Below are 57,262 nucleotides of genomic sequence, written 5' to 3' on the forward strand. Positions count from 1 at the left end.
GGCTGTGGATCAGTCGATGTACTCGAACAGCTTGACGATCTTCTGTACCCCGGACACACCCTGAACCAGACTGGTTGCGCGTGCGGCCTCTTGCTGGGTCATGAGGCCGAGGAGGTAGACGATACCGTTCTCGGTGATCACCTTGATGCGCGAACCGGGTATGTTGGCATCGGCCAGCATCTGGGTTTTGATCTTGGTGGTCAGCCAGGTGTCATTGTTGCGGGCGAGCAGCGAAGAGGGCTGGATGACCTGCAGTTCGTTATGCACCTTCTTGACGCGTTGAACCTGGCTTGCGGCCTGTTCGGCGAGGCTCTTGAGGTCGGCGCGGGGGGTCTGGCCCGCCAGCAGCACGATACCGTTGTAGCTGCTTACGACAATGTGCGAATTCTTGTCCAGGTCGGGACTGGCCTTGGCGACGTTCACCGCCACCTTGGTTTCGATCAGTGAGTCGTCAATCTTGCTGCCGAGTGTGCGCGTGCCGCGATCATCCTCGATCGGGGCTTCGCGGCTTGCGCTAATTACCGAGCTGCAACCGGCATTCAGGCCGAGGCACAAGGTCAGGGCCATCAGGCCCAGGCGTTTTGCGGTCATTCTTCACTCCCAAACAATTGGCTGTCGATCAGATCGCAGAGACAGTGGATCGCCAGCAGGTGGACTTCCTGGATGCGTGCGGTGACGTCTGCCGGGACACGAATCTCGACGTCCTCTGGCAGCAACAACGAAGCCATACCGCCCCCGTCGCGCCCAGTCAGAGCTACGACAATCATTTCGCGATCATGTGCGGCCTGGATCGCTTGAATAATGTTTGCCGAGTTGCCGCTGGTCGAAATTGCCAGCAGCACATCGCCGGGTTGGCCAAGGGCACGGATCTGCTTGGAGAACACCTCGTTGTAGCTGTAATCGTTTGCGATCGAGGTGATGGTCGAGCTGTCGGTCGTCAGGGCGATCGCTGGCAGGCTTGGGCGTTCACGTTCGAAGCGGTTCAGCAGTTCCGAGGAAAAGTGCTGGGCGTCGCCGGCCGACCCACCGTTGCCGCATGCGAGCATCTTGCCCTCATTGAGCAGGGCATTGACCATCACCTGGCTGGCTTGCTCGATGTGAGGTGCAAGGACGTCCATCGCCTGTTGCTTGGTGTTGATGCTGGCCTGGAAAAGCTGGCGAATTCGGGATTGCATGTCCATCAGTGTGACCTTAAGTGGGGCGGCTGGCCGGGCGCGTCGGGAAGCCGGATACCCCGGCACATGACTGTGCAGCCCGTGAAGCAAAGAGCAAATTGAGTTCGGTGGGTAAACGATGCATTGCCAGGCGCTGGCTTAGCATTCGAAGGCATTTTTCAGCCATTCGAGTGCTTGCCCTGCATGGCCGCGACCTTGCAGGGCAATGACATCGAATCGGCAAGGGTGCCTGGCCCATCGTGCTTCCTGTTGCAGAAAATGTTCGGCGGCCAGCGCCAGTTTTTCCTGCTTGCGGGCATCGATACTGCCGAGTGCGCCGCCGAAGCTTGCGTGCAGCCGGTAACGAACTTCGACGAATACTACTGTATCGCTGTCGAGCATGACCAGATCAAGCTCGCCGCGTTTGCATCGCCAGTTCTGCGCCAGCAGGTGCAGACCTTGTCCCTGAAGGTACTGCAAGGCCTGCTGTTCGGCGGCTTGGCCGGCCTTCTGGCGCGAACTGTCGGGCATTAGCGTGGTGTATCGGGCAAGCGTTTGACCTGGCCGGCGGAGAACTCCGCCCAGGGCAGTTGGCGTTCGATGCGCTGGCTCTGGCCCATGCTCAGGCTGCCGGAGAAGCCTTCGATACGGGTGTCTGGCAGTGCCTTGAGCTGGCTCAGGCGCGGCGCGAGGCTGTACGCATCAATACCCATGGCATAAAGGCGACCCAGGCTGCCGCCGGCTTGTGGCCATTGGCGAACGACCTGTTGACGCAGCGAATTGCCGGTATCGAGCAGCCATGGGGTTTCGCAGAAGCGAATGCCGTTCATGTCGTTGTACTGGTTGACGTCGCCTGAGGCGCTGTACAGGTGCGAGGTTGCGTACACGGGTACGTCGCCGGCGTACTGGAAGTTCAGGGTCGGCTTGATTTGCTGGGCCTGCTGCGGGGTGGCAGCGAGGAAGATGAAGTCGATGTCCTGGCGGCGTGACGGCTGTGCCGAAACGTTACCGCCTACCGTGCTCTGCAGGCTCTTCGCGCGGCCTTCGCTTTGGCGCAGTTGGAACAGTTCGGCGATTTGCTGGGCGAGTGCCACAGGCTGGTCGATATGCTCGGCTGCGATCAGGGTGCCGCCTTTGGCTTCCCAGTCCTGACGGAAGGCCTTGAGCACGCGGTCGCCCCATTCGCCGCGTGGCACCAGGGCTGCAGCGCGGCGCATGCCATCGGCATGAGCGCGGCGGGACACTTCACGTGCCTCGTCTTCGGCGGCCAGGCCGAACTGGAACAGTTGTGGTGGGTTGCCTTGGCCGACGTCGCTGTAGTTCAGGGCGAGGGTGGTGATAGGCAGTTGGCTGCGGGTGCTCAGTTGTTTGACCAGTGGTTTTTCCAGCGGGCCGATCACCAGTTGTACGCCGGCAGCCTGTGCCTGACGATAGAAGTCATCCAGGGATGTCAGGCGCGAGCTGTCGAACACCTGGATTGCAGGTGGTTGCTGGCCGGCTTGCTGGGCTTGCAGGTGTGCAGCCATGAAACCGTCACGTAGGGCGCGGGCTACCGATGCCAACTGACCTTCCTGCGGCAGCAGCAGGGCAATTTTGGTCAATGGCTGACTGGCCAGTTGCTTGAGTTTTACCAATGGCAGCGGCAGTTGCAGGGCAGCAGGGTGTTCGCTGTGTTGGCCGCGCCAGGTTTCGATGGCGACCTGTTGCTGTTCCAGCGTGCCTGCGTTTTTCACGGCCAGCGCCAGGCTGGCCCAACCGGCCAAGGGGTCGCTACCCATGCTGACGCTCTGCAGTTGCTCGCTCGGCAGGGCGGAAACCAGGCTCCAGATGGCTTCGTGGTTGGCGTTGGCTGCGTTGCCCGCGAGCAATGGTGCCAACTGAACACGCTCCTGGGCAGCCGCCAGGGTTTGGCCGTCGGCCTCAAGGGCGGCGGCGCGCACGCTGTAGGTACGAGCCTGTTGCTCCTTCGGCAGTTCGCTCAGGCGGGCCAGGCTGGGGTGGCTCAGGGCGCTGAGTGCAGCTTTGGGCTGATTACGGCCCATCGCCAGTTCGGCGCTCAAGGTGCTGGCAAAGACCTGTTGTGCAGGCTTGAGTGATTCCAGCGGCACCTGCTCAAGAATCTGCGAGGCACGTGCGTTGTCTTTTTGCGTGTGAGCCAAGTCTGCCGCGCTCAGGCGCAACAGTGCGGCTTTTTCCGGTGTCTTGCTGGTGGCGGCCTGGTCGAGCAGTTGCTCGATGCTGGCATCTGGAGTGCGTGGCAACTCGCCCAGGCTTGATGAGGGCGAACTGGCGCAGGCTGCCAGCAGGGCAGCGAGACAGAGGGCTGAGAGCAGCCGCAGGCTAGCGATCATGTAAATGTCCTGTTACTCGATCAAATTAACCTGCAATTGTACCCAAGCGCTTGCTTGGGTGCGATCTCGCTGGCGCTAAACCTTCACTATAGGTCGCTCGGCTTCGTGCCAGGCAGGTCTTGGTTACGCATTGTTGCTGGCGATCGGGCTACAATGGCGCCTTTGATCTCGATGATGGGTGTGTGCTGTGACCGATGTTTCAGGTGCTTCCAATTCCACTGCCGGTACGTTGTACGTAGTGGCCACGCCGATTGGCAATCTGGATGACATCAGTGCGCGCGCCCTGAAGATTCTGAGTAGTGTGGCGCTGATCGCGGCCGAGGACACCCGGCACTCGGTGCGGCTGCTGCAGCACTTCGGGATCAACACACCCTTGGCGGCGTGTCATGAGCACAATGAGCGTGACGAGGGTAATCGCTTCATTACCCGTTTGCAGGCCGGCGACAGTGTTGCGCTGATTTCCGATGCGGGTACGCCGTTGATTTCCGACCCGGGCTATCACCTGGTCCGGCAGGCGCGCGCAGCGGGTATTGCGGTGGTGCCTGTCCCTGGCGCGTGTGCCTTGATTGCGGCGCTGTCCGCCGCGGGCTTGCCGTCCGATCGTTTCATTTTCGAAGGGTTTCTGCCGGCCAAGGCTGTCGGGCGCAAGGCGCGCCTGAGCCAGCTCAAGGAGGAGCCGCGTACATTGATCTTCTACGAAGCGCCGCATCGAATCCTCGAGTGCCTGCAGGATATGGAGTCGGTGTTTGGCGCTGAGCGCCCGGCACTTCTGGCGCGTGAGTTGACCAAAACGTTCGAGACGCTCAAGGGGTTGCCGCTGGCCGAGTTGCGTGCCTTTGTTGAGTCCGACAGTAATCAGCAGCGCGGAGAGTGCGTGGTGCTGGTTGCCGGTTGGGTGGCACCGGAGGATGAGCAGGTCGTCAGTGCCGAGGCGATGCGTGTGCTCGATCTGCTGCTTGCAGAAATGCCGCTCAAGCGTGCAGCTGCATTGGCTGCGGAAATTACCGGTGTACGCAAGAATGTTTTGTATCAAGTTGCCTTGGAAAAACAGAAAGGCGAGTGATATCACCTGGCCATTCTTTCTATTTAAGCTTGTTCTTGAGCCTTTCAACCGTTAACCTTCGCGGCGGAGAGTCGATTGGACAGTCGCTGCCTTCTTTTGTTCTGCAAAAGAGGGGGGAGGAAAGTCCGGGCTCCATAGGGCAGAGTGCCAGGTAATGCCTGGGGGGCGCGAGCCTACGGAAAGTGCCACAGAAAATAACCGCCTAAGTACTTCGGTACCGGTAAGGGTGAAAAGGTGCGGTAAGAGCGCACCGCACGTCTGGTAACAGTTCGTGGCTAGGTAAACCCCACTCGGAGCAAGACCAAATAGGGTTCCATATGGCGCGGCCCGCGTTGGAACCGGGTAGGTTGCTAAAGGCGTCCAGTGATGGCCGTCGTAGAGGAATGACTGTCCTCGACAGAACCCGGCTTACAGATCGACTCTCCACCTTTTTCCCTCCCCTGCTTGAATCGATAGCAGACTCGCTTTGGTAATACCGAAAAAATCTTACTCTTGAGAAACTACTTTAAGTTCGCACTCCATCCGTTTGAGTGAGCTCGCAATTTATCGTCAAAAATCCCTCCGATAAGTCTCTTCATTATCCAATGTTGCGCTAAATCTCCGATCTGTAAGGGTTTTCCCTATAAGGGTGCCTTGACGGTGTGGTGGGCGGATTCCTATAGTGTGCGCAAGTGGCAGAAAGTGGCATGAAGTGGGTTTTCAGGCACAAAAAACAAACAATTAGGGAAGCGCAGCCGTGTTCCGCGGAGCAAACGCTATCAACCTCGACGCCAAGGGCCGTCTCGCAATGCCGAGCCGGTACCGTGACGAGCTTGATTCGCGCAGTTCCGGGCAATTGATCGTGACAATTGATGCCGTTGACCCCTGTTTGTGTGTCTACCCGCTTGATGAATGGGAAATTATTGAAGCCAAGTTGCGTGCCTTGCCGTCATTGCGTGAAGAGAACCGCCGTCTGCAGCGTTTGCTGATCGGCAATGCGGTGGATCTGGAGCTTGATGGCAGTGGGCGCTTCCTGGTGCCTCCGCGTTTGCGTGAGTACGCCAAGCTCGACAAGCGCGCGATGCTTGTGGGGCAACTGAACAAATTCCAATTGTGGGACGAGGATGCCTGGAATGCTGTTGCTGCAGCAGACCTGGCGGCCATTCAACAACCGGGCGCCATGCCTGATGAACTACGTGATTTGATCCTGTGACTATAGATAGCGGCTTTAACCACATCACCGTGCTGCTTGACGAAGCCGTCGAGGCTCTCGCCATACGCGCCGATGGCTGCTACCTGGACGGCACGTTCGGTCGTGGCGGTCACAGCCGTTTGATCCTTCGGCATTTGGGGCCGCAAGGGCGACTGCTCGGCTTCGATAAAGATCCTCAAGCGATTGCAACCGGGCAAGCGCTGGCGGCCGAAGACGGCCGCTTTGTTATTGTGCAGCGCAGTTTTGCCGAACTGGGTGCAGAGGTTTCCGCGCGCGGCCTGGCCGGCAAGGTCAGTGGCGTGCTGCTTGATCTGGGCGTTTCCTCGCCTCAGCTGGATGACCCCGAGCGCGGTTTCAGCTTTTTGAACGATGGCCCTCTGGATATGCGCATGGACCCTTCGCGGGGTATCAGTGCGGCAGAATTCATTGCTACGGCGCCCGAAGAGGAAATTGCCCGGGTATTCAAGGAGTACGGCGAGGAGCGTTTCGCCAAGCGGATGGCCCGTGCCGTGGTCGAGCGTCGTCAGGTGCAGCCGTTTACCCGTACCGCAGACCTCGCCGAAGTGCTCAAGGTAGCCAATCCGGCATGGGAGAAGGGCAAGAACCCGGCAACCCGTGCATTCCAGGGGCTGCGCATTCACGTCAATAACGAGCTGGGCGATCTTGAGGCTGGCCTGGAGGCTGCGCTCGAGATGCTGGAGATCGGCGGTCGTCTGGTGGTGATCAGCTTCCACTCCCTGGAAGACCGGATCGTCAAACTGTTCATGCGCAAACTGGTCAAGGGTGAGGCCGATAACCTGCCACGCAACCTGCCTGTACAGCACAAGCCTTTCGAGCCGAAGATCAAGGTGCACGGCAAGGCGCAGTTCGCCTCCGACGCTGAGCTCAAGGCTAACCCGCGTTCGCGTAGCGCGGTCATGCGGGTTGCGGAGAAGCTGCGGTGAGCAAGCTTTTTGCCAAGCCTCTACCAGGCGGAAGCTTCCTGATGCTGCTGCTGTTCATTGGCGTGCTCGTTTCGGCGATCGCCGTGTCCTACAGCGCGCACTGGAATCGTCAACTGCTTAACACCCTCTATGGCGAATTGAACGAGCGCGACAAGGCGCAGGCCGAGTGGGGTCGTTTGATTCTTGAACAAAGTACCTGGACCGCCCACAGCCGGATCGAGAGTTTGGCTAGCGAACAGTTGAAAATGCGTATTCCTGGCGCCGATGAAGTAAGGATGGTGGTGCCATGATGAAGCTTGAGGGTGCGCTTTATCCGTGGCGGTTTCGCGTGGTGCTTGCGCTGCTGGCCTTGATGGTCGGCGCCATTGCCTGGCGAATCGTCGATTTGCAGGTGGTCGACCGTGACTTTCTCAAGGGGCAAGGCGATGCGCGCAGCCTGCGCCATATTCCCATTCCTGCACACCGTGGGTTGATTACCGACCGCAACGGCGAGCCGCTGGCGGTCAGTACGCCGGTTACCACGCTGTGGGCCAACCCGAAGGAGATGCAGGCGGGCAAGGACCGTTGGCCGGTGTTGGCGGCTGCCCTCAAGCAGGACCCCAATCAGTTGAGCCAGCGTCTTGAGGCGCAGGCCAACAAAGAGTTCATTTATCTGGTGCGCGGCCTGACCCCAGAGCAAGGACAGGTTGTGCTCGACCTGAAAATACCGGGCGTCTACGGCATCGAGGAGTTCAGGCGCTTCTATCCGGCCGGTGACGTAACCGCGCACATGGTTGGTTTCACCGACCTTGATGATCACGGCCGGGAAGGTGTGGAACTGGCCTACGATGACTGGCTGGCCGGGGTCCCGGGAAAACGTCAGGTGATCAAGGATCGGCGTGGCCGACTTATCAAGGATATCCAGGTAACCAAGAACGCCAAGGCAGGGAAGACCTTGGCGTTGTCAATTGACCTGCGTCTGCAGTACCTGGCTACCCGCGAGCTGCGCAATGCGATTGCCGAGCAGGAGGCCAAGGCCGGTAGCCTGGTGATCATGGACGTGAAGACTGGCGAAGTTCTGGCAATGGTCAACCAGCCAACCTACAACCCGAACAACCGTCGCAGCATGTTCCCCGCTGCGATGCGTAACCGGGCCATCATCGATGTGTTCGAGCCAGGCTCCACCGTCAAGCCATTGTCGATGAGTGCGGCGCTGCAAAGCGGACGCTGGAAGCCGACCGACAAGGTCGAGGTGTATCCCGGTACCTTGCAGCTGGGCCGTTACACCATTCGTGACGTTTCCAGGACCGAAGGCCCGATCCTCGATCTGACGGGCATCCTGATCAACTCCAGTAACGTCGGCATGAGCAAGATCGCCTTCGATATTGGGGGTGAGGCGATCTATCGCGTCATGGCTCAATTGGGCCTGGGCCAGTACACCGGCCTGGGGTTCCCGGGCGAGCGCGTCGGTAACTTGCCGAACCACCGTGAATGGCGCAAGGCCGAGACCGCCACGCTGTCCTATGGCTATGGTTTGTCGGTTACCGCGCTGCAGTTGGTGCACGCGTATGCGGCATTGGCCAACGACGGCAAGATGGTGCCGTTGAGCATTCTCAAGACCGACAAGGCACCTGAAGAAACCCAGGTAGTGCCGAAGGAAACCGCAGAAACCATTCAAGGCATGCTGCAGCAAGTGATCGAAGCGCCGCGTGGGGTGTTCCGTGCGCAGGTGCCGTTCTATCACGTCGGCGGCAAGAGCGGTACGGCCCGTAAGGCCACCATTGGTTCCAAAGGTTATACCGAGAACGCCTACCGATCCCTGTTCGCCGGCTTCGGGCCCATGAGTGATCCGCGTTACGCCATCGTGGTGGTCATCGACGAGCCGAGCAAAGGTGGCTACTTCGGTGGCCTGGTTTCTGCGCCGGTGTTCAGCAAGGTCATGTCGGGCACCCTGCGTTTGATGAACGTTCCGCCGGACAACCTGCCGGCACCTATTCCACCGCAGCAGGTCAATGCTGCGCCCGCCAAAGGAGGGCGCGGATAATGACAATGCCATTGAGTAAGCTGTTCGCCCAAGCCTCGCGCGATCCATTGATTCGCGAGCTGACGCTCGACAGTCGTAACGTGCGTCCTGGCGATCTGTTCCTGGCGGTGCCGGGTACGCGTGTGGACGGGCGCGAGCACATTGCCGATGCGCTGGCGCGCGGTGCCGCGGCTGTTGCCTATGAGGCTGACGGCGCCAGCGTATTGCCGCTTACGGATGTGCCGTTGATTCCGGTCAAGGGCCTGGCTGCCCAGTTGTCGGACATCGCGGGGCGTTTCTATGGCGAGCCCAGCCGTCTGCTGGACCTGGTGGGTGTCACTGGAACCAACGGCAAGACCAGTGTGACTCAGTTGGTGGCTCAGGCGTTGGACCGTCTTGGCCAGCACTGCGGTCTGATCGGTACCTTGGGCACCGGGTTTTATGGTGCTTTGCAAAGTGGCCGCCTGACGACGCCTGACCCTATTGCGGTACAGGCCACGCTCAACGATCTGAAAAACCAGGGCGCTCGTGCGGTGGCCATGGAAGTGTCCTCTCACGCGTTGGATCAAGGCCGGGTCGCAGCCCTTGCGTTCGATATTGCTGTGATGACCAATTTGTCGCGTGATCATCTGGATTACCACGGCAGCATGCAGGACTACGAGGCTGCCAAGGCACGCCTGTTTGCCTGGCCGAACCTGCGGTGCCGGGTGGTCAACCTGGACGACGACTTTGGTCGCCGCCTCGCTGCCGAATCCAGTGATGCGCGTCTTATCAGCTACAGCTTGATCGATGCCGAGGCCTCGCTTTATTGCCGCGAAGCTCACTTCGATGATGATGGCGTGCGCGCCGTGATCGTGACGGCTCAGGGCGAACGTACCCTGCGTAGCCGACTGCTTGGGCGCTTCAATCTGAGCAATATGCTGGCTGCGGTCGGCACATTGCTGGCGCTGGATTACCCGCTGGATGAAATTCTCAAGGTCACCCCCGAACTGGATGGGCCGGTTGGGCGCATGCAGCGCCTGGGTGGCGGCAAGCGGCCTTTGGTGGTGGTCGATTACGCACATACCCCGGACGCCTTGGAAAAGGTACTTGAAGCTCTGCGCCCGCACGCCAAGGGGCAGTTGTTGTGCCTGTTCGGGTGCGGTGGTGACCGTGATCGCGGCAAACGACCGCTGATGGCGCAGGTTGCCGAGCGTCTGGCTGATCGTGTGCTGGTCACTGACGACAACCCGCGCAGTGAAGATCCGCAACAGATTTTTGCGGACATTCGTGCAGGCTTCGATGACGTGACAGCCGTCGAATTCGTTGCCGGGCGCGGTGAAGCCATCGCCCAACTGATCGCCAGTGTGGCGGCCGATGATGTCGTCGTCCTGGCCGGCAAAGGGCACGAAGATTATCAAGAGATCAATGGCCAGCGGCATGCGTTCTCCGATCTGGTTGAAGCCGAGCGCGCGTTGAGCGCCTGGGAGGTTACTCATGCTTAAGCCACTGTCGCTCAGCGAGTTGACCGTAGCATTGCAGGCATGTGTGCATGGCAGTGATGCCACGTTCAATGGCGTCAGTATCGACAGCCGTGCAATTACCCCGGGGCAGCTGTTCGTGGCGCTGACCGGGCCGCGTTTCGATGGGCACGACTACCTGAACGATGTTGCAGCCAAGGGGGCTGTGGCGGCGTTGGTCGAGCGTGAAGTGCCAGGTACTGATTTGCCACAGCTGATCGTGGCCGACAGTCGTCTGGCACTGGGCCAACTGGGTGCGCTGAACCGTGCCCGGTTCGACAAGCCTGTCGCGGCGATTACCGGCTCTAGCGGTAAAACCACGGTTAAAGAGATGCTCGCCAGTATCCTGCGCACCCGTGGGCCGGTGTTGGCCACCCGTGGCAATCTGAACAACGACCTTGGCGCGCCATTGACGCTGCTGGAGTTGGCATCGGAGCACACTGCGGCGGTTATTGAGCTGGGTGCTTCGCGCATCGGCGAAATCGCCTACACCGTTGGCCTGACCCGGCCGCATGTCGCCTTGATCAACAATGCCGGTACGGCTCATGTCGGTGAATTTGGCGGTCCGGAAAAGATTGTTGAAGCCAAAGGTGAAATCCTTGAGGGCCTGGATCAGGATGGCGTGGCTATCCTCAACCTTGATGACAAGGCGTTCGCTACCTGGAAGCAACGTGCAGGCGATCGCCGTGTGATCAGTTTTGCGCTGAACAATGCTGCCGCTGATTTCCATGCCACTGCGCTTGATCGCGATGTGCGCGGTTGCCCCGCATTCGACTTGCGTAGCCCTCTGGGTTCGGCGCGGGTGCAGTTGAACCTGCTCGGCACGCACAACGTCAGCAATGCCTTGGCTGCCGCCGCTGCCGCCTATGCCTTTGGTCTGACACTTGAAGGTATTGTTGCCGGCCTGAATGCCGTGCAGCCCGTCAAGGGCCGCACCGTGGTACAGATGGCTGCAAATGGCGTTCGGGTGATCGATGACACTTACAACGCAAACCCCACCTCCATGTGTGCTGCCGTTGATATACTCGCCGGCTTTTCCGGGCGCACTGTTCTGGTGCTCGGGGATATTGGCGAACTGGGCCAGTGGGCCGAGGAAGGGCACCGGCAGGTGGGCGACTACGCCAAAGACAAGGTTTCGGCACTCTATGCCGTAGGGCCAATGATGGCTCACGCTGTTAAGGCGTTTGGCATCAATGCCCGCCACTTCGCTACTCAAGCCGACCTGATCGAAGCCGTTCGTGGCGAGCAGGCTGGCAATACCACCATTTTGATCAAGGGTTCGCGCAGCGCTGCGATGGAAAACGTCGTGGCGGCCTTGTGCGGTTCCAGCGGGGAGAAACATTAATGCTGCTGCTGTTGGCCGAGTATCTGCAACAGTTCTACAAAGGCTTCGCGGTCTTTCAGTACCTGACCCTGCGCGGGATTCTGGGTGTGCTGACGGCGTTGTCGCTGGCCCTGTGCCTGGGGCCCTGGATGATCCGCACGCTGCAGATTCGCCAGATCGGTCAGGCGGTGCGTAATGACGGCCCGCAATCGCACTTGTCCAAGTCCGGTACCCCGACCATGGGTGGTGCCTTGATCCTGTCGGCCATTGCCATCAGTACGCTGCTTTGGGCTGACCTGAGCAACCGTTATGTGTGGGTCGTGCTGATCGTCACGCTGCTGTTTGGCGCCATTGGTTGGGTTGACGACTACCGCAAGGTGATTGAAAAGAATTCGCGTGGCCTGCCGAGCCGCTGGAAGTATTTCTGGCAATCGGTGTTCGGCCTGGGCGCTGCGATCTTCCTGTACATGACGGCACCGACCAGCGTCGAGACCACGCTGATCGTACCGATGCTCAAGGATGTCACCATTCCGTTGGGCATTGGCTTCGTGGTGCTGACCTATTTCGTGATCGTCGGTTCGAGTAACGCGGTCAACCTGACCGATGGACTCGATGGCCTGGCCATTCTGCCCACGGTGATGGTTGGCGGCGCCTTGGGTATCTTCTGCTACCTGTCGGGTAACGTGAAGTTTGCTGAATACCTGCTGATTCCTTATGTACCGGGCTCTGGCGAGCTGATCGTGTTCTGTGGCGCCTTGATCGGTGCGGGCCTGGGTTTCCTCTGGTTCAACACCTATCCGGCTCAGGTCTTCATGGGTGATGTCGGCGCGCTGGCACTGGGTGCTGCACTGGGCACCATTGCCGTGATCGTCCGCCAGGAGATCGTGTTGTTCATCATGGGCGGCATTTTCGTCATGGAGACCCTGTCGGTGGTCATCCAGGTGGCGTCCTTTAAATTGACCGGTCGTCGTGTGTTCCGCATGGCGCCTATCCACCACCACTTTGAACTCAAAGGCTGGCCCGAGCCGCGTGTGATCGTCCGTTTCTGGATTATCACCGTGATTCTGGTGCTGATTGGCCTTGCCACCCTGAAACTGAGGTAGACACGCGTGTCCCTGATCGCTTCTGACCACTTCCGCATTGTTGTCGGCCTCGGCAAGAGCGGCATGTCCCTGGTTCGCTTCCTGGCGAGCCGGGGCGTTGCGTTTGCGGTCGCCGATACGCGCGAGAACCCGCCGGAGCTGGCAACGCTGCGGCGCGACTACCCACAGGTGGAAGTACGTTGCGGCGAACTGGATGTGGACTTTCTGTGCCGCGCTGACGAACTGTATGTCAGCCCGGGCCTGGCGCTGGCGACACCTGCATTGCAACAGGCGGCTGCCCGTGGCGTGAAACTGTCGGGTGATATCGAACTGTTTGCCCGCAATGCCAAGGCACCTATTGTCGCGATCAGCGGCTCCAATGCCAAAAGCACGGTGACCACCCTGGTCGGGGAGATGGCTGCGGCAGCCGGCAAGCGTGTTGCGGTGGGTGGCAACCTGGGGACCCCCGCCCTGGACCTGTTGAGCGATGACGTTGAACTGTATGTCCTGGAGCTTTCCAGCTTTCAACTGGAAACCACGGATCAGCTCAACGCCGAAGTGGCGACCGTGCTGAACATCAGTGAAGACCACATGGACCGTTACAGCGGCCTGCCGGCGTATCACCTGGCCAAGCACCGGATCTTCCGCGGCGCGCGTCAGGTTGTGGTCAACCGCCAGGATGCCCTGAGCCGTCCCCTGCTGACCGATGGCCAGACCTGCTGGACCTTCGGTTTGAATGCCCCGGATTTCAAGGCGTTCGGTTTGCGTGAGGAGAATGGCGAGAAGTACCTGGCCTTCGAATTCCAGAACCTGATGCCGGTGCGTGAGCTGAAGGTTCGCGGCGCTCACAATCAGTCCAATGCCCTTGCCGCGCTGGCGCTGGGCCATGCTGTTGGCCTGCCGTTCGATGCCATGCTGAGCAGCCTGCGCAGTTTTACCGGCCTTGCACACCGTTGCCAGTGGCTGCGTGAGCGTGACGGGGTGAACTGGTACGACGACTCCAAGGCGACCAACGTCGGTGCAGCCCTGGCCGCTATCGAAGGCCTGGGCGCCGATATCGACGGCAAGCTGGTGCTGGTGGCTGGCGGTGATGGCAAGGGTGCAGATTTCAGCGCCCTGCGTGCTCCGGTGGCAGCCCATTGTCGCGCTGTGGTGCTGCTGGGTCGCGATGCCGAATTGCTGGCCCAGGCCTTGGGCGACAGTGTGCCGCTGATCCGTGTGAAGACCCTGGACGAAGCCGTCCAGCAATGCGCAACGCTGGCCCGTCCGGGTGATGCCGTGTTGCTGTCACCCGCCTGCGCCAGCCTCGACATGTTCAAGAACTTTGAAGAGCGTGGGCGTCTGTTCGCCCACGCGGTGGAGGGGCTTTCATGATCTTTGGCATCATCAAGCCCTACCCATCACCGTTGATCACCGGGCGAGGTATCGACCTCGACTTCCCGTTGCTTGCCGGTTGCCTGGCCTTGTTGGGCCTGGGTCTGGTGATGATCACCTCGGCTTCCTCGGAAGTGGCGGCGGCGCAATCGGGCACACCGCTGTACCACATGTTCCGTCACCTGGTTTACGTGCTGCTGGGCTTGGGCGCTGGCGTAGTGACCATAATGGTGCCGATTGCCACCTGGCAACGCATGGGCTTCCTGATGCTGGTGGGTGCCTTTGGCCTGTTGGTGTTGGTGCTGGTGCCAGGCATTGGCCGGGAAGTGAACGGTTCGATGCGCTGGATCGGCTTCAGCTTCTTCAACGTGCAGCCGTCGGAAATTGCCAAGGTTTTCGTGGTGATCTACCTCGCCGGCTATCTGGTACGACGTCAGACAGAGGTACGCGAAAGCTGGATGGGCTTTTTCAAGCCATTCATCGTTTTGCTGCCGATGGCCGGCCTGTTGCTGATGGAGCCTGACTTCGGTGCCACCGTCGTGATGATGGGGGCGGCTGCAGCGATGCTGTTCCTCGGCGGTGTTGGGTTGTTCCGCTTCAGTCTGATGGTGGTGCTGGCGGTCGGAGCCGTGTTTGTTCTGGTACAGGCCCAGCCCTACCGGATGGCGCGTTTGATTACTTTTACCGACCCGTGGTCCGATCAGTTCGGTTCGGGATACCAGCTGACGCAGGCACTGATTGCGTTCGGTCGTGGCGAGTGGTTTGGTGTCGGCTTGGGCAACAGCGTACAGAAGCAGTTCTACCTGCCTGAAGCGCACACCGACTTCGTGTTTTCGGTGCTGGCTGAAGAACTGGGCGTCGTTGGCTCGCTGGCGACCGTTGCCTTGTTCCTGTTTGTTACGGTGCGGTCGCTGTACATCGGTCTGTGGGCCGAGAAGGCCAAGCAGTTCTTTGCCGCGTACATGGCGTTCGGCCTGGCCTTCCTGTGGATCGGTCAATTCTTGATCAATATCGGGGTGAACGTCGGCCTGCTGCCGACCAAGGGCCTGACGTTGCCGTTCCTCAGTTACGGTGGCAGTTCCCTGGTGATCTGCTGTGCCTGTGTGGGGTTGCTGCTGCGAATCGAGTGGGAGAGTCGAACCCACCTGGGCAGTGAAGAGCACGAATTCGATGAAAGCGATTTTGCCGAGGAGCCGAATCATGGCCGCTAATGGCAAGAACGTCTTGATCATGGCAGGCGGCACTGGGGGCCACGTGTTCCCTGCGCTGGCCTGTGCCCGGGAGTTCCAGGCACGCGGTTACACCGTGCATTGGCTGGGAACGCCGCGAGGCATTGAAAACGAACTGGTTCCTCAGGCGGGGCTGCAGCTGCACCTGATCAATGTCAGTGGCCTGCGTGGCAAGAGCAAGCTGTCGCTGCTCAAGGCGCCGCTCACGGTGCTCAAGGCTGTGTTGCAGGCGCGCCAGGTGATTCGTCGGCTCAAGCCCGTATGCGTATTGGGTTTCGGCGGCTATGTCACCGGCCCGGGCGGCGTTGCGGCGAAGCTCTGTGGCGTGCCACTGGTGATTCACGAACAGAACGCCCGTGCGGGGACGGCCAATCGTTTGCTGGTACCGCTGTCTGCGCGTGTCTGCGAAGCGTTCCCGGACACCTTCGCCGCTTCGGAAAAACGTCGTACCACCGGCAATCCGGTACGCAGCGAGTTGTTCCTGGAACCTGTGCGCGAACCGCTGGCCGGTCGCCGTCCGCACCTCTTGATCCTCGGCGGCAGCCTGGGTGCCGAGCCGTTGAACAAATTGTTGCCCCAGGCATTGGCGCTGGTTGCGGAACCAATCCGCCCGAAAGTGTTCCATCAGGCCGGGAAACAGCATGATCAGATCACTGCCGAGCGCTATCGCGAAGCGGGGGTCGAGGCTCAGGTAGAGCCCTTTATCAAGGACATGGCCCAGGCCTATGGCTGGGCTGATCTGGTGGTGTGCCGTGCAGGTGCGTTGACGGTCAGTGAGCTGGCGGCAGCAGGACTGCCGTCGTTGCTGGTGCCATTGCCCCACGCAATCGACGACCACCAGACCCATAACGCCCATTATCTGGCTCGTGAAGGCGCCGCCTTCCTGATGCCACAAGCGACAACTGGCGCAGCGCAGCTCGCTGAACGCCTGAACGAGGTGCTGATGCAACCGGAAAAACTCAACACGATGGCCTGCACCGCACGGCGCTTGGCCAAGCCCGCTGCCACCCGCACCGTGGTCGATATCTGCCTGGAGGTGGCCCATGGTTGAGAATCGCAAAGCCATGCCTCAACCTGAAATGCGCCGTATCCGTCGTATCCATTTCGTCGGCATTGGCGGTGTGGGGATGTGCGGCATTGCCGAAGTGCTGTTGAACCTGGGTTATCAGGTCTCGGGTTCTGATCTCAAGGCTTCGCCGGTCACCGAGCGTCTGCTGTCGTTCGGCGCCGAGATCTTCATCGGCCACCGCGCCGAGAACGCTGCCAGCGCCGATGTGCTGGTGGTCTCCAGCGCGGTCAATACAGCCAACCCTGAAGTCGCTACGGCCCTGGAACGTCGTATTCCCGTGGTGCCGCGTGCCGAGATGCTCGCCGAGTTGATGCGCTACCGTCACGGTATTGCCGTTGCCGGTACCCACGGCAAGACCACCACGACCAGCCTGTTGGCCTCGGTGTTCGCCGCAGGTGGCCTGGACCCGACGTTTGTCATCGGTGGTCGTCTGAATGCAGCCGGTACCAATGCCCAGTTGGGCACCAGCCGCTACCTGATCGCCGAAGCCGATGAGAGCGACGCCAGCTTCCTGCACCTGCAGCCGCTGGTGGCTGTGGTCACCAACATTGATGCCGACCATATGGCGACCTATGAGGGTGACTTCAACAAACTGAAGAAAACCTTTGTCGAGTTCCTGCACAACCTGCCGTTTTATGGCTTGGCAGTGGTATGCCTGGACGACCCGGTGGTACGTGAAATTCTGCCGCTGATCAAACGCCCGACCCTCACTTACGGCGTCAGCGAAGAAGCTGACGTACGGGCAATCAATATTCGCCAGTCGGGCATGCAGACGCACTTCACCGTGCTGCGTCGTGACCGCGAGCCGCTGGATGTCTCGGTGAACATGCCGGGTAACCATAACGTGCTCAACGCCTTGGCAACCATCGCCATCGCGACCGATGAAGGCATCACCGACGAGGCCATCGTCCGGGGGCTTTCGGGCTTCCAGGGTGTTGGTCGACGCTTCCAGGTCTATGGCGAGCTGCCAGTGGACGGCGGCAGCGTGATGCTGGTGGACGACTACGGCCATCACCCGACCGAAGTGGCTGCCGTGATCAAGGCCGTGCGCGGTGGTTGGCCGGAGCGCCGTCTGGTGATGGTGTACCAGCCGCACCGTTATAGCCGCACCCGCGACCTCTACGACGACTTCGTGCAGGTACTGGCCGATGCCAACGTGCTGCTGTTGATGGAGGTTTATCCCGCTGGAGAGGAGCCGATCCCCGGCGCCGACAGCCGTCAGCTTTGCCACAGCATTCGCCAGCGCGGCCAACTCGACCCGATCTACATCGAGCGCGGCATCGAACTGGCGCCGTTGCTCAAACCTCTGCTGCGTGCCGGCGACATCCTGCTGTGCCAAGGGGCAGGTGATATCGGTGGCCTGGCCCCGCAATTGCTGAAGAGCCCGTTGTTCGCGAGTGCTGCAGCCAGCGAAGGGAAATCGAAATGACTGTTAACGACTATTCGAAACTGCATTCACACATCGCACCGAAGGATTTCGGTCGGGTTGCCGTGCTCTATGGCGGCAAGAGCGCTGAGCGTGAGGTCTCGCTCAAGTCGGGTGCCGCGGTCATTGACGCGCTGCAGTCTGCCGGCGTCGACGTGGTTGCCATTGATGTTGGTGACGATCTGCTCAGCCGTCTGCAGAACGAAAAGATCGACCGCGCGTTCATCATTCTCCATGGCCGCGGCGGTGAAGATGGCAGCATGCAAGGCCTGTTGGAGTGCCTGGGCATTCCTTACACCGGCAGCGGCATTCTCGCGTCGGCCCTGGCCATGGACAAATTGCGGACCAAGCAGGTCTGGCAGAGCCTGGGTATTCCAACCCCGCGCCATGCCGTGCTGGCCAGCGAAGCCGACTGCGTGGCCGCGGCGTCGGCCCTGGGCTTCCCGCTGATCGTCAAGCCTGCCCATGAGGGTTCGAGCATCGGCATGGCCAAGGTGCACAGCCGTGACGAGCTCATCGTGGCGTGGAAGGACGCTGCCCGTTATGACGCTCAAGTGCTGGTCGAGCAGTGGATTCAGGGGCCGGAATTCACCGTGGCCGTGTTGCGCGACAAGGTGCTGCCACCGATTGCCCTGGGTACGCCGCACTCGTTCTACGACTACGACGCCAAGTACCTGGCCAACGATACCCAGTACCGCATTCCCTGCGGCCTGGACAGCTCCAAGGAACAGGAACTGATCGACCTTACCGCCCGTGCTTGCGAAGCCATCGGCATCGCAGGGTGGGGGCGGGTTGATGTGATGCAGGACGAGCAGGGCCGGTTCTGGCTGCTCGAAGTCAATACCGCACCAGGCATGACTGATCACAGCCTGGTCCCGATGGCGGCTCGCGCAGCCGGCCTGGACTTCCAGCAGTTGGTGCTGGCAATCCTGGCCGCTAGCGTTGAGGCGCGAGGTTAAGCCCATGCAAGGCGCGATGTTACGTCATCAGCAACCCGCCACCGGCCGCAAGCCGGTGCCGCGTGGTGCCAGCCGGATGGTGGCCAAGGAGCCACTGTCGGCGCGCCTGCCCAAGGCAAGGTTCAGTGTTTTCAAGCGTCTGCTGTGGCCGGTATTGCTGGTGGTCGCCGGTTTCGGTGCCTACGAGGGCGCGCAACGCCTGATGCCGTACGCCGATCGGCCGATTACCAAGATCGCCGTACAGGGTGACCTGAGTTACATCAGCCAGCAGGCGGTGCAGCAGCGAATCGCGCCTTATGTCGCGGCGAGCTTCTTTACCGTAGACCTGGCGAGCATGCGCGCCGAGCTGGAGCAAATGCCCTGGATCGCTCGCGCCGAAGTCCGTCGCGTCTGGCCGGATGAGGTCGTGATCCACCTGGAAGAGCAGTTGCCGATTGCGCGTTGGGGGGATGATGCCTTGCTCAACAACAAGGGCCAGGCCTTTGCCCCGCGCGAGCTGGCCAACTATGAGCACCTGCCGCAGCTGATCGGGCCGCAGCGGGCGCAGTTACAAGTGATGCAGCAGTATCAGATTTTGAACCAGATGTTGCGGCCCATGGGTTTCTCGATCGCGCGACTGGAATTGCGTGAACGTGGCAGCTGGTTCCTGACCACGGGCGCTGGCAGTGCCGGTCCGGGTATCGAGCTGCTGCTGGGGCGTGACCACTTGGTGGAAAAAATGCGCCGTTTCATTGCCATTTACGACAAGACACTCAAAGAGCAGATCACCAACATCGCCCGCATTGATCTGCGATATGCCAACGGCCTGGCCGTCGGCTGGCGGGAACCGAATGCACCGACGACGGCCCAACCCGCCGTTGCGAAGAATTAGAGAGAGGCAGGACCATGGCAAATGCGCATAGCGGCAAAATGATCGTCGGGCTGGACATTGGCACCTCCAAGGTGGTGGCGCTGGTGGGCGAGGTCGCGGCTGACGGTACCCTGGAGATCGTCGGGATCGGTACGCATCCATCGCGCGGCCTCAAGAAGGGCGTAGTCGTGAACATCGAGTCGACCGTACAGTCGATTCAGCGCGCGGTTGAAGAGGCCCAACTGATGGCCGGTTGCCGCATTCACTCGGCATTCGTTGGCGTTGCCGGCAATCACATCCGTAGCCTGAACTCCCACGGTATCGTTGCCATTCGCGACCGTGAAGTCAGTGCCGCCGACCTTGAGCGCGTTCTGGACGCTGCCCAGGCCGTGGCCATCCCTGCCGATCAGCGCGTCCTGCACACCCTGCCGCAAGACTACGTGATCGATAACCAGGAAGGCGTACGCGAGCCGTTGGGTATGTCCGGGGTGCGTCTGGAAGCCAAGGTTCACGTGGTGACCTGCGCGGTCAATGCCGCCCAGAACATCGAGAAGTGTGTACGTCGCTGCGGCCTGGAAATCGACGACATCATTCTCGAACAACTGGCCTCGGCCTATTCGGTACTGACCGATGACGAGAAAGAGCTGGGCGTGTGCCTGGTGGACATCGGTGGTGGCACTACCGATATCGCCATCTTCACTGAAGGCGCTATCCGTCATACCGCAGTGATCCCGATTGCGGGCGACCAGGTGACCAACGACATCGCGATGGCCCTGCGTACCCCGACCCAGTACGCCGAAGAAATCAAGATTCGCTATGCCTGCGCCCTGGCCAAGCTCGCCGGTGCTGGGGAAACCATCAAGGTGCCGAGCGTAGGTGATCGCCCTCCGCGTGAACTGTCGCGTCAGGCGCTGGCTGAAGTGGTCGAGCCACGTTACGACGAACTGTTCACCCTGATCCAGGCCGAGCTGCGTCGTAGCGGTTACGAAGACCTGGTACCCGCGGGCATCGTCCTGACCGGCGGTACCTCGAAGATGGAAGGCGCTGTAGAGCTGGCGGAAGAGATTTTCCACATGCCGGTACGCCTGGGTGTACCGCACAGCGTTCGCGGCCTCAGTGATGTGGTCCGCAACCCGATTTATTCCACTGGTGTGGGCCTGCTGACCTACGGGCTGCAAAAGCAGTCCGACGGCGTGACCCTGACCGGTATTAACAGCAACAGCTATGGCGATGAACCGAAGGCACCCGTGCTGGAACGCTTGAAGCGTTGGGTGCAGGGCAACTTTTAAAGTTTCAAAGCAGTAGTAGTAGGCGCAAAAAACTAGAGAACTGTAAGGAGAGGGAAAATGTTCGAGCTCGTAGACAACGTCCCGCAAAGTCCGGTCATTAAAGTGATCGGCGTCGGTGGCGGCGGTGGCAACGCCGTCAATCATATGGTCAAGAGCAACATCGAAGGCGTCGAGTTCATCTGCGCCAACACCGATGCTCAGGCGCTGAAAAACATCGGCGCGCGCACCATCCTGCAGCTGGGTACTGGCGTGACCAAGGGCCTGGGTGCTGGTGCCAATCCTGAAGTCGGTCGTCAGGCGGCACTGGAAGACCGTGAGCGCATCGCTGAAGTACTGCAGGGCACCAACATGGTGTTCATTACCACGGGCATGGGTGGTGGTACCGGTACCGGTGCTGCGCCGATCATCGCCGAAGTGGCCAAGGAACTGGGCATCCTCACCGTTGCCGTGGTCACCCGGCCGTTCCCGTTCGAAGGCCGCAAGCGCATGCAGATTGCCGACGAAGGCATTCGCGCACTGGCTGACAGCGTCGACTCGTTGATCACCATCCCCAACGAGAAACTGCTGACCATCCTGGGTAAAGACGCCAGCCTGCTGTCGGCGTTCGCCAAGGCCGATGACGTGCTGGCAGGGGCCGTTCGCGGTATCTCCGACATCATCAAGCGCCCAGGCATGATCAACGTCGACTTCGCCGACGTGCGCACCGTGATGAGCGAAATGGGTATGGCGATGATGGGTACTGGCTGCGCCAGCGGCCCGAACCGTGCTCGCGAAGCCACGGAAGCGGCCATCCGCAACCCGCTGCTCGAAGACGTCAACCTGCAGGGCGCCCGTGGCATCCTGGTGAACATCACCGCAGGTCCTGACCTGTCGCTGGGTGAATACTCCGATGTGGGTAGCATCATCGAGGCGTTCGCGTCCGATCACGCCATGGTCAAGGTCGGTACCGTTATCGATCCGGACATGCGTGACGAGCTGCACGTTACCGTAGTGGCTACCGGCCTGGGTGCGAAAATCGAGAAGCCGGTCAAGGTTATCGACAACACCATGCAGACCGCGTCCGTGCAGACTCCTGCACCTGCGCCAGTGCGTGCCGAGCAACCATCGGTTAACTACCGTGATCTGGAGCGCCCGACTGTAATGCGCAATCAGGCTCATGCCGGTGCTGCAGCGGCTGCTAAACTCAACCCACAAGACGATCTGGATTACCTGGACATCCCGGCATTCCTGCGTCGTCAGGCTGATTAATGAAATTTATCAGGGGTATAAGGGTGATTGGTGTTCAGCAAAGGCCGGGTCTGCTATTATCCCCAGCCTTTGTTGATACCAGTTCGCAATTTGCGCTGAAGCGGCCAATGCCATGATTAGACAACGCACCCTGAAGAATATTATCCGTGCCACAGGTGTCGGCCTGCACTCCGGGGAAAAGGTTTACCTGACCCTCAAACCCGCCCCTGTGGATACCGGCATCGTATTTTGCCGCGCCGACCTCGACCCCGTGGTGCAGATTCCTGCCCGCGCGGAAAATGTTGGCGAGACCACTATGTCGACGACTCTGGTCAACGGCGATACCAAGGTAGATACGGTAGAGCATCTGCTCTCGGCCATGGCTGGCCTGGGCATCGATAACGCCTACGTCGAGCTCTCCGCGTCCGAAGTGCCGATCATGGACGGTAGCGCTGGGCCCTTTGTATTCCTGATTCAATCTGCCGGCCTGGAAGAACAGGACGCAGCCAAGAAGTTCATCCGCATCCTGCGCGAAGTGACAGTGGAAGACGGCGACAAGCGCGCTACTTTCCTGCCATTCGACGGGTTCAAGGTGAGTTTCGAGATCGATTTCGATCACCCGGTGTTCCGCAACCGTACCCAAAGCGCCAGCGTGGACTTTTCCAGCACCTCGTTCGTGAAGGAAGTCAGCCGCGCCCGTACCTTCGGGTTCATGAGCGACATCGAGTACCTGCGCAAGCATAACCTCGCACTCGGCGGCAGCGTGGAAAACGCCATCGTCGTCGACAAGGAAGGCGTGTTGAACGAAGACGGTCTTCGCTACGAAGACGAGTTCGTCAAACACAAGATCCTCGACGCCATCGGTGATCTCTACCTGCTGGGCAACAGCCTGATCGGCGAATTCCGTGGCTTTAAGTCCGGGCACGCGCTGAACAACCAGCTGCTGCGCAAGCTGATTGAGGAAAAAGATGCTTGGGAAGTGGTGACTTTCGAAGATGCCAGTACGGCGCCGATCTCTTACATGCGTCCGGTTGCGGCAGTGTAAGTACGAACACTCTCTTCTTTAGTTTTTGGGGCCACCTTCGGGTGGCCTTTTTTATGCGTGCCGTTCAGTCGTGCGCGGGATTTTTGTCCTTGGCGTGGTTGGCCAGGCGCTCCAGCGCAGCGCGCAGTTTTGGATCACTGATGCCCTCGGCTGTCGCCTGAATGTTTTCGGCGGCCCGGTTGGAGATGTCGAGCGGGTGCCCGTGGGCTTTGGGTGCGGTGGTGGGGGGCTGCACCTTGAACAGGATTCGGTTCAGGTTGTAGAACGCTTCCAGGCTCTGTAGCTGGCGTTGCAAGCGTTTTTGTTGATACCGCAGGCGGGTCGCCCAATGACCGTCAGTGACGATCAGCAGCAGTGTCCCTTCGCGCCAGGAGGCGACGTGGCAATGCTCGCGTGCTGCGGGTTGCAACTGGCTTTCCACCAGGCGCTGCAAGTGTGCCAGGCGTTGTGCCTGGTTGAGCAGAGCCTTCAGAGGCCGCGCCTCGCGCAGCAAAATGGCTGGCGCGCGTGCAGTCAGGGGGCGAAAAGCCATGGTTGGTTACCTGAGGTTACAGAGCCCATAGCTTACCAGATCGTCCTGCGCTGACCGCGTTAGAGGCGCTGTAAATGCAGTCTTGTCTCAGTTATGGGTTGAAACTGACGAAAAAGCCCTTATTTTAGGAAAGCCCCGTCAAAGCGCTGTGCCAGCACTGTGGAAAACAACGCCACTTTCCTCTCCATCGTTTCCGGGTAGAATGCTCGTTCGCATGCGGCCATAAGGGCTGCACGGGCGACTCACGGGGCCGCCCTCCATCCCTACGTGTGGAAGATCCTGCCGATATGTTTGCGCCTTTGTTAAAGAAACTTTTTGGAAGCAAGAATGAGCGTGAAGTCAAACGCATGCTCAAGACGGTACAGATCGTCAATGCCTTCGAAGAGCAGATGGTGGCCCTTTCGGATGAGCAACTACGCGGCAAGACCGCCGAGTTCAAAGAGCGCCTGGCCAAAGGCGAGACCCTGGACAATCTGCTGCCTGAAGCCTTCGCGGTCGCTCGCGAGGCCGGTAAGCGGGTCATGGGGATGCGTCACTTCGACGTGCAGTTGATCGGTGGCATGACCTTGCACGAAGGCATGATCGCAGAAATGCGTACCGGTGAAGGCAAGACCTTGGTCGCAACCCTGGGCGTCTACCTCAACGCATTGTCTGGCAAGGGCGTGCACGTGGTCACGGTCAACGACTACCTGGCCCGTCGCGATGCCAACTGGATGCGCCCGCTGTATGAGTTCCTCGGCCTGACCGTCGGTGTGGTTACACCGTTTCAGCCGCCGGAAGAGAAGCGTGCGGCCTATGCTGCCGATATCACCTACGGCACCAACAACGAATTCGGTTTCGACTACCTGCGCGACAACATGGCGTTCAGCATGGAAGAGAAATTCCAGCGTGAGCTGAATTTCGCCGTGATCGACGAAGTCGACTCCATCCTGATCGACGAAGCGCGTACCCCTCTGATCATCTCCGGTCAGGCGGAAGACAGCTCCAAGCTGTACATCGAGATCAACAAGCTGATCCCGCGCCTCAAGCAGCACATCGAGGAAGTCGAAGGCCAGGTCACCCAGGCCGGTCACTTCAGCATCGACGAGAAGAGCCGTCAGGTCGAGCTCAACGAAGCCGGTCACCAGTACATCGAAGAGATGCTTTCCCAGGTCGGCCTGCTGGCCGAGGGCGAAAGCCTTTACTCGGCCCACAACCTGGGCCTGCTGACCCACGTTTATGCCGGCCTGCGCGCGCACAAGCTGTTCCATCGCAACGTCGAGTACATCGTCCAGGACGGCCAGGTCCTGCTGATTGACGAGCACACCGGTCGTACCATGCCGGGCCGACGCCTGTCCGAAGGCCTGCACCAGGCGATCGAAGCGAAGGAAAACCTGAATATTCAGGCCGAGAGCCAGACCCTGGCGTCGACCACCTTCCAGAACTACTTCCGTCTGTACACCAAGCTGTCCGGCATGACCGGTACTGCTGATACCGAGGCGTTCGAGTTCGCGCAGATCTATAACCTGAACGTTATGGTCATTCCGCCGAACAAGCCGCTGGCCCGTAAGGATTTCAACGACCTGGTCTACCTGACGGCAGAAGAGAAGTACGCTGCCATCATCGCGGACATCAAGGAAAGCCTGGCCCAGGGCCGTCCTGTACTGGTAGGTACTGCGACGATTGAAACCTCTGAGCACATGTCCAACCTGCTCAAGAAGGAAGGCATCGACCACAAGGTCCTCAACGCCAAGTACCACGAGAAGGAAGCCGAGATCATTGCGCAGGCCGGTCGTCCAGGCGCGCTGACCATCGCTACCAACATGGCGGGTCGTGGTACCGACATTCTCCTGGGCGGTAACTGGGAAGTTGAAGTGGCGGCCATGGAGAACCCGAGCCCTGAGCAGGTTGCCCAGATCAAGGCCGACTGGCAGAAGCGTCACCAGCAGGTGATCGAGTCTGGTGGTCTGCACGTGATTGCGTCCGAGCGCCACGAATCGCGTCGTATCGACAACCAGTTGCGCGGCCGTTCCGGTCGTCAGGGTGACCCGGGTTCCAGCCGTTTCTACCTGTCGCTGGAAGACAGCCTGATGCGCATCTTCGCCTCTGACCGGGTGAAGAATTTCATGAAAGCGCTGGGTATGCAGTCCGGTGAGGCGATCGAGCACCGCATGGTGACCAACGCCATCGAAAAAGCACAACGCAAGGTTGAAGGGCGCAACTTCGATATTCGTAAGCAATTGCTCGAATTCGACGACGTGGCCAACGAGCAGCGTAAGGTGATCTACCACATGCGCAACAGCCTGCTGGCTGCTGACAATATTGGTGACACCATCGCTGACTTCCGTCAGGAAGTACTGGATGCCACCGTCAGCCAGCACATTCCGCCGCAGTCGCTGCCCGAACAGTGGGACGTGGTCGGTCTGGAAGCAGCTCTGGCCAGCGATTTCGGGGTCAAGCTGCCGATTCAGAAGTGGCTCGACGAAGACGATCACCTGTACGAAGAAACCCTGCGCGAGCGCCTGCTGAACGAGCTGCTGGCGGCGTATAACGAGAAGGAAGAGCAGGCCAGCGCCGATGCCCTGCGCACCTTCGAGAAGCAGATTCTGCTGCGCGTTCTGGATGACCTGTGGAAAGACCACCTGTCGACCATGGACCACTTGCGTCATGGCATCCACCTGCGTGGTTATGCACAGAAGAACCCGAAGCAGGAGTACAAGCGCGAGTCGTTCAACCTGTTCCAGGAGCTGCTGGACTCGATCAAGCGCGATACCATCCGCGTGCTCTCGCACGTTCAGGTTCGCCGCGAAGACCCGATCGAAGAAGAGGCGCGTCTGCGCCGCGAAGCCGAGGAATTGGCCCAGCGCATGCAATTCCAGCATGATGCTGCGCCAGGTCTGGAGCAGAATGACGAGCAGGAAGAAGGCGCTGAAGTTGCTGTTGCCGCTGCGCCAGTGCGCAGCGAACAGAAGCTAGGGCGTAACGAACTGTGCTGGTGTGGTTCGGGCAAGAAGTTCAAGCATTGCCACGGCCAGATCAACTGACGATCCCGCCCAGGTAACACGCTGACATTTGAACACCGCGCCGCGACAGGCTTCCTGCCTTCGCGGCGTTGTTCCATCTCAAGCGCCGCGGCAACGAGCTCGGCGTATTTTTTTTAGGAGCGCTTTCATGGCTGTTGGTCTTGGTCCTTTGCCAACGTTGCACCCGGTCCCAGGTTTTGAACTCGGCATCGCCTCGGCGGGCATCAAGCGCCCAGGGCGCAAGGATGTCGTGGTCATGCGCTGTGCCGAAGGCTCCAGCGTGGCAGGTGTGTTCACCCTGAACGCCTTCTGTGCGGCACCTGTAATCCTCGCCAAGCAGCGTGTACAGGGCACCGTACGTTACCTGCTGACGAACACTGGCAATGCCAACGCTGGTACCGGTGCACAGGGCCTGGCGGCTGCTGAGCGCGCTTGCGCCAAGCTGGCCGAGCTGGCTGGCGTTGATGCCAGTGCGGTGTTGCCGTTCTCCACCGGCGTCATCGGCGAGCCGCTGCCGGTCGAGAAGATTGAAGGCGCTCTGCAAGCCGCGCTGGACGACCTGTCGGAAAACAACTGGGCAAACGCCGCGACCGGTATCATGACCACCGACACCCTGCCCAAGGGCGCGAGCCGTCAGTTCCAGCACGATGGCGTCACGGTCACCGTGACCGGCATCAGCAAGGGCGCGGGCATGATTCGCCCGAACATGGCGACCATGCTGGGCTACATCGCCACCGATGCCAAGGTTGCACCGCACGTGCTCAAGGACCTGCTGCTGGACGGCGCGAACAAGTCGTTCAACCGCATTACTATCGATGGCGATACCTCGACCAACGATTGCTGCATGCTGATCGCGACTGGCAAGGCCGCAGTACCTGAAGTCACCGAAGCCAGCGGCCCGCTGTTCGCGGCGTTGAAGCAGGCAGTGTTCGAGGTATGCATGGAGGTGGCACAGGCTATCGTTCGCGATGGTGAAGGTGCGACCAAGTTCGTGACCGTTGAAGTCAACGGCGGTGGCAATCATCAGGAATGCCTGGACGTTGCTTACGCAGTGGCCCACTCGCCGCTGATCAAGACCGCGCTGTTCGCCTCCGACCCGAACTGGGGCCGTATTCTGGCGGCAGTAGGCCGTGCGGGTGTGCCGAACCTGGATGTGAGCCTGATCGACGTCTACCTGGGTAGCGTCTGCATCGCCAGCAAAGGCGGCCGCAGTGCCAGCTATACCGAAGAGCAGGGCGCCGCTGTCATGGCGCAGGAAGAAATCACCATTCGCATCGAGTTGGGCCGCGGCCAGTGCAACGAGGTCATCTGGACCACTGACCTGTCCCATGAGTATGTGAAGATCAACGCCGAATACCGGAGCTGATCGACTCGTTGACCAGGCCGGCTCCAGCGCGAGCCGGCCTGGTCGGCGACAGCGGCGGTACATTCTCCAAACCTTCTGGAGCCGAACCATGAGCTACCACCTGATCATCGGCGACAAGCTTTATTCCTCCTGGTCACTGCGCGCCGCCCTGGCGCTGGAACTGACCGGAGCGTCCTACACTGAGCAACTCGTCAAACTCAATCAACCTGATACCCGCGCCCGCTTGCTCGAGCATTCGCCGACCGGCAAGGTGCCGTTGCTCAAGTCCGAGCATGGCACCATCGCCGACTCCCTGGCGATTGCCGAGTACCTGGCCGAGCGTCATCCGGACGCCCATCTGTGGCCGACCGACGTCGCTGCCCGTGCTCAGGCCCGCTCTGCCTGTGCGCAGATGCACAGTGGTTTCTTTGCCTTGCGTGGCACCATGCCATTCGACCTGAGCCGTGACCAGGCGTTGGACGTAACCCCGGCGGACGTCCAGGCGGATATCGACCGTATTGTTGCCTTGTGGGCCGAGTGCCGTGCCGCCGCAACCGCCAGTGGCCCGTTCCTGTTTGGCACGCCTAGCCTGGCCGACGCGTTTTTTGCGCCAGTGGCGGTTCGCCTGCGCACTTACCGGGTTGAACTGCCGGTTGAAGCGCTCAACTACATCGAAGCGATTTACCAGTGGCCCGCTTTCCAGGCCTGGCAGAAAGCGGGATTGGCGGAGTGTGGACGGTGAAACGTATTCATGTAGCTGCCGCCGTGATTCGCGGTACCGATGGCCGGGTGCTGATTGCTCGGCGTGCCGACAGTCAGCATCAGGGCGGCCTTTGGGAGTTTCCGGGCGGCAAGGTCGAGGAGGGCGAAGCCGTACAGGCTGCGTTGGCCCGTGAGCTTCAGGAAGAGCTGGGTATTGCCGTCAGTGCGGCGCGGCCATTGATCAAGGTCAAGCACGACTACCCGGACAAACAGGTGCTGCTGGATGTGTGGGAGGTGTCCGCGTTTACCGGTGAGCCCCACGGTGCCGAGGGCCAGCCGTTGGCCTGGGTGGTACCACGTGAATTGGCGCAGTACGACTTCCCTGAAGCCAACCGGCCGATTGTGGCGGCTGCGCGTTTGCCCGGTGAGTACCTGATTACCCCGGACGGCCTGGAAACGTCCCAGTTGCTGCGCGGTATGCAGAAGGCCATTGCTGGCGGCGTAAAGCTGCTGCAATTGCGTGCGCCGAACATGTATGACCCGCAGTACCGCGACCTCGCCGTGGATGCTGTCGGCCTCTGTGCTGGCAAGGCACAGTTGATGCTCAAGGGGCCGTTGGAGTGGTTGGGCGACTTCCCGGCGGCCGGTTGGCACCTGACTGCGACGCAGTTGCGCAAGTACGCCAGCAAGGGGCGTCCGTTCCCGCAGAACCGTTGGCTGGCAGCGTCCTGCCATAACGCCGAAGAGTTGGCGTTGGCTGAGCAGATGGGGGTTGATTTTGTCACCCTCTCGCCGGTGCAGGCGACGCAGAGCCATCCGGATACCGCGCCATTAGGCTGGGAGCAGGCCTCGCAGTTGATCGAGGGCTTCAATCGTCCGGTGTTCCTGCTTGGTGGCGTTGGCGATGCAGAGCGTGAGCGGGCCTGGCAGAGCGGTGCGCAGGGTGTTGCCGGGATTCGGGCCTTCTGGCCCGAGATGTAACCACTGGGAATCGTGCTTGATGGGCGCTGACTGGCGCCTCAGGGTTTGGCTGCAGGCTGCCACAGCACCTCGGCCACACCCTGGCGCCGCCCAATCAGCCGTGCCGCTACGAACAGTAGGTCGGACAACCGGTTGATGTAGGCCAAACCAACCCCAGTCAATGGCTCAATGGCGTTCAGCGTTTGGCAGCGTCGTTCGGCACTGCGGGCCAGGCTGCGGCAGACATGGGCCTGGGCGACCAGGGCTGAGCCTCCGGGCAGAATGAAATTCTCCAGCGGTCCCAGTTCATCGTTCCAGCGATCGATCACCTGCTCCAGTGATTCCACTTGCGCATCATTCAAGGCTTGATAACTGGGCATCGCCAGCTCGCCTCCCAGATCGAACAGTCGATGCTGACAAGGTGAAAGCACTTCGATCAGTTCTGTCAGGGCAGGGTCCGTCGCAAGGCCTGCCAGCAGCACGCCAAGCTGGCTGTTGAGCGTATCCACTTCGCCAATGGCTTCAATGCGTGGGTGATCCTTCGGTACTCGGCGGCCATCGCCCAAGCCCGTTTCACCCTTGTCGCCCGTGCGGGTATAGATCTTCGACAAACGAAAACCCATGTTCAAGACTCCGTCTTTTGGTTCGGTGTGGGGGTTGCCAGGGGCAGGCGCAAGGTGAAGCAGGTGCCTTGACCGGGTGCTGAGTGCACCTCCATCTGGCCTTTGTGGTTATTGGTGATGATGAAGTAGGAGACGGACAGCCCCAGCCCGGTGCCCTGGCCAATCTCCTTGGTGGTGAAGAACGGCTCGAAGGTCCGCTTGCGGACGGCTTCCGTCATGCCGACACCATTGTCTTCGACCTGGATCTCGGCCCATGGCGGATTCAGTCGCGTGCGCAGGATGATGCGACCTGGCTCGCTATCATCCTGGCGCTGGTGAATCGCCTGAGCCGCGTTTTTAAGCAGGTTCAGCAAAACCTGTTCAAGCTCGTTCGCCGTGCAGGGTACCGGCCCCAGTTCAGGGTCGAACTGGCGGACAATGGCTTGGCCTTTGAAGTCGAAACCGATGGTCAGGTCGAAGTCGTTGCTGGCGATTTCTACCGCCTGGTCGATCAAGGCTGGCAGGTCGCAGGGCACCAGTTGGCGATTGCTGCGGCGGCTGAAGCTGAGCATATGGGTGACGATCTTGGCCGCTCGGGTGCCGGCCTGCTGGATGCCATCGAGCAGTTGCGGCACTTCGCGCAGTTGCAGGTAATGGTTGACGACGCTCAGGTCGATGCCCGCTTCGTTGGCTTGCTCGATGTTCTTTGGCAAGTCAGGCGACAGCCGCCGCCGGATATTCTGGACGTTGTGCAGAATCGCCCCGAGTGGGTTGTTGATTTCATGCGCCATGCCCGCTGCCAGGCCGCCGACCGAGAGCATTTTTTCCGATTGCACCATCATTTCCTCAAGCGACAGGCGCTGGGTGATGTCGTCGATACGGATCACCACGCCACGTCCGCCACCGCCCATGAGTGGGTAAAAGGTCAGAGCATAGTGGCGAGGCTCGTCGTCCTTGGTCCAGGTGACGCGTTCAATTTTCGCTACCCGGTGCTTCTCGACGCTTTCCTTGAGTTGCGGCAGGAAGGGGCGTAGCGGCTCGAACGCGAGGAAAATCGGCTGGTTCAGCGCCTCGTCCAGCGGTGTGCCGGAGAGGGCGGTGGCTTCCTGGTTCCACTGGGTGACGTAGAGCTGCTCGTCGAGTGCGATCAGGGCCGAGGGCATCGAGTCGATAATGCTGTTGAGGTAGTTCTGAAAACCGGTGAGTTTTTTCTCGATCTTGCTGCGTACCTGGACTTCCAGTTCAAGCTTGCGGTTGGTATGGCGTGTTTCCTCGGCCAGGCCCTGAGCCTGGTCGAAGGCATCCTGGAATTCGTCGCGAGCGCGCTTGAGCTGCTGTTCGCGTGCTTCGATGCGCGAAAGCATCGTGTTGAAGGCTTCTGCGAGGCTGCCGATTTCGTCGCGGTTACCCGGCTGGGCGCGCAGGGCATAGTTCTCTTCACGGGTCACCTGGCGCGTGAGCTGTTCAAGCCGGTCGATGGGCTCGGTAATCAGGCGCTTGATCTGCCGGGCGATGATCATCCATAGCAGCACACTGAACACCAGAATCCCCAGGCTGGCGGTCAGCGTGCCGGTGTAGAAGGCCATCGGCAGTTCGCTACTGGCCACCAGCAGCAAGTGGCTGGGCGGTGAACCAGGGCGTGGCAGCGGGATCAGTTGGGTGTTGCGAAATTCGGTGAGCCGCCAGGTTTCGATGTTGCGATAGCGTTTGGGCAGGTCGAGTAATTCGCCGTGCTGCAATTGCGCGAGACGCTTGCCATCGCTGCCATACAGGGCGGCAGCGCGCAGTGGTGAATAGCTGTCCAGCTCCCTGAGTAGCCGGTCGGCGGCTTCCGGTGAGTCGCTAGCCTGTTGCGCCAGTTGAGGGTTGGATACCAGTCGACCGATGGTCTGCAACGCCTGGGGCGCCATGCTCTCTTGAGAGATCCAATAGGCAGCACTGATGAAGGTCAGGTTGGCGACCAACATCACGGTAATCAGCAGCACCAGCAGGGCAGCCAGTAGCTTTTGCCCAACGGGCAGGTTTTCCAGGCGTTCGCGCAATGGCATGGTTGAGGCGTGATCCTGGTGGGAGGTTAGGCGCCCAGAGTACCGCCCGATTCAGTCGCTGGGCAATCCATGCGCATTCAGGTACTCGACCAGGCGCCGGTGGAGCCGTTCCAGGTGCGGCAATTCGCAGCCATGACGGGCGGCAATGCGGCAGGCATGGCCGAGCAGGTAGTGGATCTCTGTGCGGCGGCCCTGACGGACGTCCTGGTACATCGATGAGTAGTTGGCGGCGGTAGCCTGAATCACCCGCTCTACCTCCTCGGCGAGGCCATCGGCGGCCTGTGGTTGACCACAGCGGCGCAATAGCTCGGCGAGCTCCACGCACAGGGTCGCCACTTCGCAGTGGTGTTCGCTCAGGCCGCCATTGCGGCACTCATGCAACACCGTCAGTGGGTTGATGGCGCAGTTCAAGGCCAGTTTGCGCCAGAGGCGGGTAAGGATGTCGGGTGTCCACTGGTGTGGTATCCCGGCGTCTTCCAGTTCATCGAGCCAGCCGGGCGTGCTGGGCCTGGCGGGATCGCCCAGCCAGTTGAAGCCGTGGCCGGCAAACACCACCTGCCAGTCCGCCTGACGAAAGGCGCCTTCCGTGCTGGAGGCGAAGATACAACGTGCGTGGGGCACCAGGGCGGCAACCTCGTCCTGGCTGCCCAGGCCGTTCTGCAGCAGGATCAGCTCGGCATTGGGGGCCAAGCGGGGCAGCAGGGGAGCAACCGCCTTGTGTGCGTCGTAGGCTTTGCAGGCCACCAGCAGACGGTGGATAGGCCCTGCGCCCGTCGCTGTCTGTGCGGGAATGGCATGAGTGTGCGCCTGATCCTGTTCGATCAGCGTCAGGCCGCCCGCGGCCTCATAGGCAGCCACACGCTCATCGTCCCGCAAGATCAGGCGTACTGCTTTGCCTGCACGAGCCAGACGACAGGCCCAAAGGCTGCCCAGACTGCCGGCGCCGAGAATATGCCAGGTGCTGCTCATCCGCGTTTCGCAACCGTTATAATGAGCAAGCATTTTAACCGTCAAACCCGGCGCGCTCCATCGTGCTCTTTCATCAGGGCCGGTAGCGTGTCTTTTATTTTTGGAGAAAAGGATATGCCGTCGTTCGACGTGGTATCGGAACTGGACAAACACGAAGTCACCAACGCGGTAGACAACGCGATCAAGGAACTGGACCGGCGCTACGACCTGAAAGGCAAAGGCAGCTTCGAGTTCAAGGAAAAGGAGCTGACTGTCAACCTGACAGCCGAAGCCGAATTCCAGCTTGAGCAGATGATTGAAATCCTCAGGTTGTCGCTGATCAAACGCAAGATCGACGCCCAATGCCTGGAGATCAAGGATGCTTACCCGTCCGGTAAGGTCATGAAACAGGAAGCCGTCCTCAAGGAAGGTATCGACAAAGAGCTGGCGAAGAAGATCGTTGCCCACATCAAGGAGGCCAAGCTCAAGGTTCAGGCCGCCATCCAGGGCGAGCAGGTACGGGTAACCGGCAAGAAGCGCGACGATTTGCAAGAGGCCATCGCCGCCTTGCGTGCCAAGGAATTCGGCATGCCATTGCAGTTCAACAATTTCCGCGACTGAGCACCCTGCGTCAGGAACCTCGGCGCCGTTCTGGCGTCCGAGCTTCTCTAGGCCGTTGATACGATTGCGGTGGGATATTTACGCTTTTTGCCATTTGGCATCAGGAGAGCACTATGGATTTGAACGCTGAAGTCGATCAACTGGTCAAGACCTCACAAAGCTGGATTCCATTGATCATGGAGTACGGCAGCCGTTTTCTGTTGGCGCTGCTCACGTTGTCCATTGGTTGGTGGCTGATCAACAAGGTGACATTCCGTCTGGGCAAGTTGCTGGCTTTGCGTAATGCCGACCTTGCACTGCAGGGGTTCATCAGTAGCCTGGCCAACATCGCCCTCAAAGTGCTGTTGATGGTCAGCGTCGCTTCGATGATCGGCGTAGAAACCACGTCCTTCGTTGCCGCCATTGGTGCCGCAGGCCTTGCCATTGGCTTGGCATTACAGGGCAGCCTGGCGAACTTTGCCGGTGGCGTGCTGATTTTGCTGTTCCGTCCGTTTCGCATTGGTGATGTGATCGAAGCGCAAGGGGTCAGCGGAACGGTGGATAACATCCAGATCTTCCACACGGTGTTGCGTACGGCTGACAACAAGACCGTGATCATGCCCAACGGCAGCCTGTCCAACGGCATTATCACCAACCACAACCGCCAGCCGACCCGTAAGGTCGTGTTTGATGTTGGTGTCGACTACGATGCCGACTTGCAGGCTGCGCGCCGCGTGTTGCTCGAGCTGGCCAATGACCCACGGGTTCACAAGGATCCGGCGCCACAAGCCGTCGTGTCGACCTTGGGCGACAGTTCTATCACCATTTCCCTGCGTGTCTGGGTCAATACCGGTGACTACTGGGATGTGTTGTTCATGCTCAACGAGCATGCCCGTGATCGCCTGCGTGCCGAGGGGATCGACATTCCCTTTCCGCAGCGCGTGATTCGCGTGGTCCAGGAAGCGACTGCCTAAAGCGTTGCCTGTGCAGGCGCCAACCTTGCCGATAGCGTCGCCGGCAAGGCTGGCACCTGGAATGTCCTATCGCGAGCGTGACTTTTCTGGCATACAGGCTGGCCAAATGTCGTTTGGCCTGGCGTTCCCATGTTGACCCCGCTGCTGCAAATCACCCCGTTGCGTGCATTCTGCTTCGCACTGACCTTGGCGCTCTTCGAGCTGCTGACCTATGTCGCCAGTGATGTGGTCATGCCAGCCATGCCTACGGTGGTGAGCGACCTGCAGGCGAGTGCAGATTTCATCCCCCATGCCCTGAACCTCTATCTGCTTGGCGGCGTACTGCTGCAATGGCTGATCGGGCCGTTGGCGGACCGCTATGGTCGGCGCCCGCTGTTGCTCGGTGGCTGCGTGTTTTTCAGCTTGATGTGCCTGCTCACCCATTGGGTGGAGGGGATTGAGCTGTTCAACCTGCTGCGATTGTTGCAGGGCATTGGTCTGGGCTTTGTGGTGACGGTGAGTTATCCCGCTCTGAACGAAGCCTTCAGCGAAGCGGATGCGGTGCGGATGATGGCCCTGCTCGCGAATATCGCCTTGCTATCCCCCTTGCTGGGGCCTTTGCTCGGCACGCTGTTGCTGGAGTGGATGTCCTGGCGTTGGATTTTTGTACTGATCGGCGCCGGTGGCATGCTTGCCTGGTTGGCGCTGTATCGCTTCATGCCTGAAACACTTGGTGTTGAGCGGCGTGACGGCAGCAGGCTGGCGTTTCAGCCGATTCATCTGCTGCCTTTGTTGGCTGGTTATCGACAGTTGTTGCTCAACCGTTACTTCGTCGCGGGCAGCATGGCGCTTGGTTTGATCGGGTTGCCGCTGATCGCCTGGATCGGGCTTTCGCCGGTACTGCTCATTCACGGCCAGGGCTTGAGTACGCTGGACTACGCGCTGTGGCAACTGCCGGTGTTTGGCGGCCTGATTGCCGGAAACCTGATCATTAACCGGATTGCCGAGCGCTATACACTGCTGGCCCTCGTGCGCCGTGGGCTGTGGCCGCTGGTGGGTGGCTTGCTGGCAATGATGGTTGTCGCCTGGTTGTACCCGTCGGTGATCGGTGTGGTTGCAGGGCTATCGGTATACGCGCTTGGCCTTGGGGTCTGTAATGCCGTGTTGTACCGCATCACGCTGTTTGCCAGCGAGCAAAGCAAAGGCCTGGTGTCGGCGATGCTGGGCATGATCACCATTGCTTTGCTCGGCCTGGGAGGCTCCTTGCTGGCAATACTGGGCGCGGGTGAGGGCTTGCTGACGTTCGCTTGGGTCGCGGGTGTCGCCGGCCTGCTGGCGCTCTGGCCGTTGCGTACGGTGCTGAGCGCTGGCGAGCTGGTTGTCTCGGATTAAGGGCGTTCGCCCACCGAGTTCTGTGGCTGATCCTGAGGTTCAGGCTTTCCACGGCGGGCTTCTTGATGCCAGTGCAGGGCAATCAGGATAAGCGTGGGTACACCCAGCAGTGCCGTAATCAGGAAGAAGTCGTGGTAGCCGAACTTTTCCACCATGACGCCTGAGTATCCACCGATCAGCCTTGGCAGCAACAGCATGATGGAGCTGAGCAGGGCATACTGGGTGGCCGAGAACTTGAGGTTGGTCAGGCTCGACAGGTAGGCGACAAATGCCGAAGTCGCCATGCCAGAGCTGAAGTTATCCAGCGAGATGGTGACGATCAGCATGTTCAGGTTGGGGCCCATGTCTGCCAGCATCAGGAACAGGATGTTGGTGCTGGCCGAGGCTGCGCCACCGATGAACAGGATCGGCAGGATGCCGAAACGGACGATCAGCAGCCCGCCTAGGCCGGCGCCCACCAAGGTCATGATCAACCCGAAGATCTTGCTGATGCTGGCGATCTGATCCTTGGTGAAGCCTTGATCGATGTAGAACACGTTGGCCATCACGCCCATCACTGTATCGGACATCCGGTACGTTGCGATCAGCCCAAGCAGCAGCAAGGCCTGCCAGCGGTAGCGCGTAATGAAGTCGTTGACCGGGGTCAGCACCGGGGCCAGGCCACGCCGGCCCATTGAGGACAGGCACAACGCTGTGAGCGTGATGTACAGAATCGCGCGAAGGAACGCGCGGTCTTCCAGCAGCAGGTCAAGCAGGCTCACGCCCTCGAACAGCACACTGGCAAAGTCGGTGTAGTACAACTGGGTAAACGTTGCCGGTACCGACACGAGCAGTACGATCAGCACGAACACGGATACCAGTTGGTGGGCAAAGCCATAGCGCGCCGCCGACAACTGAGTGCGCAGTGGTACAGGCGGTTCGCGCATCAACAGGCTGGTAACCAGTGCCGGCACCATCATTACACCGAACAGCACATAGGTACCGGTCCAGGCTTTGTGGAGGTAGTTGAAACCGGTGGAGCCGAAACCTTCAGCGAAAAACAGGGCGCCCGCGGTAGCCAGCAGGGCCGCGACGCGGTAGCCAGCCATATAGCTGGCTGCCAGGGCTGCCTGGCGCTGATCGTCGGCGATCTCCAGGCGATAGGCATCAACGGCAATATCCTGTGTTGCCGAGGCAAACGCGACAAGTACGGCCAGGGCAATCAGCCAGGACAAGTGCTTCTGGGGGTCGCAAAACCCCATTCCGATGAGGCCCACCACGACCAGCACCTGCGATAACACGAGCCAGGAGCGGCGTCGACCGAGCTTGCCCAGCAGTGGCAGGCGCCACTGGTCGAGCAGTGGCGACCACACCCATTTAAAGGCGTACGCCAAGCCTATCAGGCTGGCATAGCCAATCGTCTCGCGGGCCACACCGGCCTCGCGCAGCCACACGGACAGGGTTGAGAACACCAACATGTACGGCAGGCCGGCGGCAAAGCCGAGCAGCAACAGCACCAGCGTTGACGGGCTGGCATAGGCAGCGAGCGCATCGCGCCAGGTTTTACGGGGCATGGGCCAACATCTGCCTCAAGTTTACGAAAACAAAGCGCGCACTCTAACCGCTGTGCTCCATTGGACGCCAGCCATGGTACGACATATCCACACGATTATTCTGGACGGTGACCCCTTCTGCACGCAGCCTGGCACGTTGTTCATCACCTGAAGGTGTGCCTTGCGCAAGGCTCAGGCGGCCACCGGCAGCAATCACGCGGTGCCAGGGAAGCTGTGTCGAATCGGGCAGTTGCCCGAGGGTACGCCCGACCCAGCGCGCAGCACGCCCCAGCCCGGCCATTTCTGCCAATTGACCATAGCTGACGACTTTGCCTGCAGGTACCTGGTTCAGTGCTACATAGAGTGCCGTTCGTCTGGCTTCAGGCGTTTGCCTTGGATCACCGGGCACGGCGTTCACCGTTGTGCACTCTGCGCGACAGCCTGGCGGGTCGCAGTGAGCCGGGAAACAGCAATTGAACACATTGACATGGTTTGGCTCCGTCCTCGCCCGGGGCGTATCTGGATAACGCTTTTACAGGCGCAAACCGCCGTCCAGCTCCAGAATGCGCCCGCTGAAGTAATCGTTTTCAAGAATGTAAGCGGCCGAATGGGCAATTTCCGCTGGTGTGCCCATGCGCTTGAGCGGAATGCCAGCCGTCATTTTCTCCAGGGCCTCGGGCTTCATGCTTGCGGTCATCTCGGTTTCGATGAACCCGGGGGCAATGCCGGCCACGCGGATACCATAGCGGGCCAACTCTTTTGCCCAGGTAACCGTGGCGGCCGCGACGCCTGCCTTGGCGGCCGAGTAGTTGGTTTGGCCCAGGTTCCCCGCGCGGGAAATCGAGGAAATGTTGATGATTGCGCCCTGGTTTTTCAGTTCGATCATTTTTGCCGCCACTTCACGGGTGCAGAGAAACACCCCCGTGAGGTTGACGTCGATCACGGACTGCCATTGGGCCAGGCTCATTTTGCTCAGTTGGCCATCCTTGACCTTCACCAGCAGACCGTCACGCAGGATGCCCGCGTTGTTGATCAGGCCGTGAATGGCACCGAAATCCGCCGCCACCTGCTCAACCATCTGGACGACCTGGTCTTCGTCAGCGACATTGCACAGGTAGTAGCGTGCTTCGACACCCAACGCCTTGCACGCCGCGACGGTGTGCTGGAGTTTTTCTTCGTTGAGGTCGACGAGCGCCAGGCGTGCCCTTTTACCTGCCAGGTACTCGGCCATTGAACGGCCCAAACCCTGGCAGCCGCCGGTGATAATGATTACTTTGTCAGTTAATTGCATAAGGATGCTCCACGGGCAGGTTTGGGGCGGGCGAACACATTTTATTTATGACGAATTCTAGTCTGGGGGTCACAACGTGAGCGCTAAAGCGACGAAGCATGCACGAGAACTGCTGCTCAAGGAATACCGTGGTGTCCTGTCGACCCACTCCAAGTCGATGCCGGGCTTTCCGTTTGGTTCGGTGGTGCCCTATTGCCTGGATGCCGAAGGTCATCCGCTGATCCTCATCAGCCGTATCGCTCAGCACACTCACAACCTGCAGCGTGATCCGAAATGTTCGTTGCTGGTCGGCGAGCGGGGCGCTGAAGACGTTCAGGCGGTGGGCCGTCTGACGCTGCTAGCCGAGGCCCGGCAGCTTGAGGACGCCGACGCCATTGAAGCGGCAGCCGAGCGTTATTACCGTTATTTTCCGGAGTCGCGTAATTACCACCGCGCGCATGATTTCGATTTCTGGGTGCTCAAACCCGTGCGATATCGCTATATCGGCGGCTTTGGCGCGATTCACTGGCTGGACCACGTGGCCCTTGCCAACCCGTTTGCCGGGAAGGTTGAGGCCAGTATGGTCGAGCACATGAATAGCGATCATGCCAAGGCGATTGCTCACTATGTGGCCTTGAGCGGTTTGCCGCAGACCGTGCCTGCGCAGATGGCCGGTATCGACAGCGAAGGCATGCACTTGCGAATTGGCCATGGCCTCTACTGGCTGGCGTTTGGTGAGCCTTGCAACACGCCGACACAAGTACGCGAAGCCCTGGTTTTTCTGGCCCACGCCGACGATTGGCCGAGTAACGAGCCGGTTGAGGCTTGAAATTGCAATGGACTGCAACCATTAACCGGGTATTGGAAGGTCGTCTTCCGTCGAGGAACCCTTGATGCGTGCTTTTCTACTGCTGTTTCTGCTTTTTCCGGTGCTCGAGCTCTATGTGTTTTTCAAGGTCAGCACAGCCATTGGTTTTTTCCCGGCGTTGCTGCTGATCATTGCCTCTTCTGCACTGGGTGTGCTGGTCATGCGGGTGGCTGGTCTGGCTACCGCGCTGCGCGCCCGTGAAAGCCTGCAGCGTGGCGAACTGCCTGCTGAGGAGATGTTCCAGGGATTGTTGCTGGCCGTCGGTGGCGGTCTGCTCCTGGTGCCTGGTTTCATTACTGACGTGCTGGGCCTGATCTGCCTGCTGCCGTTCACCCGACGCCTGATCGGTCGACGTTTGCGTGAGCGTGCCGAGGCGCAGGCCATGCGTCAGCGGGCGTTTTCAGATGACCCGTTTGCAGGCCGTCCTGGTGCTCAGGGCGGTACGCCGCGGCAGCCGAATGTGATCGAAGGCGAGTACGAGCATCGCGACTCTTGAACCCTGGCGATAACCTGACGGCCCCATACGGGGCCGTTTTTCATTCGCCCGCTCGACAAAAAAATTTTCATGTACAGCCTTGTAATCGCCTTGAGCGACCTCATGTATGGGTCACCGAAAGGTTTCTGGTTACAAACACCAGACAAGACATGCGTGGTTCGCTTGGCGAGCCACCAACGGTCGGGCCAACTTGGGCCACGCCGATAGCCTCAACCAGCCGGTTTAAACCGGCCGATGAAAACCACAATTAGGAGAGATCGACAATGAAGCTTCGTCCTCTGCATGACCGCGTCGTCATCCGTCGCAGCGAAGAAGAATCGAAAACCGCTGGCGGTATCGTTCTGCCAGGTTCGGCTGCTGAAAAACCTAACCGTGGCGAAATTGTCGCTGTAGGTACCGGCCGCATCCTGGATAACGGTGAAGTACGTGCGCTGGCCGTGAAAGTGGGTGACAAGGTTGTTTTCGGCCCTTACTCCGGTAGCAACACTGTGAAAGTCGACGGCGAAGACCTGCTGGTGATGAGCGAGAACGAAATTCTCGCGGTCATCGAAGGTTAATCAACCGCTGGTTTCCCGTTACTTCAAAGTATTCAAGGATTAAACGATCATGGCTGCTAAAGACGTAAAATTCGGCGATTCCGCCCGTAAGAAAATGCTGGTTGGTGTCAACGTTCTGGCTGACGCGGTAAAAGCGACCCTGGGCCCGAAAGGCCGTAACGTAGTTCTGGCCAAGAGCTTCGGCGCACCGACCATCACCAAGGACGGCGTTTCTGTCGCCAAAGAAATCGAGCTGAAAGACGCGTTCGAAAACATGGGCGCTCAGCTGCTCAAGGACGTCGCTTCCAAGGCTAACGATGATGCCGGTGACGGCACCACCACCGCTACCGTTCTGGCTCAAGCCATCGTCAACGAAGGTCTGAAAGCCGTCGCTGCCGGCATGAACCCGATGGACCTGAAGCGCGGTATCGACAAGGCGACCATCGCCATCGTCAAAGAGCTGAAAGGCCTGTCCAAGCCATGCGCCGACTCCAAGGCCATTGCTCAGGTTGGTACTATCTCGGCCAACTCCGACAACTCCATCGGTGACATCATTGCCGAAGCCATGGAAAAAGTCGGTAAAGAAGGCGTCATCACTGTCGAAGAAGGCTCGGGCCTGGAAAACGAACTGTCGGTTGTTGAAGGCATGCAGTTCGACCGTGGCTACCTGTCCCCTTACTTCGTCAACAAGCCAGACACCATGGTTGCCGAGCTGGAAGGTCCGCTGCTGCTGCTGGTTGACAAAAAGATCTCCAACATCCGCGAACTGCTGCCAGTTCTGGAAGCCGTTGCCAAGTCCGGCCGTCCGCTGCTGATCGTGGCTGAAGACGTTGAAGGCGAAGCGCTGGCGACCCTGGTCGTCAACAACATGCGCGGTATCGTCAAGGTTGCTGCAGTCAAGGCACCTGGTTTCGGCGACCGTCGCAAGGCCATGCTGCAGGACATCGCTGTCCTGACCGGCGGTACTGTGATCTCCGAAGAAATCGGCCTGAGCCTGGAGTCCGCTACCCTGGAGCACCTGGGTAACGCCAAGCGTGTCACCCTGTCGAAAGAAAACACCACCATCATCGACGGTGCAGGTTCCGAAGCCGACATCGAAGCACGCGTCAAGCAGATCCGTGCCCAGATCGAAGAGACTTCCTCGGACTACGATCGTGAAAAACTGCAAGAGCGTCTGGCCAAACTGGCTGGCGGTGTTGCCGTGATCAAGGTCGGTGCTGGCACCGAAGTTGAAATGAAAGAGAAGAAAGCCCGCGTTGAAGACGCCCTGCACGCTACCCGTGCAGCCGTTGAAGAAGGCGTGGTGCCTGGCGGTGGTGTAGCACTGGTCCGCGCTCTGCAAGCCATTTCCGAACTGAAAGGCGACAACGCTGATCAGGACGTGGGTATTGCTCTGCTGCGTCGCGCTGTTGAAGCGCCGCTGCGCCAGATCACTGCTAACGCCGGCGACGAGCCAAGCGTTGTGGTTGACAAGGTCAAGCAAGGTTCGGGCAACTTCGGTTACAACGCTGCTACCGGTGAGTACGGCGACATGATCGAGATGGGCATCCTGGACCCAGCCAAGGTTACCCGTTCGGCTCTGCAAGCTGCAGCGTCCATCGGTGGTCTGATGATCACCACCGAAGCGATGGTTGCTGACGCTCCAGAAGACAAGCCAGCCGGTGGCATGCCTGATATGGGCGGCATGGGTGGCATGGGCGGTATGGGCGGCATGATGTAAGCCAGCCTTACCCGCTTCAAAATAAAACCCCTGGCCGAAAGGCCAGGGGTTTTTTGTTTTACGGGGATATCGCTGCCACAGGGCCTACCTGCGAAGGTAGCAGTAGGTCAGTGTGTTCGCTGCAGTTGGATCACACTGCTTGAACACATCCCCTGTAGGGCAATTCGCTTATCGGGTTTGGACTGTTGCTGGTGCAGGCACTTCAGCGGTGGCCGGTCTGCGGTACAGCACGGCGTAGTAGCAGCCCAGGCTGATCAACCAGCAGAACACAGCAGTCCAGACATTGTGCGAGAAGAAGTGCGCGCCTTGCAGCATCCGTCCGACCGAAAACACGGTGCCCAGCCCAAAGGCAAACCACAGTGCTGCCCGTGCCATGCGTGGGCGTCGATCACGGAGCACGAAGAACAGTGCGAACAGGGTAAAACCAGTGGCCGCATGGCCGCCTGGCCAGCAGCGTCCGGGTTTGTCCGTTGCTGGGCGTGGGCTGAGCAGTTCGCTGTAGGTCTCTTTGCCGCCGAATTCCTGCAGGCTCCAAGGACACTGCACAGCGGTTACTGCCTTGAGCGGGGTTACAAAGCTGGTAGACAAGGCCATTGCCATTACCAGGCAACCCAGTTCGCGGCGCCAGGGGTTGAGTTTTTTCAGCAGCAGGCTGGCGATAAACCCGACAATCGCTGCCAATCCCAAGACGATTACAACTTGTTTGGCCCGATCATGCAGGATGTCTTCAAGAAAGAAGCTGTGTCGTCCGATGAACTGGCCTGCCACAGGGTCATAGGCCCACTTGGCAATGTTCATGTCCAGGCTGGTCAGTTCCAGAAGGAGCAGGGCGGTGGCGACTAAAAGGGGAAGGCCGAGGTACAGCCAGGCGTTGATGGGGCGCGATGGCGGGCGGATGTGGGCTTCAGGCATGACAGGTCCTGGCAAACAAAATGGACAGTCCCGGTCGGCAAGCCCGAGCCGGGTATAGGCTTGACGTAGCGACCGGCGATTTTCTGTGGAGGGGGGTGCGTAGTCTGTGAATACTCGGTGAAAAAAACGTTAACCAGTGATAAATCTGTTCTGATCTGGCAGTACGTGAGCGATGGCCTTAAGCTGCGCCTGCCAAGCAGGCAAATGCAGTGAACGGGGGATACCCATGCGAATTCTATTGGTTGAAGACAACCGCGATATTCTGGCCAATCTGGCAGATTACCTTGGCCTCAAGGGCTACACGGTCGATTGTGCCCAGGACGGCCTTTCGGGTTTGCACCTGGCGGCGACCGAACACTATGACCTGATTGTGCTCGACATCATGTTACCCGGTATTGACGGCTACACGCTATGCAAGCGCTTGCGCGAGGATGCCCGGCGCGACACGCCGGTGATCATGCTCACCGCCCGTGACCAACTTGACGACCGTCTTCAGGGTTTTCGCTCGGGCGCCGACGATTACCTGCTCAAGCCATTTGCCCTGTCGGAGTTGGCCGCACGTATTGAGGCGGTGCTGCGTCGTGCTCAGGGTGGCGGACGCCGCAGCCTGCAAGTCGGTGATTTGAGTTATGACCTGGACACGCTTGAGGTCACGCGCCAAGGGCGCTTGCTCAAGTTGAACCCGGTCGGTCTGAAATTGCTTGCCGTACTCATGCAAAAAAGCCCCCATGTGTTGCGCCGCGAAGTGCTTGAAGAGGCGCTCTGGGGGGATGACTGTCCTGACAGTGATAGCCTGCGTAGCCACGTTCATCAGCTACGCCAGGTGATCGACAAGCCGTTCGACAAGCCATTGCTGCACACGGTACATGGTGTGGGGTACCGCATGGCCGAGGGCCGCGATGGAGTTTAAGCAAAGCCTGGCGCAGCGGATCATCATCGCCTTTGCCTTGATGAGCGCCTTGGTCGCGGGAGCGTTCGCTTTCGGTATTGTGGCGACAGTACATCTGGTCGAAGAGCGTTTGATCTCTGCCGTATTGGGTGGCGATCTGCAGCGGTTGTTGTTGATGGACAGCGTGAGTGACTGGAGCCACAGGCCGCGGCCAGATCAACTGTTCTACTTCAGCGGCGGGCGCGATGACTTTGCCTTGCCCAAGGATCTCAGGCACCTGGACCCGGGGTTTCATGAGGTCTTTCGTGATCAACTGTCGTATCACGCGATGGTCGAGATCGTAGATGGCCGTCGCTATGTCCTGTTGCAGGATCAAAGTGATTTCGAAGAGCGCGAGCGTGTGCTTTTTGCCGTCGTGGTGGTCGGCTTTGTGTTGAGCCTGGCGCTGGCGGTGTTCCTGGGCTGGGTGTTGGCGCGCAAGGTAATGGCGCCGGTGATCCGTTTGGCTCGTCAGGTTCGCCACCGCGATCAATTGTTGGGCCTGGCACCGCCTCTGGCTCCGGATTATGCCGCGGATGAGGTCGGGCAACTGGCGGTGGCATTCGATGCCACCTTGGGCCGATTGCGCGATGCATTGACCCGTGAGCGCTTGTTCACCAGCGATGTCAGTCATGAGTTGCGTACACCCTTGATGGTGCTGGCCACGTCCTGCGAATTGCTGCTGGAAAACACGAAGCTCGATGACCGCGCAAGGGCGCAGGTCGAACGCATCGCCAGGGCCAGCGAGGAAATGCGTGAGTTGGTCAAAACCTTCCTGATGTTGGCTCGGGCTCAGCGTGATGAGGGGGCCGTTGCCTCGCAGGCGACCCTGAAAGAAGTCGCTGATGACCTGCTGGGGGTGTGGCGCGACACCATTGAACAGAAAGGTCTGCAGTTGTACTACAGCGCAGGCGCTGCGGGATCGGTTCTCTACAATGCAACCTTTCTGCAGGCGGTGATGGGCAATCTACTGCGTAATGCGGCGCATTACACTGAACGCGGTTTCATTCGCTTAACCTTGGAGCCCTCCGGGTTCATGGTTGAAGACAGTGGCGTGGGCATTCCTGAAGAGCAGCGTGAAGCCATGTTCCAGCCGTTTGTACGCGGTGGAGAAAAGCGTGGTGAGGGGCTGGGGTTGGGGTTGTCATTGGTACAGCGGATCTGTGATGACCAGTGCTGGATTGTCAGCCTCACGGCCATGACACCCAATGGCTGTCGCTTCCATGTCGATCTGAGCCACGGCCGAAGTCAATTGACTGATCGGGATGAGATCATCGGCTAACCCCGTCCTGAAACAGGATGAAGTTGGTGTGAACGTGTTTAACGTTTTTTTCACATCCGCATGACCTGACGCCAACGCCCACCTGAATAAGGTGGGCGCCAATGGAGTCAGGAGAGGCAGAATGCGCAGTCCCATCAAGCTCGAGTTTTCCGAGAAGCACGATCAGCAACAGGCTCAGGATTGCTTTCTCAAGCATCAAGATGGGTTGGCGCGCCGTCTGTCCCACCAGCGTGATGAACAGTTGGCGCGTCGTGCGCTGGCGCTGTCGGGGGAGCCGGGTCTTGTGCTTGATCTGCCGTGTGGTGCCGGGCATTTTTGGCCGTTGCTGGCGGAAAAAAACAATCGTGTGATCCTCGGCGCCGACAACTCGGAAGCGATGCTTGAAACCGCTCGTACGTCGCAACCGGCCGGTGTCGTCGAGCGTGTGCGCACCCTGCAGACCTCTGCATTCAACATCGACTTGCCCGACAATGCCGTCGACAGCATTTTCTGTATGCGACTCTTTCAGCAGGTTGGTGAAGCGGCGCACCGCAAGGTCATTCTCTCCGAGTTTCAACGTGTCTCCCGTGATAGCGTGATCCTCTCGCTCTGGGTCGATGGCAACTTCAAAGCCTGGCGACGTAAAAAGCTGGAAGCACGTCGCTTGGCGAAAACAGGTTCAGAAGAGGCTCGCCAGAATCGCTTTGTGCTGCCTGCTGCCACGGTGGAGCAGGAGTTCGTCGAAGCAGGATTCCGCATTCAGGAACGGTTGGATTTTTTGCCGTTCTACGCCATGTGGCGCGTTTACGTGCTGCGTAAAGGCTAGGAGGCGCCTGCCTGTCACCGCCACGGCAGCCGTTTGGCCGCCTACAACGATCACATAGTTGCGTCACCATTCGTCGTGGCGCAACGCAGACTGGCAAAAGCTGCTCTATTTTTACCTCAGGGTGTTTGGCAGCGCTGTCAAAGGTTTAGAGTAATGAAACTAGAAATTGCTCGAGGTCTGTTCTTCCTGGGTGGTCTGGCAATAGCCACCGCTGCGGCAGCCGCGTGGGATGAACCCGGCCCTGGTATCCTCAGCGACACGGCCCACTGCCCTACGCCACATGTTGTCAAGGATCGGGTCGTGGCCACGCCCGATCACGACTTGCTACTGTTGTTGTTCGGCTTGAGGCAAGGGCTTCGACCCCAAAGCTGATCCTGTTTTGGGTAACCTGAAAAGCCTCGTCAACGACGGGGCTTTTGATTATGGGCTATTCAGGTTGGTTGTGAGTCCCCGACCCCTGGCGGAGCGTCCGCCTTGGCCAGCAGGGTGTAGACGCAGGGCAGGACAAAGAGCGTGAACAGGGTTCCCACCGACATGCCGGTGGCAATCACGGTGCCGATGTCGAAGCGACTGACCGCCCCGGCGCCGCTGGCCAGAATCAAGGGCACCATGCCAAAGACCATCGCGGCAGTGGTCATCAGTACCGGGCGCAGGCGAATCGCGGCGGCCTCTTCTATGGCTTCTCGTACCGACAAGCCATTTTGCCGACGTAACTGATTGGCGAATTCGACGATCAGGATGCCGTGTTTGCTGATCAGTCCGATCAAGGTGACCAGCCCGACCTGGGTATAGATGTTCATGCTCGACAGGCCAAGGAACAGCGGAATCAGTGCGCCGCAGATTGATAGCGGGACTGTCACCAGAATGACCAGAGGGTCGCGGAAACTCTCGAACTGCGCTGCCAGTACCAAGAAGATGATGGCCAACGCCAGGCCAAAGGTGACCCACAGTGCCGAGCCCTCCTGGATGAATTGGCGTGCAACGCCACTGTAGTCAAAGGCGTACCCGGCGGGGGCTTCTTCGCGGGCGATGTTGCGTACGGTTTCGATGGCCTCCCCCATACTGACCAGCGGTACGCCCTGGATAATGGCCGAGTTCAGCTGTTGGAACTGATTCAGTTGGCGCGGTCGTGCGCGGTCGCTGACGGTGATCAGCGTCGACAGCGGCAGCATTTGCCCTTGTTCATTCTTGACGTAGTAGTTGTTCAGCCAGCCAGGGTTGTCACGGTAGGCGCGCTCGACCTGGGCAATGACCTTGTAGCTGCGTCCTTCAAGGGTGAACCGGTTGATCTCGGCCTCACCCAGCAAGGTCGCGAGTGTGCTCCCTAGCGTGGCCATGGTCACCCCCATTTGTGCGGCCTTGGCCCGATCAATATCGACGACGACTTCGGGCTTGTCGAAGGCCAGATCGATGTCGAGAAAGGCAAATTTGCCGGTGGCCTCGGCGCGTGTTTTTACCTGCTCGGCCACTTGCAGCAGCGATGCGTAATCGTTCGGGGTGTTGATGACAAACTCGAAGGGCAAACCTTGGGTCGTACCGGGCAGTGATGGCAGATTGAAGCCGAAGACCTGCAGGCCACTGATCTGGTTGAGCTTTGCCTGAACCTCTGGCAATAGTGCCATTTGGGTTCGCTCCCGCTCATTCCAGGGCTTTAGCAGGAAACCTCCGATGCCTGACTGCACCCCGTTGAAGCCATTGATCTGGAAGGATGAGTAGTACTCCGGGAATGCCTTGAAAATGTTTATGAATTCGTCGGTGTAGGCATTCAGGTAGTTCAGGTTGGCTGGCTGTGGTGCGGTGGCCAGCATGAACACGATGCCTTGGTCTTCGTCCGGTGCCAGCTCTTTCTTGGTGAACATCAGCAGCACCGGAATCAGGCACAGGACGATCACAGCAAACACCAACACTACGGGGCGCGTGTTGAGTGTGCCGTGGAGGATTTTCTGGTAACGCTGCTTGAGGCGTTCAAATAGCTGGTCGAGGCGATAGGCCAGGCCGTGGGTGTTGGCTTCATGGCGCAGGAGCATTGAGCACATCATGGGCGACAGGGTCAGGGCGACGATCCCGGAGATGATCACGGCGCCAGCGAGGGTCAAGGCGAACTCCTTGAACAGTGCGCCGGTAAGGCCTTGTAAAAAGCCAATCGGCGCGTACACCGCTGCCAGCGTGATGGTCATCGAGACCACGGGTATCGCAATTTCTCGCGCCCCTGCCAACGAGGCCTCCAAGGGCGTCTCGCCAGCTTCGATGTGCCGGTGGATGTTTTCCACGACGACAATGGCATCGTCCACCACCAGACCAATCGCCAGCACCATGGCCAGCAGGGTCAGCAGGTTGATTGAGTAGCCCATCAGTTGCATGAAAAACAGTACGCCGATCATCGACAATGGAATGGTGATGACCGGAATCAGCACCGAGCGCAGCGCCCCGAGGAAGAGAAAGACCACGACGATCACGATCAGCACGGCTTCCGCCAGGGTTTTGATCACTTCGTTGATCGAGGCCTGGATGAACAGTGTGGCGTCGTAAGCGATGGAGGCTTTCAGGTTGGGCGGTAACTGGCTGTTCAGTTCCGGCATCAGTTTGCGCACTTCCTTGATGACATCCAGCGGGTTGGCCGCTGGCGTCGCCTTGATGCCGATGTAGACCGACGGGGTGCCATCGAAAGAACTGACCGTATCGTAGTTCTCCGCGCCCATTTGCACCTGGGCCACATCGCGCAGCAGCACCCGGCTATCGCCCATGGTTTTCAGCGGGATGGCGGCGAAGGCTTCGGCCGACTTGAGCTCAGTGCTGGCGTTGATACTGGTGACCACGTATTCGCCTTTGACTTCGCCCGCTGCAGAAAGGAAGTTGTAGCGCCGTACCGCGTCAGTCACATCGCTGGCGCTCAGGCCATAGCCTGCGAGTTTGACCGGGTCGATCCAGATGCGCATCGCGAACAACTGGTTGCCGAGGATCTCTGCTTCAGCCATGCCCGGCAATGTTGCCAGCTTGGGCTGGATCACCCGTGACAGGTAATCGGTGATCTGCGGGTTGCTCAGTTCGCTGCTGTAGAAGCTGATGTACATCAGCGCCGAGGCGCCAGCGGCCTCTTTGCTCAGGACCGGGTCTTCGGCATCTTGAGGCAGTTTGTTCTTTACCTCATTGGCCTTGGCCAGCAGTTCGGTAAACATCCGGTCACTGTCCGAGCCGATTCGGGCGTAAATCGAGATCACCGAGAAATTCTGCCGGCTCACCGAGGTCATGTAGTCAATGCCCTCTGCGCTTGCCAGGCTCTGCTGCATGGGCTGGGTGATGTAGCCTTGAATGGTTTCCGCGTTGGCGCCGGGGTAGGCGGTGGTCACCGTGATCAGGGCGTTTTCCATCTGCGGATACTGACGGATCGGCAACGAGCTCCAGGCCTGGAAGCCGAGCAGGACGATCAGCAGGCTGACCACACTGGCCAGAACAGGGCGGCGAATGAACGGATCGGTTAAGGCCATGAAGGTTCCTTGATCAATCGACGCGTGGCGAGGTGTCCGGCTCGCCCGTCAGGGTCTTGTCCGGGCTGACGGTGATCAGGGCGCCTTGGCTGAGTTTCAGCTGACCGGCCGTCACCACCTGTTCACCTGCCTTAACGCCTTTGGCGATGACCACCAGGCCTTCACGGCGCTCGCCGGCTTCAATGAAACGGCGCTCTGCCACCCACACCGGTTGGCCGTCAGGAGTTTTTTGTGGCTGGCCGTCCTCGGCGGTCTTGGGCACTGCGACGTACACCGAGGTGCCATACAGGGTGTAGGTGACCGCAGTCTCAGGGACGACCACTTCCGTGCGCGGGTTGGGCAGCAGTATTTGCAGGCTGGTGAACATGCCGGGTAACAGCTTGCCATCGGGGTTCGCCAGGGTGGCGCGGACCTGTACATTACGGGTGCTGTCTTCAACCTTGGGGTTGATAGCGCTGATGGCGCCAGGGAACGTCTGGTTGGGGTAGGCTGCAACGCTGACCAGTACCTGCTGGCCGATGCCCAGTTTGGGAAACGTCTGTTCGGCCACGTAAAAGTCAGCGTACAGGCTGCTCAGGTCCTGAAGGGTGGCGATCACTGTGCCACTGGGCAGGTAGTCGCCGATATCGACCTGGCGGATACCAATGGTACCGCTGAACGGCGCAAGGATCGTCTTTTTCGCCAAGGAACCTTTGAGTTGGGCGACCACGGCTTTGCTGCGCAGCAGTTGTGCTGCGAGGCGATCAAACTCGCCTTTGGAGATTGCCTGACTGTCGATCAGCTGGCTGCCGCGTCCATACTCGACCTGCGCCAGCCCGAGGTCCGCCATCGCGGTGCCCAGCAAGGCGCTTTCCACGTCGCTGTCGAGCTGCAAGAGGGGCTGGCCTACTCTGATCCGCTGGCCTGACTCGAACAGCAGGGTCTTGACCGTACCGGCGGTCTCCAGGCTCAGATTTACCCCCTGAAACGCCTTGAGGCTGCCAACTGCGGGCAGTCGACTCTGCCAGAGCTGTTCGCGCGCGGCAGTCGCCGCTACGCTCACGGGAGGTCTTGGCGCGCTGAATTGCTGAATTTGCTGATAGATACTGAAGGCTTTGTAGCCTCCCAGAATCAGCACAATCAGCAACACGACACCCAACATGATCAGCATGCGGCGGCGCAGCATATTCCATTTCCTTGGAGGCTAGACAGGCAGGCACAGCACTGACGAACACCTGCTCACTGTTGTGCAGTGTTGTCGAATATTACGCCTTTGCCTAATGCAGGGAAGTCCATTTCCCCTTGATGCTACTCACGTCAGGTGCAGATGGTTGTCCCAAAGCCCGGGCGGCAACTGCAACGGTTGGCCGACCGGTTCTGCCTTGCGGCAATCATAGAGCCGGCAGCGGCCCTGGCCCGAGGTGACGACGAAACCGTCTGCGACTGCGCCAACACCGGCGCAGTCGGGCATCGGGGCATCCAGGCGCGTTGCACCCGTGTCCAGATCCCAGATGAACAGGCGGTTGGCCCGAGGTGCGGTCAGTGCAACCAGTCGCAACTCACTGTGTACCGCGACACTGGCGGTGTAGTTCGCCATTGACTGCAACTGTGCCTGCGCCACGGGGAATGGCAGGAAGGGCTGCCCTGGGCGTTTGATCGCCAGCAGTTCAGCGGTTTCGTGAGCGTCGCCCATGAACTGCTGACAAGCGACCAGCGTGCCGTCGCTGGCAACGGCCAGGTGACGAACGCTGTTCATTTGCTGGCTCAGGGTTTCCTTGCTCAGCAAGGTGCCGTCGCGGTGCATCAATACCAGGCTGGGTTCCATGGCATCGAGGTTCATCTCGACGCGGCTTTCGGCTTCGGTGCGAATACCGCCGTTGGCGACCACCAGGGTTTCACCATCGGGTAGCCAGGACACCTGATGCGGGCCAAGGCCGTGGGTGGGCAGCTCGCCACTGTGCTGCAGCCGTTCGCCCTCGAATCGGTAGACCCCAAGTACACCCCGCCCCGGATCAGTGGTGTCGTTCTCGGTGGCATACAGCCATTCACCGCCCTTGTGAATCACCGCGTGGCCATAGAAATGACGGTTCGGCTGTGAGGTGACGGTTTGCAGCAGGCGGCCGTCGCGCAAGTCGACCAGATAGCTCTCGGTACCGGGTCGACGCGCCACGAACAGGGCGATGGGCAGTTCAGGGTGATTGATGATGTCGTGGCAACGCTGTCCGACCTGGGTCGCGAATACCTGGCTACCGTCCAGGCGGTAGCCGACGGCGTAGTGGTTGCCGTCGCTATCGTCGCGGGCCGAGAGCAGCAGGGGCTGCTGACGCTTGTTCTGGAACAAGGTCCATCCGCCTAGCGTGAGGGCAGCAAGCACCGCGCTACCGACTTTCAGAGCCTGACGTCGCAACATGATCAGTCACCGTCGTTGGCGTTGAAGCCCAATTGAATGCCCAGCGCCTTGGCCAGATCAGTCTCGTGCAGGCGGTGGACGGCGTTCAGGCTGTCATAGATCGCGTTCAACTGCTCACGACCGGCTTCATCTTCCAGCAGCTCGCCAAGGGGCTTCGGCGTGTCGGCCAACAGCTTCAGCGATGCCGCATAGGCAGCGTCGATCTTGTCGGCAAGGGCCTTCTGGTCGCTGCCGAGCAGGCTGCGCAGCCCTTGATTGTCGACCCCGGCCCATACTGTCTGTGCAGCACTGAGGCTGGCATGCAGGCTCTTCAGAGACGACTGGCTACGCCAGGCTTCTGCCTGCAGTGGCTGCGGGATGCCCTTGCTCATGCGACCCATCGGCGTGCCGAGTTTTTTCTTCAGGGTGTCCAGCGCAGTGACCTGGGCGCGGAGCACGTCGGCAATCGCTTCGTGAGAGTCGGCATAGCGCTGGTTCGGGAACTTGGTCATCTGTGCGAGCACGCCGTCGTTCTTGTTCCAGCCCTTCAGGATTTCTTCGGCCAGGGCTTTCTGACGCTCGCCGATGGCAACCAGCAGCGGGCAGTAGCGGGCTTTCTGCTCGGCATTGGCGGTGTCTGGCTTGCTGTCAAACAGGATGTACTCGTAAGCCGAGAGCCCCTGGACCACGACGCTGGAGTTGGCGAGGGTGCTGGCATCGATCGGCTTGTCACTGTTGATCAGTTGTTCTACCTGGCGTCCTACCAGGTTTTTCTTGTCTGGCCAGAACTGCACCTGCCAGGCGCGGTTGCCCTCGGCCAGCGGCCCGATCAGCAGTGGTTGCAACTCTGCCCAGGCCTTTTGGGCGTGAAGGAAGTCAGCCCGTGCGGTTTCCAGGCTGTTCTTGCCTTCGCAGAAGGCCAGCGCGCTGACGGCCAGCTGACGGTCGGCTTCGACCCAGCGGCTGTAGGTGGGCAGGATCACTTGCTTGGCAATCGCGGCGGAAGTGACCGCTTGCGGATCCTGCGGCGAGCAGGCGCCCAGCGCTAGGGCGGCGAGGCTGGTAAATAACAGTTTGGGACGGAACATGCCCGGCTCCTATGGCTAGAGTGAGTTCAGGAATGCCAGCAGCGCGGCGCGTTGCTCTGCATTGAAGGTCAAGACGTGTTGTTGGGCGGCCTTTGCTTCGCCGCCGTGCCAAAGCACCGCTTCGAGCAGGTTGCGCGCCCGGCCGTCGTGCAGGAATTGGGTGTGGCCACTGACTGTTTCGGTCATGCCGATGCCCCACAGCGGTGCGGTACGCCAGTCGCGGCCACCGGCGGCAAACTCGCTGCGATCGTCCGCCAGATCCGGCCCCATGTCGTGCAGCAGCAGGTCGGTATACGGGCGGATCACCTGGTTGGCCTGTTCCGGCTCGGCGGCGTTTGCCGAGGTGGTGAACGTCGGGATATGGCAGCGTTGGCAACCGGCTTCGAAGAACAGGTTCTTGCCGGCCAGCACCTGTGGTGAGTCGACATCCTTGCGTGCGGGCACTGCCAGATTGCGGGTATAGAACAACATCAAACGCAGAATGTTATCGCTGACCTCCGGTTCACCACGGTCTTGGCGGGCATTCAGGCAGTCGGTTTGTGTCGGTGTGCAGTCGTCTATCGGGCGCAGGCGGGTGGTCAGGCCCATGTCGCCGGAGAAGGCGTGCACGTTTTGCTGGTTGAGATTCGGTTGCCCGGCTTTCCAGCCAAAGCGGCCCATGACGGTTTTACCCTGGGCGTCGTCCCACACCTGATTGACATGGCCTCGGATGCCGTCACCGTTGCTGTCGTAGGGATCGGCGTTGGCCAGGATGGCCTCTTCCGGAATGGCTTCCAGCAGACCTAGGCCAATCATCGGCGGTGCGACACGTGCGGAGAAACGTGTGTCGGGATGCATTGGCCCGTAGCCAAGTTGGCTGATAAGCAGCTTTGGCTTGCGCAGCTCGACCGTGGTGCCGTCTGTGAAGGTGACGCTGTGTGGTGTGTATTCCACCCGGACCTTGCCTTCGGGTGCAACCCCAGGCACAGCCATATCCTGCAACTGTCCGCCATAGGCCGGTTCGGGGACGACACCCAGGCGTTCGATGACCGGCAGATATTCTGTTGCATTCGGGATCGACAGGCGCACCAGCATCGAGGCTGCGCTTTTGGCATCTGGCCCAGGAGGGTGGCCGCGACCGTCCCTGATGTGACAGTTCTGGCAGGCATTGGTGTTGAACAGGGGGCCCAGGCCGTCACGAGCGGTGGTTGTGGACGGTGCAATTACCCAAGGGTTGCGGAAGAAGCTGTTGCCGACACTGAAGTCCAGTTGTCGGCTCGCTGTCAGGTTGGCGGAGGCCATCGAAAAGGCATTTTTGTCGTGCTTGTTGACCGTCGACGTGCCGCCACCCATGGCTTCCCCTGGCTCAGCCTGAGTGAAGCGCGGGGCGTCGTCACAGGCTGCCAGCGGCAGTACCAAGAGCAGGAGAAAAAGGCAGCGAAGCAACGAGGACATCTGAAATCCTGAGGCGCGAGCAAAAACCGGCTCGCAAGCTTAGCAGGCTATCCGCTTGTTGAATAAGAGGGATTTGCGTTTGCTTGATGAAATTTTGCGCGTGGCGGCTCATGCGGGGGAGGGCGCTGCCGACCCGAAGGCCGGTAGCGGTGCTTGGCGGGCTGTAATGCCGAAGTGCGGTATACGCTGCAGTTTTACATCATTTTCAAGGTAAAACGATTGCCCTCCAGGCTGATGATCAGGTTGTGGTTACCGCCACCCCGGTTGTTTCCCGGCACTTCCAGGGTGCCGCCCGTATAATCCATTTCAGTGCCGAATAAATATTTAACCGCATTTTCATGTGCCGGCTCCCAGTAATCTTGAAACAGCCACAGTGTTGTTTCGGCTTTAGCGCCCATGACCAGTTCAATGGCTTTATAGTTTTCTGAGACCTTTCCGATCCAGGGTACGTTCATGCAACCGTTCCATGCGGATTGTGCGCCGATGGAAAACAGATCGCTTTTGCTTTCGCCATTGCGAATGGACAAGGTGTACGGGGTGTTATTTGCGATGGATCGCAGAATGCTGACGCTCGCCATAGAATGCTCCAGTTACCAGGTGTGTTCAAAGTTCAATGTTGGGGGTCGGACGGGGCTCTGTTGCTTGGCCATACACATAGACGGCGTGCATGGTTATTTCGTTTAGCGGGGAAGGAAGTGTTTCAGGTGAATAGCGTCCCTCTAGGAATAGTCCGTGACCGCGTGCCGTTGTTTCGAAGGCCTTTCTGAAGGGCTCGGCAGGGTCATAGAGGTACACTTTGCCAGCCGGCGCGCTCAGTACCCTGCACATTTCCTGAGCGGCGCCCACGGTTATAGGAGCCCCCATCAGTGTTTCGCAGGGGTACAGGTCTTCTGCGAGTGGAAAAATGGGGTAGTCATAATCATTCACGGGAATAAGACGGGGTATTTCCTTTCCTGTATCCGGGCCGTTGGATATCTTTTGGCCATCTTTATTGATGTTGTCTGCATCCGTAAAGCCGGTGATAAAGACGGTGTCAGATATTTTGTCAACGATTCGGCCTTCTCCCCAGACGTCGAGTATTTTCATCGTGGCACGCTCCTTGAGTGTCTCTATATTGATATATGGAGGTGGAAGAACTTCCGGTGTTCATGTTTTATAAATTGTCATTTCTGTGCGCAGTTGATGTGTAGAGTTGAACACTCTGAAACGGTGATAACAATGCGAACGCTGGACAGTAACGTGTAGGAGGAGGGCGGTTTGACAGGCGGGTTATTGGCGAGGCAAACGTGCGGGGTCTAGTGGCGGTGTGTGAAGTTCAAGTTATATAACGCAACATGCCCGATGCAAGGCATCGGGCATGTGGTTTACAACGGAGTGCTGTACGGCTGATCAGAATTCGTGATCGGCGGTGTCTGGTTTCAGGTCATTGATCCCCAGCTTGGCGGCTGCCTGCTCAATGGCGCCGGTCTGTTTGACCAGGGCGGCAATGGCATCACGGATGATCTGGTTACCGGCAGCGTTGTCAGCGGCGATGAGCTGGTCGTAGTGTTCGCCTTTGGCGGCATGGTCAACGATGACCTGCAGTTTTGCCTCGGTGGCTTCCAGGTCGGCCTTGAGCGTAGCATCGGCTGCTGGATCGGCCTTGGCTACCAGCGATGACAGGCTAGGGCCAGTCAGCTTGGTACCGTCGGCTCGGGTGTACTCGCCCAGGTAGACGTTACGGATACCTTTGGCATCGTAGAAGTGCGAGAAGTGGGTGTTGTCGCTGAAGCAGTCCTGCTCGTCTTCAGGGGAGTTGGCCTCCAGGGATACCTTCATGCGCTCGCCGGCCAGCTCGCCCAGCGACAGGCTACCCATGCCGAACAGCATCTTGCGCAAACCATCGGTAACCGGCTCGGCTTCGAGGGTGGCACGGTAGTTGTCAGCAACACCTGGCTTCCAGTTGCCGACCATGGTTTCCAGGTCATCGACCAGCAGTTGGGTGACGGCCTTGAGGTAAGCGCGGCGACGCTCGTTGTGGCCACCGGTGGCGCCTTTACCTTCCAGGTAGTCCGATGCAGGACGTGCACCCGCACCTGGGCCGGTGCCGTTCAGGTCCTGGCCCCAGAGCAAGAACTCGATGGCATGGTAGCCGGTGGCGACGTTGGCTTCGGAGCCGCCCAGCTCGTTCAGGCTGGCCAGTTTCTCGGCAGTGATGTCCTTGACGTCGACCTTGTCTTCACCCACCTGGATTTCAGTGTTGGCAATGATGTTGGCGGTGCCGCCCGGGTTGCCCAGGGCGTGCTCATAGTTGGCATCGACATAATCGATCAGGCCTTCGTCCAGCGGCCAGGCGTTCACTTGCCCTTCCCAGTCGTCGATGATGGTGTTGCCGA

General features: G+C 59.7%; 52 protein-coding genes, 1 other RNA gene and 1 pseudogene (1 of these 54 cut by a window edge). 34 read left to right on the forward strand and 20 right to left on the reverse strand.

The window, feature by feature from the left end; all coding sequences use genetic code 11:
• Positions 1-9: 9 nt before the first annotated feature.
• From EKA13_RS08230 to EKA13_RS08245, 4 genes are all read right to left on the reverse strand, one after another.
• Positions 10-591, reverse strand: coding sequence for a BON domain-containing protein (locus EKA13_RS08230; RefSeq protein WP_065758901.1), 582 nt, complete (start codon positions 589-591; stop codon positions 10-12).
• Positions 588-1,181, reverse strand: coding sequence for a phosphoheptose isomerase (locus tag EKA13_RS08235; RefSeq protein WP_065758902.1), 594 nt, complete (start codon positions 1,179-1,181; stop codon positions 588-590). The genes EKA13_RS08230 and EKA13_RS08235 overlap by 4 nt, the downstream gene beginning before the upstream one ends.
• A 132-nt stretch (positions 1,182-1,313) precedes the next feature.
• Entirely contained in the window at positions 1,314-1,685 is a 372-nt protein-coding gene (locus EKA13_RS08240) for a YraN family protein (RefSeq protein WP_065758903.1), read from the reverse strand.
• Entirely contained in the window at positions 1,685-3,505 is a 1,821-nt protein-coding gene (locus tag EKA13_RS08245; protein ID WP_065758904.1) for a penicillin-binding protein activator, read from the reverse strand. The genes EKA13_RS08240 and EKA13_RS08245 overlap by 1 nt, the downstream gene beginning before the upstream one ends.
• Before the next feature lie 187 nt (positions 3,506-3,692).
• On the opposite strand from EKA13_RS08245, the gene rsmI reads away from it, so the two are divergent.
• From rsmI to lpxC, 18 genes are all read left to right on the forward strand, one after another.
• Positions 3,693-4,568 carry a 16S rRNA (cytidine(1402)-2'-O)-methyltransferase gene (gene rsmI / locus EKA13_RS08250; RefSeq protein ID WP_065758905.1) on the forward strand — a complete coding sequence of 292 codons (876 nt, stop codon included), beginning with the start codon at positions 3,693-3,695 and terminating at the stop codon, positions 4,566-4,568.
• A 67-nt stretch (positions 4,569-4,635) separates the two neighbouring features.
• Positions 4,636-4,995: RNase P RNA component class A (gene rnpB, locus EKA13_RS08255), an RNA gene on the forward strand.
• 309 nt (positions 4,996-5,304) lie between these two features.
• Positions 5,305-5,760, forward strand: coding sequence for a division/cell wall cluster transcriptional repressor MraZ (gene mraZ / locus EKA13_RS08260; protein WP_065758906.1), 456 nt, complete (start codon positions 5,305-5,307; stop codon positions 5,758-5,760).
• The gene (gene rsmH, locus EKA13_RS08265) at positions 5,757-6,704 is read left to right on the forward strand and encodes a 16S rRNA (cytosine(1402)-N(4))-methyltransferase RsmH (protein WP_065758907.1); all 948 of its coding nucleotides are present in this window, start codon (positions 5,757-5,759) and stop codon (positions 6,702-6,704) included. The genes mraZ and rsmH overlap by 4 nt, the downstream gene beginning before the upstream one ends.
• Entirely contained in the window at positions 6,701-6,994 is a 294-nt protein-coding gene (gene ftsL / locus EKA13_RS08270; protein WP_065758908.1) for a cell division protein FtsL, read from the forward strand. Before rsmH ends, ftsL begins: the two co-directional genes overlap by 4 nt.
• Positions 6,994-8,727: a peptidoglycan D,D-transpeptidase FtsI family protein gene (locus EKA13_RS08275; RefSeq protein ID WP_176717409.1), complete on the forward strand. Its 1,734-nt coding sequence runs from the start codon at positions 6,994-6,996 to the stop codon at positions 8,725-8,727. The genes ftsL and EKA13_RS08275 overlap by 1 nt, the downstream gene beginning before the upstream one ends.
• A complete protein-coding gene (locus EKA13_RS08280) occupies positions 8,727-10,190 on the forward strand; it encodes a UDP-N-acetylmuramoyl-L-alanyl-D-glutamate--2,6-diaminopimelate ligase (RefSeq protein WP_065758910.1) in 1,464 nt (487 codons plus the stop codon). The genes EKA13_RS08275 and EKA13_RS08280 overlap by 1 nt, the downstream gene beginning before the upstream one ends.
• Positions 10,183-11,550, forward strand: coding sequence for a UDP-N-acetylmuramoyl-tripeptide--D-alanyl-D-alanine ligase (locus tag EKA13_RS08285; RefSeq protein WP_065758911.1), 1,368 nt, complete (start codon positions 10,183-10,185; stop codon positions 11,548-11,550). The genes EKA13_RS08280 and EKA13_RS08285 overlap by 8 nt, the downstream gene beginning before the upstream one ends.
• On the forward strand, positions 11,550-12,632 hold the full coding sequence (gene mraY, locus EKA13_RS08290) for a phospho-N-acetylmuramoyl-pentapeptide-transferase (RefSeq protein ID WP_065758912.1): 1,083 nt from the start codon (positions 11,550-11,552) through the stop codon (positions 12,630-12,632). The genes EKA13_RS08285 and mraY overlap by 1 nt, the downstream gene beginning before the upstream one ends.
• Before the next feature lie 6 nt (positions 12,633-12,638).
• Complete coding sequence (gene murD, locus EKA13_RS08295) at positions 12,639-13,985, forward strand: UDP-N-acetylmuramoyl-L-alanine--D-glutamate ligase (RefSeq protein ID WP_065758913.1); 1,347 nt, start codon at positions 12,639-12,641, stop codon at positions 13,983-13,985.
• Positions 13,982-15,196, forward strand: a complete 1,215-nt coding sequence (ftsW, locus tag EKA13_RS08300) for a putative lipid II flippase FtsW (protein WP_065758914.1) — start codon at positions 13,982-13,984, stop codon at positions 15,194-15,196. The genes murD and ftsW overlap by 4 nt, the downstream gene beginning before the upstream one ends.
• Entirely contained in the window at positions 15,186-16,265 is a 1,080-nt protein-coding gene (gene murG / locus EKA13_RS08305; protein ID WP_065758915.1) for an undecaprenyldiphospho-muramoylpentapeptide beta-N-acetylglucosaminyltransferase, read from the forward strand. The genes ftsW and murG overlap by 11 nt, the downstream gene beginning before the upstream one ends.
• Positions 16,258-17,712 (forward strand): UDP-N-acetylmuramate--L-alanine ligase, encoded by a 1,455-nt coding sequence (gene murC, locus EKA13_RS08310; protein WP_065758916.1) that lies wholly within the window; start codon positions 16,258-16,260, stop codon positions 17,710-17,712. The genes murG and murC overlap by 8 nt, the downstream gene beginning before the upstream one ends.
• The gene (locus EKA13_RS08315; protein WP_065758917.1) at positions 17,709-18,668 is read left to right on the forward strand and encodes a D-alanine--D-alanine ligase; all 960 of its coding nucleotides are present in this window, start codon (positions 17,709-17,711) and stop codon (positions 18,666-18,668) included. Before murC ends, EKA13_RS08315 begins: the two co-directional genes overlap by 4 nt.
• Before the next feature lie 4 nt (positions 18,669-18,672).
• Positions 18,673-19,539 (forward strand): cell division protein FtsQ/DivIB, encoded by an 867-nt coding sequence (locus tag EKA13_RS08320; protein WP_065758918.1) that lies wholly within the window; start codon positions 18,673-18,675, stop codon positions 19,537-19,539.
• Between the two features lie 14 nt (positions 19,540-19,553).
• A complete protein-coding gene (ftsA, locus tag EKA13_RS08325) occupies positions 19,554-20,807 on the forward strand; it encodes a cell division protein FtsA (RefSeq protein ID WP_065758919.1) in 1,254 nt (417 codons plus the stop codon).
• Between the two features lie 57 nt (positions 20,808-20,864).
• Positions 20,865-22,055, forward strand: coding sequence for a cell division protein FtsZ (ftsZ, locus tag EKA13_RS08330; RefSeq protein WP_065758920.1), 1,191 nt, complete (start codon positions 20,865-20,867; stop codon positions 22,053-22,055).
• A gap of 112 nt (positions 22,056-22,167) precedes the next feature.
• Positions 22,168-23,079 carry a UDP-3-O-acyl-N-acetylglucosamine deacetylase gene (lpxC, locus tag EKA13_RS08335; RefSeq protein WP_065758921.1) on the forward strand — a complete coding sequence of 304 codons (912 nt, stop codon included), beginning with the start codon at positions 22,168-22,170 and terminating at the stop codon, positions 23,077-23,079.
• Positions 23,080-23,143: 64 nt separating this feature from the next.
• Here the strand turns inward: lpxC and EKA13_RS08340 are convergent, their stop codons facing one another.
• On the reverse strand, positions 23,144-23,611 hold the full coding sequence (locus tag EKA13_RS08340) for a DUF721 domain-containing protein (RefSeq protein ID WP_065758922.1): 468 nt from the start codon (positions 23,609-23,611) through the stop codon (positions 23,144-23,146).
• A gap of 287 nt (positions 23,612-23,898) precedes the next feature.
• Between EKA13_RS08340 and secA the strand changes: the two genes are divergently transcribed.
• The 4 genes from secA to EKA13_RS08360 all read left to right on the forward strand — a co-directional run bounded on the left by secA (position 23,899) and on the right by EKA13_RS08360 (position 29,641).
• The gene (gene secA, locus EKA13_RS08345; protein WP_065758923.1) at positions 23,899-26,634 is read left to right on the forward strand and encodes a preprotein translocase subunit SecA; all 2,736 of its coding nucleotides are present in this window, start codon (positions 23,899-23,901) and stop codon (positions 26,632-26,634) included.
• Between the two features lie 127 nt (positions 26,635-26,761).
• The gene (argJ, locus tag EKA13_RS08350; RefSeq protein ID WP_065758924.1) at positions 26,762-27,979 is read left to right on the forward strand and encodes a bifunctional glutamate N-acetyltransferase/amino-acid acetyltransferase ArgJ; all 1,218 of its coding nucleotides are present in this window, start codon (positions 26,762-26,764) and stop codon (positions 27,977-27,979) included.
• An 88-nt stretch (positions 27,980-28,067) separates the two neighbouring features.
• Positions 28,068-28,700 carry a glutathione S-transferase family protein gene (locus tag EKA13_RS08355; protein WP_065758925.1) on the forward strand — a complete coding sequence of 211 codons (633 nt, stop codon included), beginning with the start codon at positions 28,068-28,070 and terminating at the stop codon, positions 28,698-28,700.
• Positions 28,697-29,641, forward strand: coding sequence for a Nudix family hydrolase (locus EKA13_RS08360; protein ID WP_065758926.1), 945 nt, complete (start codon positions 28,697-28,699; stop codon positions 29,639-29,641). Before EKA13_RS08355 ends, EKA13_RS08360 begins: the two co-directional genes overlap by 4 nt.
• A gap of 38 nt (positions 29,642-29,679) precedes the next feature.
• Here EKA13_RS08360 and EKA13_RS08365 read toward each other — a convergent pair whose 3' ends face one another.
• The 3 genes from EKA13_RS08365 to EKA13_RS08375 are packed head-to-tail and all read right to left on the reverse strand — an operon-like array spanning position 29,680 to position 33,239.
• Positions 29,680-30,243: a cob(I)yrinic acid a,c-diamide adenosyltransferase gene (locus EKA13_RS08365; protein ID WP_065758927.1), complete on the reverse strand. Its 564-nt coding sequence runs from the start codon at positions 30,241-30,243 to the stop codon at positions 29,680-29,682.
• 2 nt (positions 30,244-30,245) lie between these two features.
• Positions 30,246-32,270, reverse strand: a complete 2,025-nt coding sequence (locus EKA13_RS08370) for an ATP-binding protein (protein ID WP_065758928.1) — start codon at positions 32,268-32,270, stop codon at positions 30,246-30,248.
• A 51-nt stretch (positions 32,271-32,321) separates the two neighbouring features.
• On the reverse strand, positions 32,322-33,239 hold the full coding sequence (locus EKA13_RS08375; protein ID WP_065758952.1) for a putative 2-dehydropantoate 2-reductase: 918 nt from the start codon (positions 33,237-33,239) through the stop codon (positions 32,322-32,324).
• A gap of 114 nt (positions 33,240-33,353) precedes the next feature.
• Here EKA13_RS08375 and EKA13_RS08380 point away from each other — a divergent pair, with 114 nt between their 5' ends.
• From EKA13_RS08380 to EKA13_RS08390, 3 genes are all read left to right on the forward strand, one after another.
• Positions 33,354-33,839 carry a YajQ family cyclic di-GMP-binding protein gene (locus EKA13_RS08380; RefSeq protein ID WP_065758929.1) on the forward strand — a complete coding sequence of 162 codons (486 nt, stop codon included), beginning with the start codon at positions 33,354-33,356 and terminating at the stop codon, positions 33,837-33,839.
• 113 nt (positions 33,840-33,952) lie between these two features.
• Positions 33,953-34,792 (forward strand): mechanosensitive ion channel family protein, encoded by an 840-nt coding sequence (locus EKA13_RS08385; RefSeq protein ID WP_065758930.1) that lies wholly within the window; start codon positions 33,953-33,955, stop codon positions 34,790-34,792.
• Between the two features lie 132 nt (positions 34,793-34,924).
• Positions 34,925-36,163 carry an MdfA family multidrug efflux MFS transporter gene (locus EKA13_RS08390; RefSeq protein WP_065758953.1) on the forward strand — a complete coding sequence of 413 codons (1,239 nt, stop codon included), beginning with the start codon at positions 34,925-34,927 and terminating at the stop codon, positions 36,161-36,163.
• Here EKA13_RS08390 and EKA13_RS08395 read toward each other — a convergent pair.
• From EKA13_RS08395 to EKA13_RS08405, 3 genes are all read right to left on the reverse strand, one after another.
• Positions 36,160-37,716, reverse strand: coding sequence for an AmpG family muropeptide MFS transporter (locus EKA13_RS08395; RefSeq protein WP_065758931.1), 1,557 nt, complete (start codon positions 37,714-37,716; stop codon positions 36,160-36,162). The two genes, EKA13_RS08390 and EKA13_RS08395, sit on opposite strands and share 4 nt — an antisense overlap.
• Before the next feature lie 43 nt (positions 37,717-37,759).
• Positions 37,760-38,113 (reverse strand): MGMT family protein, encoded by a 354-nt coding sequence (locus tag EKA13_RS08400; protein WP_065758932.1) that lies wholly within the window; start codon positions 38,111-38,113, stop codon positions 37,760-37,762.
• Between the two features lie 114 nt (positions 38,114-38,227).
• A complete protein-coding gene (locus tag EKA13_RS08405) occupies positions 38,228-38,986 on the reverse strand; it encodes an SDR family oxidoreductase (protein WP_065758933.1) in 759 nt (252 codons plus the stop codon).
• Positions 38,987-39,062: 76 nt separating this feature from the next.
• On the opposite strand from EKA13_RS08405, the gene EKA13_RS08410 reads away from it, so the two are divergent.
• From EKA13_RS08410 to groL, 4 genes are all read left to right on the forward strand, one after another.
• A complete protein-coding gene (locus EKA13_RS08410; RefSeq protein WP_065758934.1) occupies positions 39,063-39,794 on the forward strand; it encodes a HugZ family pyridoxamine 5'-phosphate oxidase in 732 nt (243 codons plus the stop codon).
• Between the two features lie 64 nt (positions 39,795-39,858).
• Positions 39,859-40,329 (forward strand): FxsA family protein, encoded by a 471-nt coding sequence (locus EKA13_RS08415; RefSeq protein ID WP_065758935.1) that lies wholly within the window; start codon positions 39,859-39,861, stop codon positions 40,327-40,329.
• Between the two features lie 263 nt (positions 40,330-40,592).
• The gene (locus EKA13_RS08420) at positions 40,593-40,886 is read left to right on the forward strand and encodes a co-chaperone GroES (RefSeq protein ID WP_065758936.1); all 294 of its coding nucleotides are present in this window, start codon (positions 40,593-40,595) and stop codon (positions 40,884-40,886) included.
• Positions 40,887-40,935: 49 nt separating this feature from the next.
• On the forward strand, positions 40,936-42,585 hold the full coding sequence (gene groL / locus EKA13_RS08425; protein WP_065758937.1) for a chaperonin GroEL: 1,650 nt from the start codon (positions 40,936-40,938) through the stop codon (positions 42,583-42,585).
• A 168-nt stretch (positions 42,586-42,753) separates the two neighbouring features.
• Here the strand turns inward: groL and EKA13_RS08430 are convergent, their stop codons facing one another.
• The gene (locus EKA13_RS08430) at positions 42,754-43,497 is read right to left on the reverse strand and encodes a phosphatase PAP2 family protein (protein ID WP_065758938.1); all 744 of its coding nucleotides are present in this window, start codon (positions 43,495-43,497) and stop codon (positions 42,754-42,756) included.
• A gap of 226 nt (positions 43,498-43,723) precedes the next feature.
• Between EKA13_RS08430 and colR the strand changes: the two genes are divergently transcribed.
• From colR to EKA13_RS08455, 5 genes and pseudogenes are all read left to right on the forward strand, one after another.
• Entirely contained in the window at positions 43,724-44,407 is a 684-nt protein-coding gene (colR, locus tag EKA13_RS08435) for a two-component system response regulator ColR (protein ID WP_065758939.1), read from the forward strand.
• A complete protein-coding gene (locus EKA13_RS08440) occupies positions 44,397-45,707 on the forward strand; it encodes a sensor histidine kinase (protein ID WP_065758940.1) in 1,311 nt (436 codons plus the stop codon). The genes colR and EKA13_RS08440 overlap by 11 nt, the downstream gene beginning before the upstream one ends.
• Positions 45,708-45,828: 121 nt before the next feature.
• Entirely contained in the window at positions 45,829-46,512 is a 684-nt protein-coding gene (locus tag EKA13_RS08445) for a class I SAM-dependent methyltransferase (RefSeq protein ID WP_065758941.1), read from the forward strand.
• A 58-nt stretch (positions 46,513-46,570) separates the two neighbouring features.
• Positions 46,571-46,666, forward strand: a pseudogene (locus tag EKA13_RS28305) (lipopolysaccharide kinase InaA family protein); the annotation flags it as partial.
• Positions 46,666-46,884: a hypothetical protein gene (locus tag EKA13_RS08455; RefSeq protein ID WP_065758942.1), complete on the forward strand. Its 219-nt coding sequence runs from the start codon at positions 46,666-46,668 to the stop codon at positions 46,882-46,884. The pseudogene EKA13_RS28305 and the gene EKA13_RS08455, both read left to right, overlap by 1 nt.
• Before the next feature lie 59 nt (positions 46,885-46,943).
• Here the strand turns inward: EKA13_RS08455 and EKA13_RS08460 are convergent, their stop codons facing one another.
• The 8 genes from EKA13_RS08460 to EKA13_RS08495 form a co-directional block, all read right to left on the reverse strand.
• Positions 46,944-49,997, reverse strand: a complete 3,054-nt coding sequence (locus EKA13_RS08460) for a multidrug efflux RND transporter permease subunit (RefSeq protein ID WP_065758943.1) — start codon at positions 49,995-49,997, stop codon at positions 46,944-46,946.
• 13 nt (positions 49,998-50,010) lie between these two features.
• Positions 50,011-51,162, reverse strand: a complete 1,152-nt coding sequence (locus EKA13_RS08465) for an efflux RND transporter periplasmic adaptor subunit (protein ID WP_065758944.1) — start codon at positions 51,160-51,162, stop codon at positions 50,011-50,013.
• 126 nt (positions 51,163-51,288) lie between these two features.
• Positions 51,289-52,386 (reverse strand): DUF1513 domain-containing protein, encoded by a 1,098-nt coding sequence (locus EKA13_RS08470; RefSeq protein ID WP_065758945.1) that lies wholly within the window; start codon positions 52,384-52,386, stop codon positions 51,289-51,291.
• 2 nt (positions 52,387-52,388) lie between these two features.
• Complete coding sequence (locus tag EKA13_RS08475; protein ID WP_065758946.1) at positions 52,389-53,453, reverse strand: imelysin family protein; 1,065 nt, start codon at positions 53,451-53,453, stop codon at positions 52,389-52,391.
• Between the two features lie 15 nt (positions 53,454-53,468).
• Complete coding sequence (locus EKA13_RS08480; protein WP_065758947.1) at positions 53,469-54,887, reverse strand: di-heme oxidoreductase family protein; 1,419 nt, start codon at positions 54,885-54,887, stop codon at positions 53,469-53,471.
• A gap of 194 nt (positions 54,888-55,081) precedes the next feature.
• Positions 55,082-55,465 (reverse strand): hypothetical protein, encoded by a 384-nt coding sequence (locus EKA13_RS08485; protein ID WP_065758948.1) that lies wholly within the window; start codon positions 55,463-55,465, stop codon positions 55,082-55,084.
• A 25-nt stretch (positions 55,466-55,490) separates the two neighbouring features.
• Positions 55,491-55,973: a hypothetical protein gene (locus tag EKA13_RS08490; protein WP_065758949.1), complete on the reverse strand. Its 483-nt coding sequence runs from the start codon at positions 55,971-55,973 to the stop codon at positions 55,491-55,493.
• Between the two features lie 303 nt (positions 55,974-56,276).
• Positions 56,277-57,262 carry the 3' portion of an imelysin family protein gene (locus tag EKA13_RS08495; protein WP_065758950.1) on the reverse strand. 346 nt of this gene lie beyond the right edge of the window, so the window shows 986 of its 1,332 coding nt (coding positions 347-1,332); the start codon falls outside the window, past its right edge; the stop codon is at positions 56,277-56,279.

It is taken from the genome of Pseudomonas defluvii (assembly GCF_001695625.1).
GTDB lineage: Bacteria > Pseudomonadota > Gammaproteobacteria > Pseudomonadales > Pseudomonadaceae > Aquipseudomonas > Aquipseudomonas defluvii.

Bases quoted from the DNA above. Each gene is read 5' to 3' on its own strand.
- EKA13_RS08230 (WP_065758901.1), bottom strand. From the start codon at position 591: ATGACCGCAAAACGCCTGGGCCTGATGGCCCTGACCTTGTGCCTCGGC.
- EKA13_RS08235 (WP_065758902.1), bottom strand. From the start codon at position 1,181: ATGGACATGCAATCCCGAATTCGCCAGCTTTTCCAGGCCAGCATCAAC.
- EKA13_RS08240 (WP_065758903.1), bottom strand. From the start codon at position 1,685: ATGCCCGACAGTTCGCGCCAGAAGGCCGGCCAAGCCGCCGAACAGCAG.
- EKA13_RS08245 (WP_065758904.1), bottom strand. From the start codon at position 3,505: ATGATCGCTAGCCTGCGGCTGCTCTCAGCCCTCTGTCTCGCTGCCCTG.
- EKA13_RS08275 (WP_176717409.1), top strand. From the start codon at position 6,994: ATGAAGCTTGAGGGTGCGCTTTATCCGTGGCGGTTTCGCGTGGTGCTT.
- EKA13_RS08280 (WP_065758910.1), top strand. From the start codon at position 8,727: ATGACAATGCCATTGAGTAAGCTGTTCGCCCAAGCCTCGCGCGATCCA.
- EKA13_RS08285 (WP_065758911.1), top strand. From the start codon at position 10,183: ATGCTTAAGCCACTGTCGCTCAGCGAGTTGACCGTAGCATTGCAGGCA.
- mraY (WP_065758912.1), top strand. From the start codon at position 11,550: ATGCTGCTGCTGTTGGCCGAGTATCTGCAACAGTTCTACAAAGGCTTC.
- ftsW (WP_065758914.1), top strand. From the start codon at position 13,982: ATGATCTTTGGCATCATCAAGCCCTACCCATCACCGTTGATCACCGGG.
- murG (WP_065758915.1), top strand. From the start codon at position 15,186: ATGGCCGCTAATGGCAAGAACGTCTTGATCATGGCAGGCGGCACTGGG.
- murC (WP_065758916.1), top strand. From the start codon at position 16,258: ATGGTTGAGAATCGCAAAGCCATGCCTCAACCTGAAATGCGCCGTATC.
- EKA13_RS08315 (WP_065758917.1), top strand. From the start codon at position 17,709: ATGACTGTTAACGACTATTCGAAACTGCATTCACACATCGCACCGAAG.
- EKA13_RS08320 (WP_065758918.1), top strand. From the start codon at position 18,673: ATGCAAGGCGCGATGTTACGTCATCAGCAACCCGCCACCGGCCGCAAG.
- ftsA (WP_065758919.1), top strand. From the start codon at position 19,554: ATGGCAAATGCGCATAGCGGCAAAATGATCGTCGGGCTGGACATTGGC.
- ftsZ (WP_065758920.1), top strand. From the start codon at position 20,865: ATGTTCGAGCTCGTAGACAACGTCCCGCAAAGTCCGGTCATTAAAGTG.
- lpxC (WP_065758921.1), top strand. From the start codon at position 22,168: ATGATTAGACAACGCACCCTGAAGAATATTATCCGTGCCACAGGTGTC.
- EKA13_RS08340 (WP_065758922.1), bottom strand. From the start codon at position 23,611: ATGGCTTTTCGCCCCCTGACTGCACGCGCGCCAGCCATTTTGCTGCGC.
- secA (WP_065758923.1), top strand. From the start codon at position 23,899: ATGTTTGCGCCTTTGTTAAAGAAACTTTTTGGAAGCAAGAATGAGCGT.
- argJ (WP_065758924.1), top strand. From the start codon at position 26,762: ATGGCTGTTGGTCTTGGTCCTTTGCCAACGTTGCACCCGGTCCCAGGT.
- EKA13_RS08355 (WP_065758925.1), top strand. From the start codon at position 28,068: ATGAGCTACCACCTGATCATCGGCGACAAGCTTTATTCCTCCTGGTCA.
- EKA13_RS08365 (WP_065758927.1), bottom strand. From the start codon at position 30,243: ATGGGTTTTCGTTTGTCGAAGATCTATACCCGCACGGGCGACAAGGGT.
- EKA13_RS08370 (WP_065758928.1), bottom strand. From the start codon at position 32,270: ATGCCATTGCGCGAACGCCTGGAAAACCTGCCCGTTGGGCAAAAGCTA.
- EKA13_RS08375 (WP_065758952.1), bottom strand. From the start codon at position 33,239: ATGAGCAGCACCTGGCATATTCTCGGCGCCGGCAGTCTGGGCAGCCTT.
- EKA13_RS08380 (WP_065758929.1), top strand. From the start codon at position 33,354: ATGCCGTCGTTCGACGTGGTATCGGAACTGGACAAACACGAAGTCACC.
- EKA13_RS08385 (WP_065758930.1), top strand. From the start codon at position 33,953: ATGGATTTGAACGCTGAAGTCGATCAACTGGTCAAGACCTCACAAAGC.
- EKA13_RS08395 (WP_065758931.1), bottom strand. From the start codon at position 37,716: ATGCCCCGTAAAACCTGGCGCGATGCGCTCGCTGCCTATGCCAGCCCG.
- EKA13_RS08405 (WP_065758933.1), bottom strand. From the start codon at position 38,986: ATGCAATTAACTGACAAAGTAATCATTATCACCGGCGGCTGCCAGGGT.
- EKA13_RS08415 (WP_065758935.1), top strand. From the start codon at position 39,859: ATGCGTGCTTTTCTACTGCTGTTTCTGCTTTTTCCGGTGCTCGAGCTC.
- EKA13_RS08420 (WP_065758936.1), top strand. From the start codon at position 40,593: ATGAAGCTTCGTCCTCTGCATGACCGCGTCGTCATCCGTCGCAGCGAA.
- groL (WP_065758937.1), top strand. From the start codon at position 40,936: ATGGCTGCTAAAGACGTAAAATTCGGCGATTCCGCCCGTAAGAAAATG.
- EKA13_RS08430 (WP_065758938.1), bottom strand. From the start codon at position 43,497: ATGCCTGAAGCCCACATCCGCCCGCCATCGCGCCCCATCAACGCCTGG.
- colR (WP_065758939.1), top strand. From the start codon at position 43,724: ATGCGAATTCTATTGGTTGAAGACAACCGCGATATTCTGGCCAATCTG.
- EKA13_RS08440 (WP_065758940.1), top strand. From the start codon at position 44,397: ATGGAGTTTAAGCAAAGCCTGGCGCAGCGGATCATCATCGCCTTTGCC.
- EKA13_RS08445 (WP_065758941.1), top strand. From the start codon at position 45,829: ATGCGCAGTCCCATCAAGCTCGAGTTTTCCGAGAAGCACGATCAGCAA.
- EKA13_RS08455 (WP_065758942.1), top strand. From the start codon at position 46,666: ATGAAACTAGAAATTGCTCGAGGTCTGTTCTTCCTGGGTGGTCTGGCA.
- EKA13_RS08460 (WP_065758943.1), bottom strand. From the start codon at position 49,997: ATGGCCTTAACCGATCCGTTCATTCGCCGCCCTGTTCTGGCCAGTGTG.
- EKA13_RS08465 (WP_065758944.1), bottom strand. From the start codon at position 51,162: ATGCTGCGCCGCCGCATGCTGATCATGTTGGGTGTCGTGTTGCTGATT.
- EKA13_RS08470 (WP_065758945.1), bottom strand. From the start codon at position 52,386: ATGTTGCGACGTCAGGCTCTGAAAGTCGGTAGCGCGGTGCTTGCTGCC.
- EKA13_RS08475 (WP_065758946.1), bottom strand. From the start codon at position 53,453: ATGTTCCGTCCCAAACTGTTATTTACCAGCCTCGCCGCCCTAGCGCTG.
- EKA13_RS08480 (WP_065758947.1), bottom strand. From the start codon at position 54,887: ATGTCCTCGTTGCTTCGCTGCCTTTTTCTCCTGCTCTTGGTACTGCCG.
- EKA13_RS08485 (WP_065758948.1), bottom strand. From the start codon at position 55,465: ATGGCGAGCGTCAGCATTCTGCGATCCATCGCAAATAACACCCCGTAC.
- EKA13_RS08490 (WP_065758949.1), bottom strand. From the start codon at position 55,973: ATGAAAATACTCGACGTCTGGGGAGAAGGCCGAATCGTTGACAAAATA.